The organism is Hungatella sp. (assembly GCF_046966825.1).
Genome location: NZ_JBKVCZ010000039.1, coordinates 1 through 49,857 on the forward strand (window position 1 = coordinate 1; position 49,857 = coordinate 49,857).

General features: G+C 46.1%; 49 protein-coding genes and 2 pseudogenes. 10 read left to right on the forward strand and 41 right to left on the reverse strand.

The features are described from left to right. Positions 1-88 precede the first annotated feature (88 nt). The 21 genes from ACLTD4_RS14005 to ACLTD4_RS14105 form a co-directional block, all read right to left on the reverse strand. Entirely contained in the window at positions 89-697 is a 609-nt protein-coding gene (locus ACLTD4_RS14005) for a DUF6550 family protein (protein ID WP_055650603.1), read from the reverse strand. 81 nt (positions 698-778) lie between these two features. Next, on the reverse strand, positions 779-1,324 hold the full coding sequence (locus tag ACLTD4_RS14010; RefSeq protein WP_002593814.1) for a hypothetical protein: 546 nt from the start codon (positions 1,322-1,324) through the stop codon (positions 779-781). Positions 1,325-1,346: 22 nt separating this feature from the next. After that, on the reverse strand, positions 1,347-1,757 hold the full coding sequence (locus tag ACLTD4_RS14015; RefSeq protein ID WP_002593815.1) for a DUF4320 family protein: 411 nt from the start codon (positions 1,755-1,757) through the stop codon (positions 1,347-1,349). Between the two features lie 17 nt (positions 1,758-1,774). Then, entirely contained in the window at positions 1,775-2,647 is an 873-nt protein-coding gene (locus ACLTD4_RS14020; protein WP_002593816.1) for a hypothetical protein, read from the reverse strand. Between the two features lie 2 nt (positions 2,648-2,649). Further along, the gene (locus ACLTD4_RS14025) at positions 2,650-3,579 is read right to left on the reverse strand and encodes a type II secretion system F family protein (protein WP_055650602.1); all 930 of its coding nucleotides are present in this window, start codon (positions 3,577-3,579) and stop codon (positions 2,650-2,652) included. Then, complete coding sequence (locus ACLTD4_RS14030; RefSeq protein ID WP_412331365.1) at positions 3,576-5,222, reverse strand: ATPase, T2SS/T4P/T4SS family; 1,647 nt, start codon at positions 5,220-5,222, stop codon at positions 3,576-3,578. Before ACLTD4_RS14030 ends, ACLTD4_RS14025 begins: the two co-directional genes overlap by 4 nt. Then, the gene (locus ACLTD4_RS14035; protein WP_055650600.1) at positions 5,216-6,028 is read right to left on the reverse strand and encodes an AAA family ATPase; all 813 of its coding nucleotides are present in this window, start codon (positions 6,026-6,028) and stop codon (positions 5,216-5,218) included. The genes ACLTD4_RS14030 and ACLTD4_RS14035 overlap by 7 nt, the downstream gene beginning before the upstream one ends. Positions 6,029-6,031: 3 nt before the next feature. Further along, positions 6,032-6,892 carry a Flp pilus assembly protein CpaB gene (gene cpaB, locus ACLTD4_RS14040; protein ID WP_055650599.1) on the reverse strand — a complete coding sequence of 287 codons (861 nt, stop codon included), beginning with the start codon at positions 6,890-6,892 and terminating at the stop codon, positions 6,032-6,034. A 149-nt stretch (positions 6,893-7,041) separates the two neighbouring features. After that, positions 7,042-7,518: an A24 family peptidase gene (locus ACLTD4_RS14045; protein ID WP_242866159.1), complete on the reverse strand. Its 477-nt coding sequence runs from the start codon at positions 7,516-7,518 to the stop codon at positions 7,042-7,044. Beyond that, positions 7,502-7,699, reverse strand: a complete 198-nt coding sequence (locus tag ACLTD4_RS14050; RefSeq protein WP_333491461.1) for a DUF6133 family protein — start codon at positions 7,697-7,699, stop codon at positions 7,502-7,504. The genes ACLTD4_RS14045 and ACLTD4_RS14050 overlap by 17 nt, the downstream gene beginning before the upstream one ends. 90 nt (positions 7,700-7,789) lie before the next feature. Further along, on the reverse strand, positions 7,790-8,116 hold the full coding sequence (locus ACLTD4_RS14055; RefSeq protein ID WP_002593823.1) for a SpoVG family protein: 327 nt from the start codon (positions 8,114-8,116) through the stop codon (positions 7,790-7,792). 87 nt (positions 8,117-8,203) lie between these two features. Next, positions 8,204-8,764: a YodL domain-containing protein gene (locus tag ACLTD4_RS14060; RefSeq protein ID WP_002593824.1), complete on the reverse strand. Its 561-nt coding sequence runs from the start codon at positions 8,762-8,764 to the stop codon at positions 8,204-8,206. Positions 8,765-8,780: 16 nt separating this feature from the next. After that, positions 8,781-9,341 carry a hypothetical protein gene (locus ACLTD4_RS14065; protein ID WP_055650597.1) on the reverse strand — a complete coding sequence of 187 codons (561 nt, stop codon included), beginning with the start codon at positions 9,339-9,341 and terminating at the stop codon, positions 8,781-8,783. Between the two features lie 4 nt (positions 9,342-9,345). Next, positions 9,346-9,624 (reverse strand): AbrB/MazE/SpoVT family DNA-binding domain-containing protein, encoded by a 279-nt coding sequence (locus ACLTD4_RS14070; protein ID WP_002593826.1) that lies wholly within the window; start codon positions 9,622-9,624, stop codon positions 9,346-9,348. Continuing rightward, positions 9,621-9,881 (reverse strand): hypothetical protein, encoded by a 261-nt coding sequence (locus tag ACLTD4_RS14075; RefSeq protein ID WP_008400407.1) that lies wholly within the window; start codon positions 9,879-9,881, stop codon positions 9,621-9,623. Before ACLTD4_RS14075 ends, ACLTD4_RS14070 begins: the two co-directional genes overlap by 4 nt. After that, positions 9,878-10,858, reverse strand: coding sequence for a DNA adenine methylase (locus ACLTD4_RS14080; protein ID WP_081034906.1), 981 nt, complete (start codon positions 10,856-10,858; stop codon positions 9,878-9,880). The genes ACLTD4_RS14075 and ACLTD4_RS14080 overlap by 4 nt, the downstream gene beginning before the upstream one ends. A 50-nt stretch (positions 10,859-10,908) precedes the next feature. Beyond that, positions 10,909-11,901, reverse strand: a complete 993-nt coding sequence (locus ACLTD4_RS14085; protein ID WP_055650595.1) for a DUF5688 family protein — start codon at positions 11,899-11,901, stop codon at positions 10,909-10,911. 137 nt (positions 11,902-12,038) lie between these two features. Then, positions 12,039-12,602: a hypothetical protein gene (locus tag ACLTD4_RS14090; protein WP_242866158.1), complete on the reverse strand. Its 564-nt coding sequence runs from the start codon at positions 12,600-12,602 to the stop codon at positions 12,039-12,041. Then, on the reverse strand, positions 12,577-13,227 hold the full coding sequence (locus ACLTD4_RS14095) for a hypothetical protein (RefSeq protein WP_055650594.1): 651 nt from the start codon (positions 13,225-13,227) through the stop codon (positions 12,577-12,579). The genes ACLTD4_RS14090 and ACLTD4_RS14095 overlap by 26 nt, the downstream gene beginning before the upstream one ends. Before the next feature lie 156 nt (positions 13,228-13,383). Then, a complete protein-coding gene (locus tag ACLTD4_RS14100; RefSeq protein ID WP_412331366.1) occupies positions 13,384-14,295 on the reverse strand; it encodes a hypothetical protein in 912 nt (303 codons plus the stop codon). A gap of 9 nt (positions 14,296-14,304) precedes the next feature. Beyond that, complete coding sequence (locus ACLTD4_RS14105; RefSeq protein WP_412331367.1) at positions 14,305-15,684, reverse strand: transposase; 1,380 nt, start codon at positions 15,682-15,684, stop codon at positions 14,305-14,307. Between the two features lie 335 nt (positions 15,685-16,019). Here ACLTD4_RS14105 and ACLTD4_RS14110 point away from each other — a divergent pair, with 335 nt between their 5' ends. Further along, on the forward strand, positions 16,020-17,954 hold the full coding sequence (locus ACLTD4_RS14110) for a hypothetical protein (protein WP_412331368.1): 1,935 nt from the start codon (positions 16,020-16,022) through the stop codon (positions 17,952-17,954). 158 nt (positions 17,955-18,112) lie between these two features. Here ACLTD4_RS14110 and ACLTD4_RS14115 read toward each other — a convergent pair whose 3' ends face one another. From ACLTD4_RS14115 to deoC (ACLTD4_RS14155), 9 genes are all read right to left on the reverse strand, one after another. Then, a complete protein-coding gene (locus ACLTD4_RS14115) occupies positions 18,113-18,619 on the reverse strand; it encodes a BadF/BadG/BcrA/BcrD ATPase family protein (RefSeq protein ID WP_412331369.1) in 507 nt (168 codons plus the stop codon). Positions 18,620-18,823: 204 nt separating this feature from the next. Beyond that, positions 18,824-19,354 carry a nitroreductase family protein gene (locus ACLTD4_RS14120; RefSeq protein ID WP_412331370.1) on the reverse strand — a complete coding sequence of 177 codons (531 nt, stop codon included), beginning with the start codon at positions 19,352-19,354 and terminating at the stop codon, positions 18,824-18,826. A 2-nt stretch (positions 19,355-19,356) separates the two neighbouring features. After that, positions 19,357-20,865, reverse strand: a complete 1,509-nt coding sequence (locus ACLTD4_RS14125) for a xylulokinase (protein WP_412331371.1) — start codon at positions 20,863-20,865, stop codon at positions 19,357-19,359. Between the two features lie 91 nt (positions 20,866-20,956). Next, complete coding sequence (locus ACLTD4_RS14130) at positions 20,957-22,078, reverse strand: sugar ABC transporter substrate-binding protein (protein WP_412331372.1); 1,122 nt, start codon at positions 22,076-22,078, stop codon at positions 20,957-20,959. Between the two features lie 12 nt (positions 22,079-22,090). Continuing rightward, the gene (locus tag ACLTD4_RS14135; RefSeq protein ID WP_412331373.1) at positions 22,091-23,617 is read right to left on the reverse strand and encodes a sugar ABC transporter ATP-binding protein; all 1,527 of its coding nucleotides are present in this window, start codon (positions 23,615-23,617) and stop codon (positions 22,091-22,093) included. A gap of 12 nt (positions 23,618-23,629) precedes the next feature. Beyond that, positions 23,630-24,571 (reverse strand): ABC transporter permease, encoded by a 942-nt coding sequence (locus ACLTD4_RS14140; protein ID WP_412331374.1) that lies wholly within the window; start codon positions 24,569-24,571, stop codon positions 23,630-23,632. 1 nt (position 24,572) lies between these two features. Next, entirely contained in the window at positions 24,573-25,307 is a 735-nt protein-coding gene (locus ACLTD4_RS14145; protein WP_412331375.1) for a hypothetical protein, read from the reverse strand. After that, entirely contained in the window at positions 25,289-26,005 is a 717-nt protein-coding gene (gene deoC, locus ACLTD4_RS14150) for a deoxyribose-phosphate aldolase (protein WP_412331376.1), read from the reverse strand. Before deoC (ACLTD4_RS14150) ends, ACLTD4_RS14145 begins: the two co-directional genes overlap by 19 nt. Next, complete coding sequence (gene deoC / locus ACLTD4_RS14155) at positions 26,005-26,700, reverse strand: deoxyribose-phosphate aldolase (protein WP_412331377.1); 696 nt, start codon at positions 26,698-26,700, stop codon at positions 26,005-26,007. The genes deoC (ACLTD4_RS14150) and deoC (ACLTD4_RS14155) overlap by 1 nt, the downstream gene beginning before the upstream one ends. Before the next feature lie 224 nt (positions 26,701-26,924). On the opposite strand from deoC (ACLTD4_RS14155), the gene ACLTD4_RS14160 reads away from it, so the two are divergent. The 3 genes from ACLTD4_RS14160 to ACLTD4_RS14170 are packed head-to-tail and all read left to right on the forward strand — an operon-like array spanning position 26,925 to position 31,333. Beyond that, positions 26,925-27,644 carry a GntR family transcriptional regulator gene (locus ACLTD4_RS14160; RefSeq protein ID WP_412331378.1) on the forward strand — a complete coding sequence of 240 codons (720 nt, stop codon included), beginning with the start codon at positions 26,925-26,927 and terminating at the stop codon, positions 27,642-27,644. 37 nt (positions 27,645-27,681) lie between these two features. Then, positions 27,682-29,535, forward strand: coding sequence for an ABC transporter ATP-binding protein/permease (locus ACLTD4_RS14165; RefSeq protein WP_412331379.1), 1,854 nt, complete (start codon positions 27,682-27,684; stop codon positions 29,533-29,535). Then, positions 29,528-31,333, forward strand: a complete 1,806-nt coding sequence (locus tag ACLTD4_RS14170; protein WP_412331380.1) for an amino acid ABC transporter ATP-binding/permease protein — start codon at positions 29,528-29,530, stop codon at positions 31,331-31,333. The genes ACLTD4_RS14165 and ACLTD4_RS14170 overlap by 8 nt, the downstream gene beginning before the upstream one ends. A 44-nt stretch (positions 31,334-31,377) precedes the next feature. Here the strand turns inward: ACLTD4_RS14170 and ACLTD4_RS14175 are convergent, their stop codons facing one another. Next, the gene (locus ACLTD4_RS14175; RefSeq protein ID WP_412331381.1) at positions 31,378-32,217 is read right to left on the reverse strand and encodes a TrmH family RNA methyltransferase; all 840 of its coding nucleotides are present in this window, start codon (positions 32,215-32,217) and stop codon (positions 31,378-31,380) included. Between the two features lie 67 nt (positions 32,218-32,284). Next, positions 32,285-32,695: pseudogene (locus ACLTD4_RS14180) on the reverse strand (restriction endonuclease); the annotation flags it as partial. A gap of 149 nt (positions 32,696-32,844) precedes the next feature. On the opposite strand from ACLTD4_RS14180, the gene ACLTD4_RS14185 reads away from it, so the two are divergent. Beyond that, complete coding sequence (locus ACLTD4_RS14185) at positions 32,845-34,224, forward strand: transposase (RefSeq protein WP_412331367.1); 1,380 nt, start codon at positions 32,845-32,847, stop codon at positions 34,222-34,224. Between the two features lie 32 nt (positions 34,225-34,256). On the opposite strand, the gene ACLTD4_RS14190 is transcribed toward ACLTD4_RS14185, so the two are convergent. From ACLTD4_RS14190 to ACLTD4_RS14220, 7 genes are all read right to left on the reverse strand, one after another. Further along, positions 34,257-34,949, reverse strand: a complete 693-nt coding sequence (locus tag ACLTD4_RS14190; protein ID WP_412331382.1) for a hypothetical protein — start codon at positions 34,947-34,949, stop codon at positions 34,257-34,259. A gap of 18 nt (positions 34,950-34,967) precedes the next feature. Further along, positions 34,968-36,002: a hypothetical protein gene (locus tag ACLTD4_RS14195; protein ID WP_055650592.1), complete on the reverse strand. Its 1,035-nt coding sequence runs from the start codon at positions 36,000-36,002 to the stop codon at positions 34,968-34,970. A 592-nt stretch (positions 36,003-36,594) separates the two neighbouring features. Continuing rightward, a complete protein-coding gene (locus ACLTD4_RS14200) occupies positions 36,595-37,830 on the reverse strand; it encodes an immunoglobulin-like domain-containing protein (RefSeq protein ID WP_117622712.1) in 1,236 nt (411 codons plus the stop codon). 2 nt (positions 37,831-37,832) lie between these two features. Beyond that, positions 37,833-38,570, reverse strand: coding sequence for a type II secretion system F family protein (locus ACLTD4_RS14205; protein ID WP_117622713.1), 738 nt, complete (start codon positions 38,568-38,570; stop codon positions 37,833-37,835). Continuing rightward, positions 38,560-39,744, reverse strand: coding sequence for a CpaF family protein (locus ACLTD4_RS14210; protein WP_117622714.1), 1,185 nt, complete (start codon positions 39,742-39,744; stop codon positions 38,560-38,562). The genes ACLTD4_RS14205 and ACLTD4_RS14210 overlap by 11 nt, the downstream gene beginning before the upstream one ends. A gap of 106 nt (positions 39,745-39,850) precedes the next feature. Beyond that, complete coding sequence (locus ACLTD4_RS14215) at positions 39,851-40,834, reverse strand: hypothetical protein (protein ID WP_055659958.1); 984 nt, start codon at positions 40,832-40,834, stop codon at positions 39,851-39,853. A gap of 25 nt (positions 40,835-40,859) precedes the next feature. Then, entirely contained in the window at positions 40,860-41,384 is a 525-nt protein-coding gene (locus tag ACLTD4_RS14220; protein ID WP_117622715.1) for a prepilin peptidase, read from the reverse strand. Between the two features lie 357 nt (positions 41,385-41,741). On the opposite strand from ACLTD4_RS14220, the gene ACLTD4_RS14225 reads away from it, so the two are divergent. From ACLTD4_RS14225 to ACLTD4_RS14245, 5 genes and pseudogenes are all read left to right on the forward strand, one after another. After that, on the forward strand, positions 41,742-42,158 hold the full coding sequence (locus tag ACLTD4_RS14225; RefSeq protein ID WP_117622716.1) for an ArsR/SmtB family transcription factor: 417 nt from the start codon (positions 41,742-41,744) through the stop codon (positions 42,156-42,158). Between the two features lie 76 nt (positions 42,159-42,234). Continuing rightward, a complete protein-coding gene (locus ACLTD4_RS14230; RefSeq protein WP_002605693.1) occupies positions 42,235-42,453 on the forward strand; it encodes a YaaL family protein in 219 nt (72 codons plus the stop codon). Positions 42,454-42,478: 25 nt separating this feature from the next. Next, a pseudogene (locus ACLTD4_RS14235) lies at positions 42,479-43,812 on the forward strand (alpha-amylase family glycosyl hydrolase). 4 nt (positions 43,813-43,816) lie between these two features. Beyond that, complete coding sequence (gene glgB, locus ACLTD4_RS14240; protein ID WP_117622718.1) at positions 43,817-45,727, forward strand: 1,4-alpha-glucan branching protein GlgB; 1,911 nt, start codon at positions 43,817-43,819, stop codon at positions 45,725-45,727. Between the two features lie 146 nt (positions 45,728-45,873). Next, positions 45,874-46,623, forward strand: coding sequence for a phosphotransferase family protein (locus tag ACLTD4_RS14245; RefSeq protein ID WP_002605696.1), 750 nt, complete (start codon positions 45,874-45,876; stop codon positions 46,621-46,623). Between the two features lie 71 nt (positions 46,624-46,694). Here the strand turns inward: ACLTD4_RS14245 and ACLTD4_RS14250 are convergent, their stop codons facing one another. After that, positions 46,695-48,209: an RNA-binding domain-containing protein gene (locus tag ACLTD4_RS14250; RefSeq protein ID WP_055659837.1), complete on the reverse strand. Its 1,515-nt coding sequence runs from the start codon at positions 48,207-48,209 to the stop codon at positions 46,695-46,697. Positions 48,210-48,374: 165 nt separating this feature from the next. Further along, positions 48,375-49,857 (reverse strand): alpha-galactosidase (locus ACLTD4_RS14255; RefSeq protein WP_412331383.1); only part of this gene is annotated, 1,483 nt, incomplete at its 5' end.

Consider the following 49,857-nt stretch of genomic DNA (forward strand, 5'->3'; position numbering starts at 1 on the left):
ATTCAAAATGGTTCCGGGTGCATCGCACCAGGAACCATTTTGTCTACAGTCTGAACACCACATTGATGTGGTGCTTCTTCTTTCTGTCTTAATCCATAATGCCAATCTTATTCCCGTTTTCATACATATCTTCTGCTGCAGTTCCAGAGCCTCCTCCTCCATGGTTTTCTACCCAGCCGAATCCTGGAACATAGATCTGGTTCCCGGAAGTATCTCCTGCCTGCGGCTGTTCCGGATCTGCTACCGGTTCGGACGGTTTTTCTACCGCTTCATGATCCACGGGAACCGGAGGGGTATCCTGCTTTGTACCATCTGGTTTTTGTGTTGGATCTGTCAGGATCTCCTTGCTTGGCGGTTCTGGTTTAGTTGGTTTTGGTTGAATACTCTGCGTTGTCTGATCAGTCTGTGGCGACCGGCTGTCCACCGCCTGAGTGTCTGTTTCCTGATTTTCTCCGATTCCTGGATGAATCACAAGGCTCTCTTCTTCTCTGGATACTACTTTACTTTCCTCTTCCTTCTTTTCAAAATCTCCAGGATCTACAATCAATTCTGTTTCCGTCTCCCCTGTTCCTGGCAGAACATCTTCACCGGACGGTTTCGGACCAAACTGCATTCCAATGGCAGCGATCAGGCCGATTCCTATGAGCACGCCGCCCAAAATTGCCAGATTCTTTTTCATCTTCTCTGTCAGTTTCATGATTCTGCTCCTCCTTTATCCTGTTTTCTGTTTTGTTATGCACAACATACTATACAATCCTCTCAAAGTCCAGGTCATTCCCTAGAACACCTCTGTATATCCAGCCTGTACCTTCAATGTGATCCACATGGATGGAAGAATCCGACCGCCAAACCGAACTGGAACCTCCAGTCTAACAATGGCATCTGCCTCAAACCGCTGCGCATGGGCTGGATCCGATGGAGCCAGAGGTGCATTCCGAAGCGTCACTTGCAGGCTATCTATGGCAAACTCCATTGCAGTTCCAGTATCCGCATACTTTACATGCCTGCCGCCAGACAATTGGGTCCCTATGGTTTCATCCAGATAATCATAAATGTCCCCTTCATTCAGATCTTCTTCCCAGCTTCCCTCTCCAAAGGGAACATAGCTGCCAGAATATCCCTCCCTGACTCCATGATACACACCTGCATAATTATCATTGACTGTGGAAATGACAGCATCCTCCACGGCTTCCCGCACACCTGCCGCAATGACTTGAAGCCGGAAATACTCACTAATCCCACACATCAGAATAATCAGCGAAAGAACAATCCCGATGGTCATGGGAAATGAGGAGGCTCGCCTGTCTCTCAGTATCTCTTTCATCCGTTTCCGCAATCCCTCCACCTCATTTCCAGTAAACTTCTGATTTTCCAGCTGCCTGTGCGCGAAGCGTAACCGGAAAAGAAGCAAACTCGCCAAACAGACCGATATTTGTATCCATCGTCAGGGTAACGGTAACCTCTTCATTTAACTGGATTCTTCCATGACTGGACCATAAAATGTCCGGATGAAGCCCTGTTTTTTCCGACAGCACAGCGGCACGGCGGCTTGTCTCTGCACCTACGCGCCCGCTTACCTCTGCTTCACGCACCAGTTCTGTAGCGAAGGTATCCAGCTGCTGTTTCTGAATAAAAACCGGAAGCACACGCATGGCAAGGGCAAGCACCATGACCGCACACAAAACCAGCACGATCACATCCACATATCCTTCGCCCCGTCTTTCTGACAACGCTCTCCATAAACGATGACTCCTCATCCTCTCCTCCTTCCTGTCTAAAACATTCCTCCAAGGCTCTCCAATGCCACATAGCAGATAATCGCCAAATAAGTCAGCAGAAAACATACCAGCATGACAAAGGAAAAAACACGGATCTTAGGAGGGATTTTCTGTGCCTGTGCTTTTAATCTCTGCAGTTCGATCTGCTTAAAATCATGAGCCAGCATCTGAAAATACACTGTGCTGTCATCCCCTCGAAGGACACCAATCAATCCACGTACCACATCGGACAGCATGGGCGAGTTCAGTCTTGCCTCAAATCGTGTCAGCGCCGCTTCATAATTGGAGGAACGCATATCCGCCAGAAGGATATCTAACTCTCCAGTCAGCGCTGGTCCCGCATTCCCCTTGAATCGCTCCAACATACCGATCACATTACGGCTTGCTTTCAGTTCCTGTTCCATAGTCGCCACCATTCTCGGAAGCTCCCCCTCTATCTCTTCCCGCTTTGCCTTTAAGGTTTCATCCGCTTTCTGATTTTCCTTAAAGTAAAGAAGTAAGGCCAGCACAACCACGACAGGAACCAGTAGCGGAAAAAGGAACATGCAGGGAATCGCCCCCAAAAGTACTGCGCCTGACTTTACCAGAGCATACGCCTGATACACTTCCGGGGTCATATTCATTCCACTGGCTTTTAACACATTCTGCATCCTGCTTCTCTTATATGCATCCATCCGGATGAAACCAGACAGTCGCACTGCTAGGATCATAAAATAAGTTTCCAATGTCTTTGCCGCTTTCCGCTCCTGTTTTACCGTACCCAGCATGGCCTTCGCCGCACCCATGGTAGGTAACTTTAGAACAGACGCAGTTAAAAAGAAAAGTCCCAGAGCTAAAAACAGCCCGAATAAAAATAACAAGCCTTCCATAGCTACCTCCTGTATTCAATGGGACGGGTCAGTTTCACTACAAAGCCAGCGGATATAAAAATAGCCGCCGCAGTGGCAGCCAGAATACACTGTCCCAGTACCGTATGCATCAGTACATCATACCAGTCCTGATTCAGCAGATACATAAGAGGAATATTGCCTACTACAAACACAACCATGATCATAAACTCTTTTCTTGGTTCTGCAATCATGTATTCCAGTTCTGCGTTCACATTCCGCATATCTGACAGCTTTGATACGATGGGCGGCAGTGTAGTCTTTAAACTCCGGTCATGCTGGCAGTCACTGACCGCATCGCACCACTCCCGAAACACCTCATTATCAATCCTTCCCCGCAAAATCCGAAGGGCGGCCTGAACATCCGGATTTACCATTTTAATCTGGATAAGAAAATCCTGAAATACTCTGGACACTGGAGGATTTAAATATGCTATATTCTCCTCCACCGCCGTCACAATATCTTCTGTCCTCAGATATGCTGTGGTAATGACCGAAAGCGCCGTTTCCAGTTCTGCAGACACATCCCTTTTATAATGATTGGCAGTCAGTTTCACATACCAGAATGGTAGAAATAAAAAACCCACTGCCATCACCGGAGCAAGGAAAAAATTTCCCAACAAAATAGCAATGGATCCCCCAGCGCAAAACAGTGCCAGAGCAACTGCGCAGATGATGGAAAACCGGTTCCCCCTGCCCGTCATTTGAAGGATGTTCTGTGCTTCCTCCAGTTCCCTGCGCAAAATCCCTGATTTTTTTCTTCCTGATGATTCCCTGATGTCTTCCCGCAGACTTCGTTTTGGATTCAATAGAAATCCAAACAGGCTGTCCGTAAACTCCACTGGCTTCATTCCCAGCAGTAAAAATACACCCACGATCATTCCCGCACACGCCAATAGCTGAATCGCCGTCATTCATTCTCCTCCCCTCTATCCTTTTTTACATTCAAAAGTCCTGCCAGCGTTTCCTGCGGCATTCCATTCTCCATCAGCCGTCTTGCCAGACTGTCCGAGATTGGGTTGATTTGTCTATGGTGCCCCACAATTACAAACTTTCCATCCTCCACCCTGTTTTCCGTAATCTGATATTGAAACAGCGGACGGTATCGTCTGGTTCCATCTGCCAGAATCTCACACTCCATGATTTCCATTAAACGGCGTTCCTTGTTTTCCAGCTGTTTGCAGAAAGCGATGATCGGATAGGCTTCCGTTACAAATCCCATCAAAGTCTCATCACTCATATCCACAGCACGTTTACACAGGGAAACCATGCGGCGGTAAGTTGCCTCACAACTCATGGAGTGGATGGTTGTCACAACCGCAACACCGGTTCTGGCAGCCTCCTGTGCCGCATTCGCTTCTGGTCCACGCATTTCTCCTACCACAATAATGTCCGGATTAAAGCGTAGCGCCATATCAAGGAGTGCAATCTGATCTACTCTCTGCCTCTCATTCTCGCTGTCACGGGTCAAGGTATGAATCACGGAATTGACTACCCTCCCATCCTTTCTGCGTACCAGCGCCAGCTCCCTTGAACCATTCTCAATACTGTAAATACGCTTACCGTCCGGAATTGTGGTCAGAAGCCAGCCTAACAGGGTGGTTTTTCCGGAGCTTGTGGCTCCCGCCACACACACAGAGATTCCATACCGGATGCACTCCGATAAAAAATCCAGCATCTGACTGGTTGCCGTTCCTCCCTTTATAAAGTCCTGTTTCTTCATGCTCTGGGGATTCACAATTCGGATCGAGGCTGCCACCCCGACATCCTCATCAACAAGAGGTGTCTTCAGTACAGCAATACGGATATTTTTACTTAAATGTCCCAGAACGCTTGGACTCGCATCATCCAGCACCATTCCAGACACATGCAACATACGCCGAATGACATTGATGGCATGTTCGGGGCTTTCAAAATGCTCTTTCAATTTTTCTGTCACTCCACCAGAATACTGGACCTCCACATCATCCCAGGCATTTACATCGATCTCCTCGATTCCTTCCCCGTAGATGTACTTTGTGAGAAAACCGAACTCTGCCATTTCTGAATAAATCGCATCAATCAGCTCATCCGTGGTTTTTCCCGGTACTTGTATACGGTTATCCTGAATATACTTCCCGGCAAATCGGCGGATCTGTGCTTTTATTTCTTCGTTTCCATCTCCGGTTACCAGATTACTGTATTCTTTGGAAAGATACGCCTGTATCTCCTGCAGCACGGACTGAAAGTCACGCCCTTCATCCTCCGATGCAAAAAACAGGTCATGGGTACGGAGAGAACGACCTCCCGTTTTTTGAGTACACAAAGGAGCCTCTATGTCCTCCTCTTCTGACCAGATATCCTCCTTTCCATGCATCTGTCCTTCACAAGCCTGTTCCGACAGGCTATCATTTTGGAAGTTTTCTTCTGTCCCCTCCCCTCCATCCAAGCCATCCAAAGAAGCCTCCGTTTCCATGATCTCCTCCGTAAGATGTCCAGAATCCTGTCGTGTTTCTTCCCGAACAGCTTCGGGAAAACCCGCAGAAAACGCGGCTTTGCTGCGTCTTTCCCCTAACATCCGAACACCTCCTTTGTGATTGCTTCCATGTTTTTTCTAAACCCCTTACTGTCCTTTAGCACCAGTTCTTTCAGAAGGTTTCCTTCCAGAACCTGTGCCTTTACTTCCTCGGAATGAGGGATCTGGAATGCCACATTGCCGAGCACCCGTTCAATGTGTTCGCTGGCCTCATTGGGATATACATTGCTGGCCACTTTATACTGCTTTTCTGCATCCCACTGACTGTCCTTAAGAAGCGGAAGCTGACTGGAAAGATAACTGATGGATTTCAGATCACAGTTTACCAGCCGCAGCACTGCATCCGCCTCCATCAAGGCAATGGCCGAAAGAATGTCATTGGCAATACAGCTTCCACAATCAACGATGATATAGGGAGCGATCTTTCTCAAACACTGCAGTAATTCCTCTGCCTGTGTCCGCTCGTAAGGTGGATATGTGTATTCATTTTCCCCCTTCCTCATTCCAAGGATCGTTAGATGGCGTATTTTTTTATGAGTAATACAGTTATGGCGTACCAACGATTCCGACACATGGGTTGCTGCCAGAACACTCCCCAGAGAATGCTCCTCTTCCAGGTCTCCAGGAGGACAGATACAGGGAAGCATCGGTGTATTCATATCACACAGAAGGAGAGCCACATCCTTCTTCTGCATGGCAAGACGCGCCGCCAGCTTCACTGCTGTCGTGGTTTTACCAGATCCAGGACTTCCCCAGACTGCCAGCATTTGATTCTCATTTTCCGGTTCCCAGTCAGGAGAGCTGTCCCCGGCTCCCCTGCTGAAAATACTGTTTTTCAGAAAATTCAAGGCTTACTCCACCTCGCTTTCCTCTGTTTCGCCCTGTTCGGACTCCTCCTGCTCCTCTGCTTTGGTTTCCTCTGGCTCCTTATCAGAGTGATCCGGCGCCTCGTTTTCTTCCGCTTCTCCTTCCATATCTTCTGGAGGATACAGTTCCGTTAATATCTGGTTTTGCGCTTCCAAAAACTGCCCTGCACTCTTTTCATCCCCACGATACACCAAAGACAAATGCAGTTTTCCATCTGCCTCCAGCTCTGCCAGAATCATTGACTGCTCTGGCGTTACCAGCAAGGTAACGGTTCCAGGCAGCTCACGATCCGCTCCATCTTCCAGTTCTTCTCCCGTATTTGCGTCATATCCGCTGTTTGCAGTCACAGCAATGACCTCCACATACTGAAGCTCCGCAGGAATTACCGTTTTTCCCTGCTTTCTATAATCTGGAGCTATAACTGACACAATATCGCCGCTCTTTAGCTTTCCGGACAATCCATTGGCAAATGCCTTAACCGTAACAGAGATTGCCTGCTTTTCTCCTGTCAGATGATAGAGATAGGCATTTTCTGCCTCCGGCTCTTCTGCAATCTTGGATGTCAGGATGTAATCTCCTGGCGCCAAATCTGCAGATGCAAATGCCCCAACCACAGTATCCGAATGTTTTACTACATCATCTGGCAGGTTATAACTACCAACCTCTATGGTCTTTACCATGTCAGAAGTAATTTCTTCTCCCACTGAAATTGGTTTTACTACACGTACAATTTCCGTCTTTTCACTCATAGCCTTATTAAACAATGGTGTAACTGCAAAGCAGATGATTAAAGACAGCACGATGCAAAGCACACCAAGTACAGTCCTGTTTTTCAAAAATCGCATTTCATCTCCTCCAACTCTTTTCCTTATTTTGGTTCCTTTTTAACCAGTGTTCCACTGACTGCTGTCTACCTATTTTCTGTTGTGGTATATGATGGCCGCAATCATTGTAAGCGGCACTGCAACACAAACCATGATCCATAATTTCTTCTTCATATCATCCATCCTCCTAATCTCATACAATAAACGGCTGCCGCTCCTCCTGCCAGAAACGGTCCCACAGGAAATGCTTCTTTATCTCGTTTTCCCTTGAACCGATTCCACAGGCAGACCATACAACCATACATCACAAATCCTGTCAGTCCTAAACAGGAAGCAGTCAGGCTTGCAGGAAGTCCCAGTACCAAGCCGGTTGCTCCTGCCAGCTTGATATCACCGCCGCCAATTCCACCTTCCCTCTTGCAAAATAATGCAACTATGAGGTATGGCACTGCCCCTAAAGCTCCAAACAGCTGTCTGGGTGCAAAGTTCAGAAAGGAAAGCAGGGCAATCCCTGCCTGGAATCGGTCCGGAATAATCCGGTACCGAAGATCCCAGGCAGAAACCGCAATAAGCAGCGAGAAAAAAAACACTGCCTGTACTGCCTGAAGCAGCGATATCCTGATCTCCATATCAACCGCTATAATCAAACATTTCCTGCACCCTGCGTACCAGTGTAGGAAGTACGGTATCATTAAACAGTGCATAAAGACCTGCCAGAAGCAGTGCTCCCAGCACAACTGCGATCAGGATCTTAATGGCTGTGTCCACATATCCCTCACCAGATGTATCCTGAAGCTTGTTTTTTACGTTCCACATATGCATAACCATTGCATTTCGATAATTTACCAGCTGTCTTTTAATATTCTTCATTTGATCTCCTCCATTGATTTTCTGTTTTTGTTCTCTGTACCCCTTAAATCAGACCATGTTCTGCCCTGGATTTTGAGGGGGTGCTGTCTGTAAGGTAGATGCCTGTGCCATGGACAGTGCCTCTCCATACGCTCCCAATACCGCTTGTTTCAGCTCGTTGCGGAATTCCTCCGTCACAGGAAAACAGATATCCTTGTATCCATCCTGTGTTTTCCGACTGGGCATAGACATAAAAAGCCCATCCTTACCTCCCTCGACGATTTTGATTCCCCGGACGGCAAAACACCCGGCGATTGTGGCGGATGCATAGGCTCTGATCCCGCCCTGTACTCCTGGTGGATACATAGATGTAATCCGAACGTCTAAATCTGGCATACTGATTCTTCCTCCTTTGTTTTTTTCTGCTCATAAACCGTTCCTTTCTGGATCTATTTCAGTCAAACAGGCAGCCAAAACTGCCTGCTAAAACTGCATGGTGTGTATGAATTCCTCCGCCGGTTGCGACTCTGTAAAATCAATTCTCTTAAAGTCATAGCGATCCACATAAAAAAAGGAACTCCCTGTTTCATCATAGAGTTCCAGCACATCACTAATGGATAGCCCATGACCTGTATAACCGGACGGCGGATGATACCGGAATTTATCATAGAGTTCTTCCAGGTCATTGGTGTCAGATGCCCCTTCATAGACTTTGATATAAAAATCCGGCTTGGGGGAGCCATATTGCTGCTCCATCTGGGAAAGTGCAAGGAACTTCATATGCACATCCACATCTCCTCTCAGTTGCCAGATGCGTACATCTTTTAACCCCTTTGCCGATTCCATATCTTCCTGACTATTTGCCAACCGGTCGTAGATCCCGTCCTGCCACTGAATTTTTTGGATATTCCTCTGCTTACGCAGGAAGCTTTCTAATGCTTCATTCTGAAACATGGGATCCACTACTGCACATCCTTCCGTCACACGACCTACCCGGTTCCCATAATACCGGATCACTCCATTTTCAATCTGAATCTGCTTCATTTCCCTTCCCTCATTTCTAAATCATCTCCATCCCCCCGTCCTTCTGTGCCTGTTGAAACTGTTCCAGACTCTGCACATCAGGAAAGATCATCCTTCCCTCTAACATTTCCAGTACGGCAAAATCATCCCTGTCGCAGATCAAAATCCGATACTGGTAGTCCTTCTGCATCATTACATAGCTCCATACTTCCTCTGGATTTGCCAGCCATACCCCTGACGCATAGCGTCCATCCGGCAGAAAACTGTATCCAGAATATTCTGGGGAATGTCCATGTAAATCCAGCGCCCCAAATGGACGGATCTGGGAGAGCTGGAGCCGTTCCTTTTCCCCCAACAGTTCTGGTAGCAGCACACCAACCACATCCCTGTTCCAGCAGTGCCATGCCTCCCCAGTAGATAAAGAAACCAAATGGGCAATGGAATGTCTGGGATTTTCTGTTTTCTGGATATTCGTACAGAAAAAAAGCTGCCCCGTGTAATGCTCTGGTAATACCTTTGAGGGAAGAACCACCACCCGGTTCTGGATAGATATCTCCTTTTCTGTCTGCATACAATCCTTTTCTGTGAATTCCTGCATGATCTTACCCCTCCTTTTTCTGCAGCAGTCTACTCAGTTCTCCGATCAGATCCAGTCGGAGACTATCTGGCATAAACTGAAATGCAGTACGGACATATGCCTCCACTGCCTCCGGAGACTGATCTCCCACCTCGATAACCTCTACCTTCCGGACTGTAATTTTTCCACCCGCCATTCCCAGACAAACAATATCCCCATACTCCAGCTTTGCCGCTTCCCTCATAGATTTTGGAATCAAGACACGTCCCTTTCCATCCACTAAACGATACATCGGTTTACTCATCTGGTCCTTTTCTCCTTTCCCATCAATGCCTCCACTTCATTGGGTTCAATCCCCAGCTCATCGAACACCTTCAGATAGGGTTTGCAAACCGTCTGTACCGGAGCCTCAATACCAATCAGAATCACTCCGGGGACTGTTTCTATCATCAAATCACAATCAAGCGGAATCCCAGCCGTCAGTAACAGTTCACTAGGCACAGAAAGGACACCGTTTTCCTTTTTTTGCACCATTGTTTTTCTCTTGTTTTCTGTTCTCATAGCACCTCTCTTTCCGGACAGATTTCTTCCCGGATTTCGTAATGATCCGTTTCTCCATCTCCCCACATTCCAAATAGATCCAGCTGTCTTGGTTTTAACCGCTCCCTCTCACCAGGATCATAATTGGTAATAATGACCTCTGGAAACTCACAACCTTCCTCATACCTCTGAGCCAGGTTATTGATGCGCGTAACGGCTGTAATAAAATATCCTGCATACAGTTCCCGGATGAAATCGCAGTCATTGTAGCTGACCATCCACTTCCCCCTGCTCCCTGTCAGAGTGTCTCGGAGCCGTTTGTGATCCTCTTTTCGGAATACCACTGCATAATGACCTTCCGTCTCATAATAGGGCGGATCGCAATAAAAAAAGGCACTATCCCGGTCATACTGCCGAATCAGTGCCTCAAAGTCTTTATTTTCTATTACAGTATCTGCCAGCCTGCGAGATGCCTGCCAAATGGTGTCAAAGCAGTTCCGCACATCAAACGGACGGCAACTATAGGATGTACAACCACTTCCATAGCTGTACCGGATCAATTTAAAAAATGCAGCCGCCCGTTTTACATCAGTTACCTCTGCATTTTCCAGCAGGATTTTTTTCACTTCCTCATAATCCGGCGGCAGCAAATACTTCTCTGCAAGTTCCAACTCCTCAATTAAAAATCGGGTATCCGGTTCCTGCTTTTCAATAAATTTACGGATTACTGTAAATTCATCCCTACTGTTTAACGGAAGAAATCCGAGTTCCTTAAGGAATGCCCCCGTGCGGTTCTTAACACAATAAAACAGGTTTGCCAGATTTGAGTTATAGTCATTATAAACCTCCATACACCGGTCATCTGGTGGTTTTCCAAACAGTACCCAACCACCTCCGCCAAACACTTCAATGTAACGATCAAAGTTTGCCGGAAACATTGTGTAAATCAGGCTGCGGAGTGCTTTCTTTCCGCCAACCCATGAAATAAAACTGTTGATTCTGCATCCCTCCTAACATCCACAATACTCATGAAACATATAACTGAGTCCTACGCAAATACCGGTGACATCCCAGGTTCAAAATCCAGCTCCTCTGCCTGTTCTACTGCTTTTTCCAGTCTTTGGGCCTCCCTATCAAATCGGTAAACAAAATTCCCCAGCCTTTCCTGTGGATTCACGGCTTCCGCATTTACTGCCTCTACCATCGCATTCAATTCTCTTACGCTCATATTCTCTGTTTCTTTTAGAATAATCGTTTCATGAATCGATGACGGAATCACGATTAAATCTGATCCCAGCTTTTCTGCAATAAGAGACATTACTTCTTCATCACACATATAAACCGCCCCATTAACCTGATTTGAATTCGTCAGAACATACATCATTGCATTGGGATCCACATCCTCTAAATGTTCCAAACTACCGGCCTTGACATCTCCCGGTTCGTCAAAATACATTTTTGCCAGCATATCCTGTAAATCCAAAAAACAAGGAGGATTGCTCTGCTTCATGTTTTCCCAGGCATCCTGCTTTAATTGCTCCTCGCTGACTCCCAGCCACTTCAGCCTGTCATAATTGATAATGGCACTTCCGTCCTTTTCTCCGTCCACCAACACATGAAATCCATAAACCAGTGCCAGATCCTCACGTATTTCATGAGGACAATCTGCAAGAAAATCAACATTTTCCTGTGCATTTCGGACATAGACGGTCAACCCCTTCTTTATGGTTTCATAATCCCATTCTTTACTGGAAATGCCATCTATGGTTATTGCCGTTTCCTGACACTTCTGATAATCCCGAGCGATGTTCTGCCACACATCTTCAAGCTTCTTTCCGTTCTCAAGCTCCTGATAATAGGATTCCAGATATAAAAGTGGAACGGATGTGTAGCTTGGGCTACCTGACAGATATACTCCCTGTAATTTGATATTGTTATTTTTTAAAACCTCTCTGATTTCCACTTTTCTCTCCTGAAAAGATTCCGGAAAAAATCGTTTTAAATTCTTTTCTGTTAACTGTAAAAACTCCTCATAGGTCATTTTCTATTCTCCTCTACACCTTATTCATACCGTTTTCCATCTTATAAACAGTCAGACGAGTACCTTCCTTCATACTATTCAAAAAATACAGCTCTCCTTCCATGTTACTAAACTATCGAAAGATATAAAATTCTCTATCATAATGCTTCAAAAAAAATCCCTCCTTTCTGAATGTCGGGTTCCTGCTCTTCTCCTTTCAATCCTTCCTCTGTGGTCAGAAAGAATTCATCTCCACTGTTCCAAAAGCTAACATACAGTTCCCCTTCTGGAATTTTGATTCCCCGCTGTTCAAAGCCCTCTCCCCACCCATCACTTTCCTGGCCTTCCCAGTACTCTTTTACTGCTTCAATCTCTCTTTCAGAAAGCTGATTATGACTTTCTACTTCCAGAACTCCCCATAACTCCCCATGCCAGACTTCCACGGTAGGCTTCATACTATAAATCTTTTCTTCTAATTCTGGAATATCCAAGTAGACCGCCAGTCCTCTGTCTCCTTCTTCCAGAAGGTACTCCTTTGCAATCTGTTCCAGAATTTCCGTCTCATAGCTGCACAACTCAGATGGAAATAACTCCTCACTGCATTCCTCCAACTCTCCCCAGTCATCCTTTGCATACATGATAGCTGTCAAAGGGCTAAAAAGCCGAAGCACAGAACGCTCCGTTGTTTTTTCACTGCTACTGTCCAATTCTGCTCCTGTCAATCCTTCTTTCCTCCTCTCGTAAAACTCTGATTCCATGCCTACGAATCACACAGGCCGTCATAATCCATTCAAATATTCTATCACTGACCAGCTCTGGATCTGTAAGTTCTGATAAACGGACATGCCTACTTCCCTGATATAGATCCCTTGCCATATGAAACAAAACATAGCCATCTAAATCGACGCCATGGATATGGATTTTGGAAAAATGAATTTCCTCCTGGTCAATTGCCGCTAAAGCTCTGCTACACAAAAATCGATCTGCGGAAAGAAGATAGACTGCCGAACAGGTCGCTGCTTCTCCAATGGCTCTGCTACACTTCTCTCCCATAGCCAAAAACCGTTCTCTATGACCATTTTCAAAAAATCGCGGGTTTCCTCTCCCTGTCAGACGGCACACGCGGCTTACAAAGGTGCTGACAGCCACTTCCTCTGCCAACACCTCCAGAAGCTCATAAAACGGGACATAATCGGTAACAAGGCGTTCACATGGGCTTCTCTGATTCTCCAAACAATCAGAAAGGTGACTGATAACCATTCCGCTCCTTCTTGGACAAAATCCTGGTATATGCTGCATTTCCTTTTCCAGCCCAGCATAACGTGTATCACTCATAAATCGAATCATTGTATTCTTCCTCCTTTACATTTTCATCCGTTTTTAAGCACAAAAAAGACAATCACACTTTGATAAATAAAGCATGATTGCCTTTTACTTTTAACTTAATAGTTCTTAAAAAATGGAGGCAAAAAACATTAATTTTGCCTCCATTTTATATAATAATTATTTTTTTATTGAAAATCTTAATGCCAACTCTGATATATACTCCAAAGTTTTTAATATATTAGGATATACTGGACAAACACTTAAACTCTCAACTACAATAATTGATCCGAGCAAAAATATAATCCATAGACTTAAATATATTTTTTCGGATTTACGAATTGAGCTTTTCATTTTTTCTAACATTTCATCATTACCAAATATTTCTGATAAATCTTCATCTGTTAATATGTCTTTGTAATTAAGTTTAAGTTGTTCATAACTGTCCCATACTTTTTTGATTTCATAACGTGATTGACAGTAACATATTATTAAATATACAAAAGAACCCAGTAAAACACATTCTACTATAATAGTAATTTCTTTTGTAAAAAGATTATCTAATGGCTGATTTGACACTATATTAGCCAAAATCACAGTAAACAAAAATCCAAATATAGCAATGATATTTGACTTAAATTTATCTAATAATCCAGTCGCATATTCTCCTGTTCTTGAAACGGTATCGCTTATAAATTCCGCAACTTTATTCTTTAGTTCTAAATACGCCTTTACATTTTCTTTTAAATAAAGGTTATAATTAGACTGTATTGAAGCCATAACTTTTTCATCGATTTCCGTTATGGAAACGTACTTACAATGCAAACTAATTACGTTTCTAACAATGATTGCTTTATCAATTGGATTCCCATCTGTATAAATCCAATTGTAAATACTGTACAAGATCTTGTTATCTGGTAGCTCACTTATATTACAACAATATTCCATTGTACGTTGACCATTTATTATACCTTTAAGTTGACTATTACTTATTGTGGATGATGTTGCAATAAAACTGATAGATAATAAACTAAGACTTCCCATACTTAAAATGGGCTTTGCACCTTGAAAATTCAATATTTCAGCTAACAAAATAGTGATTTATGCTCCTATAGACTCTGGATGGAGTGCGTTACGCAGATATTTCGGTAGTCTTGCTTCAAAATCAGCAGTAAAAGCTCTCAATTGCTCATCGCTGAGCTTTAAGATTTCCTGAAGACTTGCCATTAAGGCATCCATCAGGATGCCTAGTGATCTGCTGAAAGTAATGTCTGCCATTTCATCAACAAGGAAAAAGAACAATTCGCCAAGCGTTCTCTGATCTACATTTTGGCGCTGTTCCATTGCAAGTAACATATATCTGGTAAACACGATAGCCACGTGAGCTGTCAGTGCATCATAGGATAAGCTGCGGCATTCTCCAATCAGGTTCAGCATAGATTTGCAGGTCTTGAAGAAAACCTCAATCTGCCAGCGCTTTCCATAAATACGGATAATCTCTTCTTCGGAAAGGGTCGTATCCGTACAGATAAAAGCAAGCCAGTCCTTGCGATTTGCTTTATTCCTTACGCAAACGATTTTCGCCGGAATGGGATTCTCTTTTCCTACCATGACGTCAACAGAAAGCAGATACTTTGATCTGCCACGGCGTTTTTTGTTCCTGGAATAGACCTCTTTGATGTTCAACTGTTCACCACAGTACGAATACTTGATGCGGCTGCTTTTCTTAATCATAGCGATCACATCCATATCTTTTGAATGGATGGCTGTGATCTGTGCCGGGTTGGAAAACCAGGAATCAAAAAGGACATAATCCGCCTTTAGTCCTGCACAGAGGGCAGTATCCAACAAAGTCATCATTGCTTCTGGTGCTTTTGTCTGCGCAAGCTTACGCCTTTTTCCTGCAATAGTCCTATTATCAAAGTTCTTTACCGGACCGATAATATTTGTTTCTTTTGCAGATGCTAAGAGGCAGCTGTTTACCGGAATCAATGTGTTTCCATCACTCCAGCTTAAAGTAAGCAGCCGAAACCCTTTTTTGAAATGCATATCGGTGTGGTCAAATACTTTTGATCCCAGTTCTGTTTTCTTACAACTGGTTCGGCTAAAAAGGCTATCATCAATGATGAACACATTTTTCCTGTTATCATCCGTTAGATCTTTGAGATCCTTATTAACGATATCCGCAGCAAGAAGAGAAGTAAAACGGAGCCAGTTTGTTTTTACCGAATTAAGGAACCGGTAAAAAGTGTTCTTTGAAAAACCTTCCTTAAAGGAACCTATCCGTTGCTGCATATACATACTTCTTCCGACAAAGACGTTGCAGAGTTTGTAACGAAGGAGAGAAACAGGTGAAACGCCTTTTTCTTTCATCCCATTACATCTGGCAAGAAGCTTGCTGACATGATGCCTGGAAAAAAATCTTTGAACGCAATCAATTAACTCGTTCTCATCGCAATGGTTTTGTGGTATACTGGACATGGCATAAATCTCCTTTGTAAAGATGGTTTCTAGTCAATTCCATTATACCAAACGGAACAGGTTTATGCCTTTTTATTGGCTGAAATATTGAATTTTCAAGGTTCAACACACCGTATTGGTGTGGGAAGTTTTAGTTACTTTAATATAATTCCCGCAGAGAAATCAACCTTTTGGCAAAACAAGCATTTTTTTAGCAGAAAAATGCAAACCATTATTTTTTTTGCCAAAATATCTCTAGTTTTGCCAGTTAATTGAAATGTCTCTGCTGATTTGGTAAACTACTTCCAGAAGCATTTATTTCAAATCCACACCACAAAAAAAGGAGCATTTATTTTATGATTACGGACATGAACCAGCTGGAACAGCGCGAATATCAGGATTATATAAATACTGTTTCTAATTCCGGCACAAACTCCCCTGAGGGACGTGACAAAGCATTCCTGATGTTTTCCAAACTAATGAATATGCCTTCCATATATGAAAACTACAGAAGTCAGCCAAACGCGCCTCTCCCGAACGAGGAAGCGGCTCTCGTCCAGGATTTTCTGAATTCCCTTTACGTCAACGGAAAAAAGCTGTTCTCTCCTCCGGTTGACCAAACCAACTATCGCGAGCGCCTTACCGATGCCATGGCCAGGATTTCTGTGGATATGGTAGATTTCCATTCGACCAAGGTACCGTATATCCAGCATACGGACGGTCACTGCAGCGCCATTTTCCCGGTATCCACCCCCCAATCCACCACAATTCCCCAAAAACCTGCCTGGTACAAACAGCTATTTAAACGCTTTAATTCCTCCTGGAACCAGGAGGTGAATGAATACAACGAAGCGGTCAGGAATACCGCCCAGGCAGAGAAGCTGCATCAGGAAACATCCGAATTTGCGGATAAGCTGATCGAGCGGGCCCGCAAGAGGGAACTACAGACTGCGGCCCTGGAGGCACGGCACGGCAAAGATATTTTTGACCAGCACATAAAGGATGTATTTAACAAGACACCAAATGAGGTACATACTTTGTACATAAAACCAGCTGACCATATCCTCAAAAATATTGGCCGTGAAAATGTTCCGGCCGGATTCGCGATTGGGATGATGATGGCAGAAGAGAATATGACTTTTGATCAGGCCATAAGCCCGGAGATGGCCGGAAAAAGGAGAGAATATGGGCAGCGGTTTGACCGTTTTTTCAAGAGAATGGGGGAAATCCACCGTTTGCCTGACGACACGCCGGAGCTGACAGCAGAAAAAGTCCGTCAGTTTAAAACAGATATCGCACCGGTTTTTGCTGATGTAATCGCTTCCTATGCTTCTGAGTCGATTTATCCCGTAGACGGAAATAATCCTGATTCCATCCTAAAGGCCGGGCAGCGGAATACTCTGCTCACTTCTTATTGTCAGGGGCTCGTTCAGATGTTCCGCAATACAATGAGCATGAAGGATCCTCTGCGGGTACAATACGCAGCAGCGACCGGGGAGGTTATCCGTGAACGGGCTGCCGGACTGGATGGAAATCAGCATCTGACCTCACACGAAAAAGCATTGAGTGAACTCGCCAAAGCGTCTTTGCCTGACAGTGCCGGAGCCGACAGTTGCCTGGAAACCATCAGAGCTTATTGTCCGTCTGTTCTTGAGATATATTCTGAGCCTCAGAAAATGGAAAACCTGAAAAAAACGATGAACGTATACGCTTACGCAGCCACAGCCCTTGATGTATGCACACGGAGCAATACATTAACGAATACAAATTTCCAGCACACTCTTTTCAACTCTGCTATTGAAGGAAATCTCATGAAAAATGAGGATGAAATTATGTTTGGAAATGCAACATTAATGTTATCTCTAACGGAGTATCAGGGACTAAAGAACATGCCGGAACCAATCAAGACTCAGTTCAGCCAACCCTTCTGTGTGAATGCATATGTCAAAACGCAAGCCTATAATTTATACCAAGCCCGTTTTAGCAGTGTGAGCATGGATAATATGACTTCCGAAACCCTGAGCCGGCATATTGACTGCGTGGAAAAAGGAATCCCCTCTCCCGGGCAGGAAGATGCTTTTAAAAATTCCGATAAGCAGGAAGAACTGCGGAAGCTAAACGAATTTAACCTCCGGCAGTCCCGACAGCCCGTTTCTTTCAACGAGCTGAACGCACGGCAGGCTTCTCAGCAGGGGCGCAGTACGTCCCCGTCCCATGTCCATACACGGCAGCAGCAGAAAGGCCATTCCTCCGTTCCTGACCAGCTTCACCGCAACGTACCTTCCAGGTAAAAAATATGCCCGCCTTCTCCAGGCGGGCAAAATTTTTACAGATAATACTCCATCGGATACGTCAGATAACTATGAGGCTCCAGCTGGTTGCAGGTCACATAGCCGGTCCGCACACCTTGCCGATGGTCTCCTGTTCAATGGTAATTCCCTGAAGGGTTTCAATGGTTACCACAGCCGAATATACCGGTGCGCTGCACAAGAATATCCAATGCCGCCTCATCAATAAAGGCACCTGTGCCCCCTGCACATGTGCCGTTCATACGCATGTCTGAAACGCTTAATGAATTGCTCTCCTTTTCCCAGCGGAAAAAGATTATCTTGGCGTCCTGGCCGCCCAGCTCGATGGCGGTCCTAACCTGGGGGTACTGTTCCCGCAGTACCAGTGAATTGGCAACTACTTCCTGAACAAACGGCAGATGCAGGGCTTCCGCTATGGTTTTTGCGCCGGATCCGGTCATGGAGAAGCGCATGGGCTGGCCCGGGAATTCCTCCGCCAGGCCGCGCAGCCCGCAGATCACGCTCTGAACCTGGTCGGCATTGTGGCGCTTATAGTTAGAATATAGGATCCATCTGGTATCTTCGTCCACGACGGCAAACTTTGTGGTGGTGGAGCCTACGTCAATGCCCACCAGAAGCCGCCGGGACTTCCGTTTGTCTTCTGTCATTTTCTTTGTCCTCTGTCTCTTATAAATACGTGATGGGCAGATGGCCTTCGCATCTGCCAAAGGCCATCTACCCATTAGTACACTCTAACACAAAGTACGCGGAATGTAAATTCCAAATTCATTATATATAATAAAATTTTCTTATTAGTCGCGGCAATTCTGCATGCCGCTTCTCACCATGCACCGCTGGAAAACACAACAAGTTTATTGGCTTCTTCCATAGCATTCCCAATATATTATCGGTTCTTTTCTGTGCGCCTTTCTCTCATTTTCTGTCTCGTATCCCAAAGCAATTAGATTAAATACTGTTTTTTCTGCTGGTACCTTTAAAATATTCTTTACTGCCATTTCCAGAGTTACATTGGGGTACACCCCCATCCATAAACTTCCAATCCCCATTGCAGCCGCAGTTAATAATATATTTTCTGTAGCAGCCGCACAGTCTTGAGCAAAGAATTCCTTATGCGTCGATGGATACTCCTGCAAATCCACAAACATGCAGAGGCCCACTGCTGATTGGCTTAATGGATGCCAGCTGCCTTTTAAAGCCGAGAGAGCACGTTTGTTTTCCTGGTTTTTAATTACAATATATTGCCATGGCTGCCCATTTCTTACAGACGGCGCCTGCTGCCCTGCTTCTAACAGTGTTTTAATTTGTACATCAGAAATTGTCCTGTCACTAAATTTCCGAACACTCTTTCGTTTTCTAATTATCTCTAAAATTTCTCTTTCCATTGCTATACCTGATCTAACTTTTTATATAACTCTATCATGGACTGATACGCCATTTTCATTCGCTGCATATTTCTCTGATAAATCTCTGCATTCTCTCTTTGAGGCATAAATGTTTTTTCCGCCGCCACTTTGCCCTTTATCGATTCAAAATCAGGATAGATGCCTACACCTACGCAAGCAATCATTGCCGCTCCCCACGCGCCGATATGCTGCATATTTGCAGGCCGTGTCAAGGATATCCCAAACATATCTGTCAAAATCTGAAGCCATAAATCATTCTTTGCCCCGCCCCCAATTATGGTACTTTCTTTGGGTGAAATTCCCTTTTTCTTTAGCCCATCTACTCCTATTAATAAATCATATCCGACTCCTTCCATAGCTGCTCGTATAAGGTGTCCCGTATGAATATCCGGCCGCAGGCCAATATAGCAGCTCTTTAAGCTGGCATCCTGAAAAAATGTGTTTCCCCGCAGCATAGACGGCAAAAAAAGGACTCCGTCGCAGCCTGCAGGTATTCTTTCCGCCATTTCAGTGGCCTGATGATATTTCTCTTGTCCTAAGCCTCCGCACATATTGTCAAGAACCCAGTCCAAAGACATGCACGCCGCATGCGAGTGAGCGCTGTTGTGATACTCCCCCCGTCCTACATATACAACATTCAATTTCATATCTGAGTCACGCAGAGGTTCCAAAGAATCTACGCCCAGCCATCCCGCTGTTCCCAGATAACAGACATATTTTCCTTTCTCCCGAACGCCCGCTCCTGTGGCACAAGCAAAGTTATCCCATGTTCCCAGCACAACGGGTGTCCCCTGACAAAGCCCTGTCAATTCTGATGCTTCCGCAGAAATAGTCCCTACAATTTCCGTGCAGTCGAGCGGCTCCGGGAGAATGCAGCTCTTAATCCCAACAGCATCCAGTATTTCATCGCTGTATTTTCTTTTTGTAATATCAAACATACAAGATCCGCTGGCATCTCCAAAGTCAGTAAATCCAAATTTGCCTGTTAAACGTAAAATTAAATACTCTTTTACACCTATGATTTTGTAGGTATATTTTAAAATATCCCCCTCGTTCTTTTTCATATAAAGCAGCTTAGCGGAGGGGCACATACTTCTTTCAAAGGCATTTCCGGTAATTTCATAATATCGTTCTTCCGGTATGTGCTCCATCAAGAATTTCGCTTCATTTCTGCTTCTGCTATCCATCCAAATTACCGCACTGTCTTTTAGTGCATTTCCCTTTTTATCCACAGGAAGCAAGGCATTTCCCTGAGCTCCAAAAGAAATGGCTACTATATCCTTCGGACAAATCTGTGCCTTTTCTATCACTGTTTTTGTCGCAATACATACGGCCTTCCACCAGTCCTCGGGTTTTTGAACCGCGCCGCCATCAGCAGAAAAAAATGTCTCATACGTACAATAGGCCTCTGCTAATACTTTTCCGTGCTTATCAAAAATGCACGCTTTATCACCGCTGCTTCCCAAATCATGCCCTAAAATTAACTCCATTTATTTTTCTCCTATCTTCACAAATACTTTAAAGGGATGTCGGGATCTATTCGTATCCCTCCATCCCTTTCGCATAGCTATATTAAGATCATTACTTTAAATACTCGTCTACGTTTTCCTGTGTAACCGTAAAGGTCTTGGCATCTATTAATTTTGATTCCGGTTCCTCTCCTGCTACAACATAATTATATAAGACGGTAAAAGCATCTACTACTTGTCCCTGCGGACCCTGAGACATAACTTCGTACATTTCACCGCTCTTTACATATTGGAGGTTTTCTGGAATCTCATCATTAGCAAATACAAAAACTTCTCCTGTTTTTCCTAATTCCTGCACCGCTCTGGCCGCTCCATTGGGTCCTCCTCCCGAAACAATAATGGCCATCAAATCGGGATTCGCATTCATCATGTCCTTCGCTGCCGTATATACTTTCTCAGCCTGATCAAGCGCCTCAAAAGGTCCTATCATCTCGCATCCCGGCAATTTCTCATTCAAATACTCTTCAAAGTGTTTTCTCTGCAGATCCTCTTTTGAACCAAGGTATGACTGAATATATCCATACTTAATCGGTTCACCGCCATTGTTCTTTTCAATACACTCAATCAGCGCATCCGCGTGTGTCTCAGCGCATTTCTGGCTGTTTATCATAATGCATGTGAGTTTATTCATGGGAATATCCGTTCCCTCTGCCTCGCCCACAATATTAACTACCGGAATTCCGGCCTCTGCCGCGCGGTTAATCCCCACCTCAGTTCCAGCTACCAGGGGAACGCCTACGATTCCATCATACCCCTTTAAAATACAGGCGTCAATTGTATCATTGTAGGCTTTCGCAGTAATTTCATTTCCGATATTCACATCTTCTATCTCGACATTTAAACCAGCGAAAAGCTCTGTGGCGTCCTCCAGTCCCTCATGAACCAGATTCCAAAACGGATTGTTATTATAGCCGAGAAAAGCAAATTTTAAAGGTTCCTCAGGCAGCTGCTCTACCGGGGTAAACTGCGCGTAGTCCGGCCATTGCGCAGTTTTAGCCGCAACATCATTTTCTGCTTCAGCGGCAGTTTCTTCCCCTGACTGCTCTACCGCCTGTTCCGTCTGTTCTGTGCTGGCTACGGTTGTCTCTGCCGCCTGCCCTCCTCCACATGCTGTCGTCAAAAAAGCCGCAGCAATCACTGACGCAACGATGGTCATCAACTTCTTTTGCTTCATAATGTTTCCCTCCTACTTAGTTTTTAAATTAGATGCATATTGCATAATAAGCTCCTGATCAAATTCTGAACGATTTATTTCCCCTGTAATTTTCCCCTCATGCATGACAATAATTCGATCACACAATAACATCAACTCTGACATCTCTGAAGAAATTAAAACAATGGAAATATTGTCCTCTGCCAGTTTTTTAATGATTCGGTATATTTCTGCCTTTGCACCCACATCAATACCGTGGGTAGGCTCGTCCAGCACAAGAATCTGCGGCATTTTTTTCATCGATAAGAATCTGGCCAGTAAAACCTTCTGTTGATTTCCGCCACTGAGATTTTTTATTCTTGTTTTTAAATCTGCCGCTTTAATATTAAGCTTTTGTTTCATTTCCCCGGCGACGGCATTTTCTTTCTTTTTATTTAGCAGCATCCCCCGTTTTAAATTTTTCAAATTGACAATGTTCATATTATCCCGGATGGTATGTTCTGCAAAAATTCCCTTTTCTCTTCGATCCTCACTGAGCATACCTATTCCCTGCGCAATCCCCTGGGCCGGATTTCGAATTTGTATATTCTTTCCCTGATATACAATCCTTTGCACCTTCGATTTCCTATATCCAATGAGGGCCTCAAAGAGCTCGCTTCTGCCAGCCCCCACCAGGCCGGCGAATCCTAAAATTTCCCCCTTTTTCAGGCGAAAGGATACATTTGTTTTCCACTCCGGAATTTCAATTCCCTCTACATTCAAAATATCTTCCCAATTATTATTTGCACTCCTTGATGCATTTCTTTGCAGCTCCTCCATCTCACTTCCCAATTGGCGTCCAACCATCAAGGAGACGAGTCGATCCGTATTCAAATCCTTATTCGCATATGTTCCCACCAGCGTTCCATCCCGAAGAACGGAAATAACATCGGCTATCTCAAAGATCTCTTCCAATTTATGAGAAATATAGATAATTCCAATTTCTTGTTCCTTGAGCTTTCTGATGATATTCATTAAGATTTTTACTTCTTTTATGGAGATAGAAGCTGTAGGCTCATCCATTATCACAAGGGCAGGATTTAATGCAATTGCTTTTGCTATTTCTACCAGCTGTCTTTCAGATGTACTCAAAAACTCGACCCTTCTTCGCGGATCAATATGCCCGATTTCGAGAAGCTCCAATACTTCCTTTGTCTTTTGGTATATTTTCTTATTATCTAAAAAGCCGAATCGATTCTTACAGAGCCCGCTGAGGAGCACATTTTCCATCACACTCAGGCTATCAAGAAGAGAACCTTCCTGATGTATCATAAAAATCCCCTGTGCCTGGGCCACCTTAGGATCATTGACTGTCACCGGACTTCCTTTCAAGTAAATAACCCCTTGACTCGGAAGAATATTACCAAATATCACATTCATCATCGTACTTTTCCCAGCCCCGTTTTCACCAACCAGAGCATGTACCTCTCCCCTTTTGAACGAGATATTAATATCCGTCAAAGCCTGCACCCCAGAAAAAGACTTTGATATGTGATCTAATCTTAAAATCTCTTCCCCCATATACTACTCCTGTTATTTGGCACGCAGGCGGTCTAAGCCGACAGCCAGAATGATAATCAAACCAATAGCAACTCTCTGCCAATATGCGGAAATATTCAGCAATACGAATGCGTTTTTCATCGTTCCTATAATGATGGCGCCTAATAAAACACCAATTATACTTCCCGAACCTCCCGACATAGATACCCCGCCAATGGTACTGGCAGCGATTGTGTCAAGTCCCAATGTCTGTCCGGACACCGCATCAGCCGTCCATAGATTTCCTGCATTAATAATTCCTGCAAAAGAGGCTAATGCTCCCATGGCGATATAGGCACCTATCTGAATTCTATCTACCCGAATTCCAGACATCCTTGCAGAGTTCGCATTGCACCCCACTGCAAAAAAATATCTACCCGTAACAGTTTTTTTAGTAAATATCTGAAAAACGATAATTAGAACCAGCATAATAAAAATGGAGATAGGCACTATCCCAATTTTCCCGCTTCCCAGTACTGCGGCCGCGTTCATGTAGCTTATAGGCATTCCGTCCGTTATCAGGTAGCAACATCCTCTTAAAATGTAATCCATGCCCAAAGTAACAATAAAAGCCACTATTTGTAGTTTTACTGTCATAAATCCGATGATATATCCAATGCCGCAGCCAATTATTACAGCAATCAGGGCCGCCGCCCACGGATTTAATCCCAGCTGTGTCAAAAAAGCTGCTGTGACACCTCCCAATGCCATAGTCGATCCAGCTGAAAGATCAATATTTCCCGTAATTATAATTAACGCCTGTCCTATTGCCACAATCGCTGTAACAGAAACTTGTTGAAGTATATTTACAAAATTTCCCACAGTGAAAAACACATCGGAGAGGAGCGATAGTATAATGCCCATAATTACCAACGCGGCTACTACACTGGTTTCTGGCGTTTCCTTAACAGTCTTTAAAATCTGCTTTTTATCCATACTACTTCCTCCAAATGCCGCCTCTATATTCTAAGTAATCTGCCCGTTTTTCATCAAAATCAAACTGAATATCGTCTCCTATGCCTGACATACGTCTCCATGAGCTCAGATGGAAATAGGAAGCCCCTGCGTTAACCATTTTTTCCGCTATGTCGCGTGATCTGCACCTGCCTGCCACCTCTATTTCTAACTCTGGATAATGGGTATGAATGTACTGAACATGTTCCACCTTCATCTCTCCAAACCGGCCGCCAGGGTTTGTCTTAATAACCTTTACTCCAGCTTTCAGAAATGTTTCCATGATCCGGTCTATATTCTCCAAGGAGTTTCGGATCAGCCATGCGATAGCAGCAATCCGCAGTCTGCCTTCCGAATAATCTATCACTGCTTTTAGATCATTGTACATTGTGTCAATATCGTTTGCCCAAAACGCATGAATATTGATTCCCAGATCCACCTCATCAATTCCATGAGCAATTGCATATTCTGCCAGTTTCAATTTTACAGGCGTGGTGTAGCCTCCGTAAGGATAACCAAGCACCATTCCTGTCCGGGTATAGCCATTTCCATATGCCTGTTCGATCTCTTTCAATAAGGGAACCTGATCCGCCTCCACAACAATGGACCGCACGCCATACTTATATCCGTCAATCAGCTCCTTGCGGACCTGTTCTTCTTTATAAAAAGATCCAAAAGGTGACAATACACATCTGGAAATCATCTCTCTGTCATACATAACATTTCCTCCTCAAAGCCATCCAGAATATTTTCAGCTTTTGCGCTTCCTATCATATCCGCACCTGCATCAAAGACTTCCTTTGCGAATTTATAATCATCAATAAACCCCTGAGCCAAAATTTTCATACTGTTTCCTACGGTCTTTTTAATTAATCGGATGTCATCTAAAGATGCTTTTACAGGCACTTCTGTCTTTGTATTTTTATCCAGTTTGTAATACAGCCCTGTAGAGGTGATAAGTGTATCAATGTTCTTTTGCTTTGCATGGAGGCAAAGCTGCTCTATCTCCTCATCTGTTAAATATTCCGTCTCCAAAAAAATTCTGAGTTCTTTCTCCCCTGCCGCATTTCTTAAAATATCCAGCTCTTTGTCTACCTTTTCCCACTTCTGATCTTTTACATTCCTGATAGTAATGCATACATTGAAAATATCTGCTCCATGAATTTTCGCATCCTCTATCTCAAATGCCTTTAATTCCGGCGGGAATCCCCCATGGCAATAGTCGATTAACACTGCAATCTTAACTTCAGTATCTTTCAATATTTTTCTGCACTCGTCAACCATAACCGGAAAAACCTGTACAGATGAAAAACCATGATAAAGCGCTTCATAGCAGGCGCTCTTTACATCTGTGTCTCGTACATCCATATCAAATACTCTATTTTCGATCTTACCGGCAAACTCCCTTCTATTCATTATTTTTCTACCTCCTCCGACCTCCGTTTTGCTTCATCAATAATTATACGGGCAGAGCGGACGCCAATTCCAAATCTATCACATCCTGCCTTTGCCATCTCCAGCATTGTGTCTAAATCGCGGATTCCTCCAGCCGCTTTTATACACGCAGCATCGCCAATGGTCTCTTTGATCAAGCGGATTGTCTCTACGGTTGTGGGCTTTGGGCCCCATCCGGTTCCCGTCTTTACAAACGCTGCCCCCGCTCTTACAGCAATCTCACTTGCACGTCGGATTTCATCATCGGTCAAATAACAAATCTCAATGATAGCTTTTACAGGAATCTCGCCAGCCGCTTCTACAATTGCCCGGATATCATCCTCTACCACTCTGTATTCTCCCGATTTGAGCGCGCTTACGTTGATAACCATGTCCAATTCTCTGCAGCCGATGGAAAGCATTTCCTTCGCCGTAGCAAGTTTCATAAACTGTGTATCGGCTCCCGACGGAAATCCTACCACACCTGTTACCACTACATCTTCCATATCTTCCAGCTTTTGAATCGTGTATTTCGTGGCCCATGGCATGGGGCTGGCACAAATACAATGATTTTTTCTGACAATATCAATCATCTGATTGATTTCATCAAAATTCACATCGGTTCTCACAGCGCTGACATCCATTACCCGTCCGATTTTCTTTAGATCGATTTGCATCTCTTTCCCTCCGTTTGATAATTATGTTTATTGATTTATTTGAAATAGGTAATTATCTTTTATGTTTTTAAACTAGCATATAACACAAAAAAAGTCAATATATTTTTGAATTTATTAGGATTTTTATTAATATTCTTGATTTTTTTCATTTATTATGTCATTATGTATTATGAAAAAAAGAATGTTTTTCATCATTTGAGTAAGGAGACCATTTAAGAATCAATATGAAAAAGAAACCAGCCTATCAAATTGTATACCAGGAATTAAAGTCGCGGATAAAAGAAGATATTTACCCTATCGGAACCCTTCTTCCCACAGAAACAGAATTATGTCAAATATTTAATGTAAGCCGGACAACGATTCGAAAAGCAGTAAATATGCTTGTAAACGAACATTACTTAGAGGTAAAGCAAGGGCATGGAACAACAATTTTAAACCCATCCACTTCACAAAAGCTTAATTGCATTACCTCCATCAGTGAAACTTTGGCCACAAAAGGATACCACGTTACAACGAAGGGAGTTTCATTGGAGCAAATAGCCGCTCCTGCTAAAATTGCAAAAATATTCCATATAAAAAATGATTCTCCCGTGTACCTTCTTCAACGTGTACAGTATATTGATGACTCACCAATTGCCCTGATTTCCAATTATCTGAAATTCAGTGAGTTTCCTGACTTGGAATCTCATGTGCCTTTTCCCAAAGGCCTTTACCATCTGCTGGAGACGGTTTACCATATTTCTTTTAAGGAGGCCGATGAACGAATAACCGCTGTGAGCGCTAATTTTACAGAATCTCAAATTTTGCGCGTCCCTTTAAACTCACCGCTGCTCTACAGTGAGCGAATCACTTATTCGGAAAATGGAGCATTTGAATTTGCTATAAGTAAGCTAATTGCGGAAAAGTACGAGTATTCCATCCACTTGGAGGGCCGGGCAGACTGACCACCCGCTGAAAAGATCCTGAGCATGTTTCCTTGACATGTTAAAGCCTCCTAACTATAATAGGAGTTACCCGTCTGGACGGTTGCGAAGGGGCGCGCTGGCGCGCCCCAAGAAGTATGGGAGGTCAATCAAATGCTTCGTTGAATCGAACCCTTTCTCCACATGGCAAGGGCTGTGGGGATGGATCTTTGTCATCACCGGGCTAAAGCTGGCGGTTCTGGCCGGGACGGCCGCCTTCGCCCGGATTATTTCCGTTTTTTTGGGGAATGCCGCTTCGCCGGATCTCACCTTTGCCCAGGGACGGCAGGCGGTTTTGTCCGCTCTGGTTACGGCTGCAGCCATGCTCTGCGCGGAGCTTCTTACCGGGGAGGCGGAATACCGGTGCACGGCCAAGGCGCGCCAGGTACTGCGCACCGGCATTTTTTCAAAGGTGCTGGAGCTGGATGTGGGAAACATTGAGAAAATCGGCCCGGTGTCCGCTATCACTTCCTCAGTGGACGGCGTGGAATCCATGCAAATCTATTACAGCAAATATCTTCCCGGTCTGCTCTATTCCCTGATCGCGCCGGTCTACCTCTTTTTCCAGCTGCGGGAGGTTTCCCTGATCCCCGCGCTCCTGCTGTTTGTCATTTCCTTTATCCTCCTGCCCGTAAACAATGTCTTTCGGAAGCATATCGAGGTTTTGAAGACGGAATACTGGAACTCCCTGGAGGACCTGACGGGCTATTACCTGGAAAGCGTCCAGGGGCTCACCACATTAAAACTGTTTGGCCGCGATGAGGATCGCACCCGTGTGCTGGCGGCAAAGTCAACGCAGTTCAACAATAAGATCATGGATGTGATGAAGGTGAATTTTTCCTCCTTCCTGCTTACGGACGGCCTGATCTACGGCGGGGTAGCTGCCGCAGCCTGCGTGGCTGCAAAGCAGGTTCTCTCCGGAAAGATTTCTTTTTCTGACGGGCTCATGGTGCTCCTGCTATCCTTCAGTTTCTTCAGCTCCGTCCGCCAGCTGATGAATGCCACCCATTCCGCCCTGGCCGGTGTGTCCGCTGCCGATAAGGTGGAGAAGCTTTTGGACATTGACACCGCCAGGCCCTATAATCCGGATCTGCCCATGGCCTCGCCGGCATTTGACGGCATCCGTCTGGAGCATGTATCCTACGCCTACGAGGGGCGCCAGGCAGCTCTTAAGGATGTCTCCCTGGACATCCCGCGGGGAAAGGTTACTGCTCTGGCCGGGCTCTCCGGCAGCGGAAAATCCACGATTGCCGGACTTTTGATGCGGTTTTATGATCTGGAAAAAGGCCGCATTCTTTTGGAGGGGAGAGACTATGTAAGTCTTACTCCGGACGAGCTGCGGCGCCGCGTCATTATGGTTCCCCAGACCGTAAGCCTGTTCAGCGGCAGCGTGGCGGAAAATCTGCGCATCGCCGCTCCGGATGCTTCGGACGAGGAACTGTATGAGGCATTGCGGGATGTGCGGTTAAAGGATTGGGTGCTCTCTCAGCCCCTGGGGCTGGATACGGACGTGGGCGACGCCGGCGGGCGGCTCTCCGGAGGCCAGCGCCAAAAAATAGGGATTGCCCGGGCGCTGCTGTGCCGTGCGGAATACATTATTTTTGACGAATCTACATCCAGCGTGGATCGGGAGAGCGAGGAGGAGATCTGGAACTGCATTGACGAGCTGTCCCAGACCCGGACGCTGATCATCATTTCCCACCGGCTCTCCACCATCCAGAATGCGGATTGCATCTATGTTCTGGAAAATGGAGCCATCGCCCAGCAGGGGACCCATGAAGAGCTGATGCGGGAAACGGGTCTGTACCGGCGGCTGGTGGAAGAACAGGCCCAGCTGGAAGCGCTGGGGATGGAGGAGGTGCGGCATGCGTAGACGTTTTTCCTATTCAATCGGGGAGCTGACCCGGCGGCTCCTTAAAATTGCTGCTCCGGTCAAGGGAACTTTGGCTATTTCCACACTGGCCAGCATTCTGGGAAATCTGGCGCAGATGGGCCTGATGGGCTTTGGCGCCCTGTTTCTTATGGCCTGCGCTGAAATGAATGACGGCTCCCCCTGGATCTTTGGAGGACTTATGGTTTTCTCCGCATTTCTCATCGTGGCCTGCCGCTATGTGGAAGGCGTAATCTCCCATGCCGGAGCCTATGAACTCCTAGCCGGGATGCGGATCCGCCTGTATCAGATTCTCCGCCAGCTGGCGCCCGCCTGCCTGATGGATCAGAATAAGGGGGATATCCTCAATATCGCTGTCTCGGATATTGAAACCATTGAATATTTCTTCGCCCATGCCATCGGCCCTATGTTCACCGTGATCATTCTCCCCTGTGTGACTTTGATGCTGGCATTTTGGTTTAACCCCTTATTTGCCGCCGTGCTCCTTCCCATATACGCGGTGGTCAGCCTGGCATTTCCCCTTATCGCCATACGGGCCGGGCGCAGAGTGGGACTGCGCTTTCGCTCCCGGCTGGGAGAGCTGAAAGCTTTGGTGCTGGAGAGCGTCTACGGGCTTAAGGACATTCAGATTTTCGGGTTCGGCCCGCGCCGGCTTGCCATGGTTCAGGAAAAGAACCGGACGATTAACCGCTCTGCCCATGGCCTCGTCCTGCACCAGCAGACCGTGTCCTCCGCCCCCGCGTTTTTCGTGTATCTGGCCCGGATCCTGATTATCGGAGCCGCCTCCTATCTGGCAGCTTCCGGCGCGCCGAACCCCCAGGGAACGATTATTCTCTCCTTTGTGGCAGCAGCCTCCTTCTCGTCCACCCAGTCTCTGACTTCTGTGGTTTCCAATCTGCTTGAGACCTATGCGGCGGCGGAGCGGCTGTTTCGCATTGAGGATACCCGGCCGGAAGTGACGGATCCCGCAGCACCCAAGAGCTGTGGACCCATCCGGAGCATCGTGTTTGACCATGTGCAGTTTTCTTATCCCGGGACAGGGGAAGCGGGAGGCTCTGATGCTGGCACTATCGCGGCCTCTGGCGGGGCCGCCGGTGACGGTACAATCGCGGCCTCTAGCGGGACCTCCCCAGCTGACGGCTCTGGCGGCAGCGCCCAGCAGTCCGGCCTTATCCTCCGGGATTTCTGCCTGACAATTTCGGGAAATGAAAAGCTGGGAATCGCGGGGGAAAGCGGCATCGGCAAATCCACAGTCCTGCGGCTTCTCCTCCGGTTCTGGAATCCCACAGCCGGTCAGATCCGCATAAACGGGATTCCAATTGAGGAAATTTCCCTCTCAGAGCTCCGCAGCCGGATCGCCGTGCTGGAGCAGGACACTTTTCTTTTTAATGGGAGTATCGGCGAAAATATTGCCATTGGAAAGCCGGAAGCATCGAAGGAGGAAATTGAGACTGCTGCCAGGCGGGCAGGCCTTCACGATTTTATCGCTACTCTGCCGGATGGGTATGATACCCAGATGGAACAGATGGGCGCCCGGCTGTCCGGAGGCGAGCGCCAGAGAGTGGGCATTGCCCGAACCATGCTCACGGATCCGGACGTCATTGTTATGGACGAGCCGACCAGCAGCCTGGATGTTCTGCATGAGAAGGAACTCCTAAAAACCCTTTCGGAGGAATGCTCCCACAAGATGCTTATTATCATTTCCCACCGTCCCTCCACGCTTACGGGCTGCAGCCGGGTGGTGCGGCTTAAGGGCGGGAAAATGGAGGAGTGCTACTGAGGGAGCTGATTCTGGGGCGGGCGGGTTATGCCTCGACAGGCGGCTCACTCGTTTGGCGGGCGGCTTATCTCCCAGAAGGCCACCGCGCTGGCAGACGCCACATTCAGGGAGTCCACCCCGGGCGCCATGGGAATACGAACAACGTAGTCGCAGTCCGCTATGGTCCCGTCAGCCAGCCCGTCCCCCTCTGTTCCCAAAATCAGGGCCAGGCGTTCCTCCCGCTTAAGACGTGAGTCCTCAATGCTCACCGAGTCCTCCCGCAGCGCCATGGCTGCCGTGCGAAACCCCATCCGGCGCAGTGTTTCCATTCCTGGATCCGGCCATCCGCCGTCTTTTCCCTCATCAAAATAGGTCCAGGGGATCTGAAAAACCGTCCCCATGCTCACCCGCGCGGCCCTGCGGTAAAGGGGATCGCTGCAGCCGCGAGTCAATAGGATCCCATCTATGCCGATGGCCGCTGCCGAACGGAAAATCGCTCCCACATTTGTGGGGTTCATCACGCGCTCCAGCACTGCAATCCGGCGGGCATTTTGGCAAATTTCTTCCACCGCAGGCAAGGGCGGGCGTTCCATGGCGCAGAGAATTCCCCGGGTCAATTTGTAGCCGGTGATTTTTGTAAGAATTTCCATCCGGGCGGTGTAGATCGGGACATCGCCGCAGCTTTTTAAAAGTTCTTCCGCCTCCCCTTTTAGCTGCTCCCGCTCCGCCAGAAAGGAGATGGGACGGCACCCACGGCCCAGCGCCCGCGCAATCACCTTCGGGCTCTCCGCGATGAAAATTCCCGGCTTCGGCTCATTGATATGCAAAAGCTGGGGCTCCGAAAGCCGGGCGTAGACATCCAGCTGGGGGGCGCTAATGTTGGTGATTTCTTGTGGGGTGGACATTATTCGGAGCTCCTCTCTTTACTATCATATGCGCCTATATCCATATAGCGCAGCCGCTTCATTCCTTCTAAATCGATAAAAACCATGCTTCATCAATACTGTAGTCATTCACGGGAATGACGCCTAATTGTAATTCTCTTAATTTTTCTACCAATTCATCTCCATCAACCAGGTCAATGGGCGTGGTGCCCGGACGGTTGGCCTCTTCTATGGCTGGCCCTGAAAATTTTCCCGTTGTTATAAACAACCCTTTGTCCGCCCTTCCCTGCATAGCGCCTCTAAAATCCCGAATTTCTCCGGCAGCCACTGTTCCTGTATAGCGCTTGCATTGAAAAAGCATGTGAAAGCTGATTATGCCGTTCAGCTTTATAATTCCCATCCCATCTATTCCGCCGTCTCCTGTTTTTCCGGTAACTTTGACCTGGGTGAATCCCGATTCTCTTAACAGCCTTTGGGTTAATCGCTCAAAAGCATCTGGTTTTAAATTTAATAACTAAAACTTCCCACACCAATACGGTGTGTTGAACCTTGAAAATTCAATATTTCAGCCAATAAAAAGGCATAAACCTGTTCCGTTTGGTATAATGGAATTGACTAGAAACCATCTTTACAAAGGAGATTTATGCCATGTCCAGTATACCACAAAACCATTGCGATGAGAACGAGTTAATTGATTGCGTTCAAAGATTTTTTTCCAGGCATCATGTCAGCAAGCTTCTTGCCAGATGTAATGGGATGAAAGAAAAAGGCGTTTCACCTGTTTCTCTCCTTCGTTACAAACTCTGCAACGTCTTTGTCGGAAGAAGTATGTATATGCAGCAACGGATAGGTTCCTTTAAGGAAGGTTTTTCAAAGAACACTTTTTACCGGTTCCTTAATTCGGTAAAAACAAACTGGCTCCGTTTTACTTCTCTTCTTGCTGCGGATATCGTTAATAAGGATCTCAAAGATCTAACGGATGATAACAGGAAAAATGTGTTCATCATTGATGATAGCCTTTTTAGCCGAACCAGTTGTAAGAAAACAGAACTGGGATCAAAAGTATTTGACCACACCGATATGCATTTCAAAAAAGGGTTTCGGCTGCTTACTTTAAGCTGGAGTGATGGAAACACATTGATTCCGGTAAACAGCTGCCTCTTAGCATCTGCAAAAGAAACAAATATTATCGGTCCGGTAAAGAACTTTGATAATAGGACTATTGCAGGAAAAAGGCGTAAGCTTGCGCAGACAAAAGCACCAGAAGCAATGATGACTTTGTTGGATACTGCCCTCTGTGCAGGACTAAAGGCGGATTATGTCCTTTTTGATTCCTGGTTTTCCAACCCGGCACAGATCACAGCCATCCATTCAAAAGATATGGATGTGATCGCTATGATTAAGAAAAGCAGCCGCATCAAGTATTCGTACTGTGGTGAACAGTTGAACATCAAAGAGGTCTATTCCAGGAACAAAAAACGCCGTGGCAGATCAAAGTATCTGCTTTCTGTTGACGTCATGGTAGGAAAAGAGAATCCCATTCCGGCGAAAATCGTTTGCGTAAGGAATAAAGCAAATCGCAAGGACTGGCTTGCTTTTATCTGTACGGATACGACCCTTTCCGAAGAAGAGATTATCCGTATTTATGGAAAGCGCTGGCAGATTGAGGTTTTCTTCAAGACCTGCAAATCTATGCTGAACCTGATTGGAGAATGCCGCAGCTTATCCTATGATGCACTGACAGCTCACGTGGCTATCGTGTTTACCAGATATATGTTACTTGCAATGGAACAGCGCCAAAATGTAGATCAGAGAACGCTTGGCGAATTGTTCTTTTTCCTTGTTGATGAAATGGCAGACATTACTTTCAGCAGATCACTAGGCATCCTGATGGATGCCTTAATGGCAAGTCTTCAGGAAATCTTAAAGCTCAGCGATGAGCAATTGAGAGCTTTTACTGCTGATTTTGAAGCAAGACTACCGAAATATCTGCGTAACGCACTCCATCCAGAGTCTATAGGAGCATAAATCACTATTTTGTTAGCTGAAATATTGAATTTTCAAGGTGCAAAGCCCATTTTAAGTATGGGAAGTCTTAGTAATAAAACCATAATTTTTTGAAATACTTCTCTTAATGGGTTGTTTTCGTAATCAATCGTAATTTTAAAATCATCCGGCAGCACCTCAAAAATGTCAAAATTATAAAAGTATGAAACCTCCCTGCACTCCTCCATTCTTCTTTTTCTGTTAAATTCAGTATTTACCATACCATTTCCATTGGGTACAAAAAACATAGTTTTAGTTGCAAACATTGCAACGGGACTATATACGTCAAACACTAAATAATTTGATGACTGTTTTAATAAATTAGAGAATGCAATCATAACCTCTTCTAAAGACAAAGAAAGTATATCTTTAACAAATTCATCAAATGCATAAATAGAAAAATGATTATTAACCACTTCCTTATCAATCTTTACTTTAACATTTATGATTTCATCTTCTAATGTGTCGTTAATAAACCCCTTATAATCCTCTTCATTACCTAATGAAAAATCATAAACCTGTTCTGTTTCATCTTGCAAAACTATTTTTATTTTATCTCTTTGTGAAACGGAATTTATGATATCCAAAAAATACCCATACTCTGGAGCATTTTTAACCTCAAATTTAAAGGAGGCTTCATATACTTTCATTCTTTCTGAAACGACACTATCTATTATTGTTGCTGCCTGAATCAACTCTGTAAGCATAATCCCCCTCCTCTTGTTTTATTTATTTGAAAATCTTCTAAATGTCAAATCATTATCTGTTTTTATTTGTATATATCTATTTCCATCATTATCTCTATATGCTTTTATAGTTTCATCAAAATCGTCTATAGCATCCGTTATTCTTAACTGTACACCGTGGCAAACATCATAAACCTTTCTAATACGGGCATTTATAACTGATGGTACCGTGTTAAACTGCTTATCAAATTTGTATTTCTCTGGTAATTCCCGTATCTTTTCTAATACTTTTTCCATTTTATCTTGTTCCAATTCCGTTGGTTTATAGTTTTCCAATGTACTTTGAATCATAGTGTCATAATCAATATAATCATTAGACTTAAAATATGTAATCATTGTATTTCTAAGCAGTGTGTGATCTCTTGGTGCAATACCTTTTACATTTCTATTTAATGTACTATCTATTGCACGAAATGCTTTATCTGTATTTACTTCGTCACTTACAACTTGATCTAATTCTAAAAAATTATCATACCAATACTTTGCAATATTATTAGAATATACTTTTGCTGAAAAATTAGTTGCATTGGGATCGTCAATTCTAAAAGTACAGGACTTCCAAAGTTTAGTTTTATCTTTTGAAAATCCGGATTTAAAGCTAAAATCTTCATCGTCTACAAAATCGGTATGTTCCACCTTAGCCAGCAAATATATATGCTCATCCATCTCTTCATCGTACATAAGAGCTTGTATTAAACTACCTTTTTGTACATTTGTATTCATATGTGCCACGGAAGTTTGTGCTTCTTGCTCTTTTAATAACAGTCTTTTAGCTATAAAATCCATTTTATCTGTTACAAAATTGGCATCTATCTGATTTTTTACTATATCTAAAATACAGCTTATTACTTCTGTATTAGCTGACCGTGTATGATATTCTCTAATAGAGGAATTATCATTTATATAAGTAATCAATGTTCTCACATAGTCAGAAAATGTTTCTGGCGTATCCCGTACATAAACAACATTATTCTCATAATCAATGATTCTTATTGTTTGAAAAACAATTTCCATCTTTAGCCCTCCTGCCAATACTTTTTTCAATTATACCACATATTGGAAGCAACTTGGACAAAAAATTGCCTTTTTTATACCATCTGCACTTTCATGTTTTATTTTGGGCCCATTCTTCCACTATTGGGATAAGACATTGCCAACTTAAATCTACAGTATGAATAAAAATTCCATATATTAGCTCGAATTGGATACTCTTTTCTGTATTCAAATTCCATCTGGTACTTTATGCTATGTCTGGTACACCACCAATGAATATCTTTCATTTTCATAGAATTACCAGCACTTATATGTTCTCCTAGCATTTTAATCTTATAATTATCTGTCTCTGTTTTAGCAAATAAATAAAACCATACATTAAAATATCTAATTATGTATACCTCACAATCTCCATTGTACATCATACACACTCCTGTCTATACAGTAATATATTTTCCACTTTTCTACAATATCCACATAATGTATACTGTAGTCTATGGGGTAAATATTTCGACCAAGATCAATACAATCTCAATTACTCCCACGCCATCCTCTTCCTTCAAAAATGCAGCCAGCTCTTTCTTTATCCTTTCCATACCATTCACCTCCCTTCTCAGTAAAAAGCCAGGAATGCAGGCACTACCATCATGACCATAACAACGCCAAGCATTAGAAACAGCGGCAGCAGCAGCTTTGTCCCGGCCTCTTCTCCCAGTTTTTTCGCCAGGTTTTTCCGCTGTTCGAACGCAGCCACCATCTCCAGCTCCAACGCGGCTTTAAGATTCTTACTGCCGGTTTTCCGGTTCTGTTCCAGCAGTGCCGCCAGCTTGACGTAGGGCTGCAGGCCACACCTTCTCCCAAATTCACCGTATGCCCTGCCCTCGGCCATTCCGCTCTTTAACTGGGAAATCGTATGACACATCTCTTCATAGGCAGGCCTCGGCTTCCGTGTTCCTCCCTGGACCGTGTTTTCATATCCCACGACAATCCGTTCCCAGGCAGTCCTTATCGTCATCCCCGCGCTGATAAATACCATGAATTTTGATACAATTTCAGAATAGTCCAGAAGCAAAAACTGCTCCCGCTGTTTTTTTGCATTCTGCTCCTTCATTTTCTCCCGCGCCGCCCACAAAAAGGCAAGAAGAACTCCCAAAAAAGGGATCACCGTATAGTCCGTATCACGCTCCCGGTAATAGCTCAGCTTTTTTCCGTCCACTTCCTCCGGAAGAAGAAGCTCTTTCTCTGTCTTCTGCCTGGTATCCAGGCGGCGGCACGCTTCCATGATCTTTTCCTTAAGCTGCTCATCCCTGTTTAAGACCGGCGGCATCACAGTCACCCGTATGTCGTATTCCTGCGTATGGGCTCCATCCGTTAAGACTGCTTTTAACCAAACCGTCTCCCCTTCCTCCGAAACACCGCTGTTTACCACGGTACCAAAGGAGTCCACCAGCTCTGTGTTCTCGGATTCCCAGCGGACCGTTAAGCCGTAGGACTCCAACACCCGTACTAAATTCAAATCACCGCGAACCGCCTCCAGTGATTCGTTTCCGCCCAGAATCCGGTCTGTCAGTTCCGGAAGTACCGTATCATACAGTGCTTTGGCCTCCTCGTCTGAATACTGCCGGTCTCTCACCGGTATCGTAACCGGTATTTCCCGCCCTTCCTCTCCCAACTCCCGAACCATTACCTCATACAGGAGTTCCCCTTCTCCGTGGGACGCCCGCTGCAAAGAAGATACGGGCACCCATTTGCCTCCCTGAAAAATCAGTAATACTACATACAGTATGATTCCGACCGCGGCACAGGCCATAGAAAACTTTGGAACCGGAAATTTTACGGATTTCCCCATTGCTACACCTCGATTCTTAGAATTCTTCCCGCCAAAGCATACGCTGCCGCGTAGAGCACCAGGCACCCTGTCATGATACCTCTCCCTGCACTGGTCTGATACATCATGTCGAAGAATCCAGGTGAGCTGACATCGACGTACAGCACCAGGAAAAAAGGAATCAGGTTCATAATCTTCTGTTCAAACTGTTTGGCAGCCGTCATTGTTGTGATCTCCTCCTGAATCTGTATCTTGTCACGAATCACGCCCGAAGTGTGGTTAATAATCGAGACCAGTTCTCCCCCGCTTCGTTTTGCTGCGGCAAACACCTCGGCGAAATTCCTTACATCGTCCAGTCCGCTTCTGTCGCCAAATTCCCTCAACACCTGCTCAACCGGGCGGTTCATACGGATCTGTCCCTCCATATGGCTGAATTCCAGGGTCATCATGCCGGAAGGTCCATACATGACCACCAGTTCCTTCACACTGGCTGAAAATGCATTCTCCACCGAGTATCCGGCACTCAGAAAGGAAGATAGAATCAGAATCCCTTCTTTAAATTCCAGATTCAGCTTTTTTAAACGCTGTTCTTTTAGATCTCGCTTCTTGATCAGGGGATAACACAGTCCGAAAGGACTCAATAGAATAAATACCGGCAGACTCCGGTAAAATACATAGGACACGGCCGCCGCAAAACCGGCTCCTGCCGCCGCATATTGGAACCATTCCCCGGCGGACAGCCGGTACCTGTCATAACACAATGCCTGCTGCCCGCAGTTTTTCCGTGTGCTTAAGCGCTCCGGTTTTCTTAAGGCATCCGGAGACGACCGCGTCCGGACCTTTTCGTTCCTCCGTCTTTTCCTCAAACTCATACAGGGAATGAAGCCTGATTTCCCCTTCTTCATAACAATCCACCTCCACAATTGAAAGCACCCGTCTGCTCCTGTCTCTCAGTCTCCCCAAATGCACGAGAATATCAAGAGCCGAGGCCAGCTGACTGCGGATCGCCGGCAGAGGCAGTTCGGCCCCCATTAACATCATCGTCTCCAGCCTGGAGAGCATGTCCTTCGGGCTGTTGCCGTGTCCCGTACTCAAGCTGCCGTCATGCCCCGTATTCATGGCCATAACCATGTCCAGCGCCTCCTTCCCCCGGACCTCCCCCACAATGATTCTGTCCGGATTCATACGGAGCGCCGCGCGAATCAGATCTGCGATCGTGACGGCGCCCTCACCCTCTGCGTTTGGTCCTCTGGCCTCCAGTCTTACCAGATTGGGAACGGCACGGATTTGCAGTTCCGCGGAATCTTCAACCGTAACCAATCGTTCTTCAGCCGGAATGCAGGCGGTAAGCGCATTTAAAAACGTGCTTTTCCCGGAATTCGTTCCTCCGCTGATGAAAATGTTATACCCCGCCGTCACCAGTTTCTTTAAAAATACAGCCGCCTCCTCGCTGACCGAGCCAAACCTGATTAATTTCTCCATTGTAATCGGCTCCGGAAACTTTCTGATCGTCACCGCAGGACCATCTAATGCAATGGGCGGCAGGACGATGTGTACACGGGATCCATCCGGCAGTCTTGCATCTGCTACTGGCCGTGAGACATTCACGGTACGGTTGACGCGGCTGACAATCTGCTGAATCATGTCCTCCAGCTGCTCCGTGCTCTCAAAGCCTTTACTCCACGCCTCCACACGCCCCTTCCGTTCGACGAAGATATGATCCGGTCCGTTCACCATAATCTCAGTCACCTCACGGTCATCCACCAGCTCCTGCAGCACCCCCAGCCTGCGGAAGGAATCAAACAGGCTGCTGCGCAGGTCCACCCGCTCTTTTAACGGCAGGTATCTGGCCTGCCCGTATTCCATAATCCGTTCGTCGATCAGCTCATACAGTTCTTCGTCGCTGGTATGGTTCTGTCCCTCCAGAAGCGTCATCAGTTCCTGCCTCAGTTCCTTTCATAATTCCTGATCCATCGCTTATGCCCCCTGTCACCTGACTGCCGTTTTCTCTCGTTCTTTTCCTGTTGTTCTGTTACTACGATTACCTCCCCTTCAACAGCTGCCTCGTATAATCCCCTAACTCTCCCCACAGCAGCTGCTCCAGATAGTTTTCCTTTCTTCCAAAACTGCTGTGATACGGAAGCTTAATCTTCTGAATCCGCTCTTTAAGCGCCTCATGCCCCGAACGGACTAAGTACTCTTCGAATTCCTCCACCTTTGCCACAGACATACAGTCATCCTTCACCGGCATAAAGACCGTACTGCATACTTCCAGCACAGAAGCGGCCTTTTTCCCAAACTGTCCTAAATCCACCACCACGATATCGTAGGCGCTCTCCTTTGCAATCCGCGTCAGCAGATCTGCCATATCCTCGGCCGTAATCTGACACAAATCCTCCGGATACCGCACCGGCGGTATGTAATCCAGATCTCCCCAGGAGTAGATAACCGAGCTCAGCCGTACCCAGCTGTAATTTCCCTGTCCGTAAAAATACAGCAGGTCGGACAAATCCGCCTTGTGCTCTTCCCCAAACAGCTTTTCCAGTCCGGAGCAGTCTTCTAAGTTTACATAAAGCACCCGTGATTTTCTGGACAGAAGCTGGCCCGCAGTCAGCGCAAAGGAGGTCTTTAAGCAGCGGTTGACGGGGGAGTACACACCGATGATATCACCGACATTCCCAATCGCGGTAAGCGCAGGCTGAGTCGTCCCCACGCAGTAACATGCCATTACCTCCCGCATGATATTATCGGTAGCCTGATACTTATAGACGCTCGGGTACTGTCCATCGACCGGCACCGTCTCCCCGTCAGCCAGCGTCACCACCCTGGCCGCTCCCAGGCGGTCAATCTCCTCCTTAGGCACAGTACTGTTAATCAGGAGCAATTCAATCTCATGCTCCATGGCATAATTTTTAAGCCTTTCCAGCGTCGTAAACGCCATGACGGTAAAAGGCACCTTTTCCTTCTGGTTTACAAAATCTGCAAACCGGTCGGCATAAAACGGGTCCACGTCGTAGACCGCCATAATCCTGTTTGTCACACCTTCGCTCCTATCCCGGTATCATGATGAAAGCCATGGTTCCAAAGAGCAGACAGACTCCCAGAGGGATTACCGCCTCCACCCCATCCCTGGCAAAATCATAATAGGCCGTTATTTTTTTTGTATGGTAAATGCGCCTGATATAGGCTGTGAGATGGTCAAAGCGCTCGTGAAAGCTGCCTTTCACCATCATCTTCAGAAAAGACCAGAAGGCCCCGATAAGAAATCCCAGGCCGATCGCCGCGGCTCCTGCGGTAAGGCCTGAGTAGCCGCAGATCAGCGCGGCCAGCTTGACATCTCCCGCTCCGATCATGCGGAAGAAAAACAGTGGAAAAAACAGTGCGGTCACCGCCAGCATACGCGCCAGAAACAGCCCGCCCTCTTTTAAATATACCGCCGTCTCCGGAGGCACTCCAGACTCCACCATGGCAAGAAGTATCCCACAGACCATGGAAATGGCTACCCACCAGTTGGGAATCCGGTGCTCCCGCACATCGTAATAGGCGCCGGCGGCCAGCACCAACAGCAAAATCAAATTTTGAGCGATAAAATCCCCCTCTTTCTCTCTTTATATTTTATCAAAACTGGGAATTGTGCCGGAATATCGGCGCTACAGTCATAAAAAGAATTCTATGACCCTGTGAATCATATCTGCCCTCTGAATGGGGGTAAGAATGTTTCTTAATTATGCACAATCCTAAGCTAAAAGTCAACCTGTTTTCCACAAAAATACTGTATACATTTATTTGCTTTACATAACTGGGAAGCCTTGATGAAATGGACTTTTTTTCCATCTCACCCCCGGCTTTTTCCACTTCATTTTGTTGACGTTCTCTCCCTAAAATGGTAAAATACAGTTAGTTTATTTTTTTAAACCAAAGGAGGAATTTACATGTTGGAAGCCGGCGATTTTAACAAGCTTTTTCGCGACTGCATGCCGCTGTTTATTGCTCTTGGAGACGAGGTCCGACTTTCCATCATCGGGGTGCTTGCCAGCACTGGTCTCTATGACGATCATGAGACGAACATCGCCGCTTCGCTGGAGGGATACCGCCTCGACGGAGCCCACGGCATGAATGTAAAGGAGATTACGGAGCAGACCAATTTATCACGCCCCGCCATTTCCCATCATTTAAAGATTTTAAAAGACGCCGGTTTGGTGAATGTTCGCCGGGAAGGCACTTCCAACTACTATTATCTGACGATCGCAGACAGCACAAAGGAACTCCGCAGACTGGGGACTTATCTCCAGGAACTGCTTTCTTCTGCCAAAGAGCGGCCTTCGCCAATGAATACAGGCAATTTATGAATATTTTGGTATTTTCCAGATATACTATTTTCTATAATAGAACTGTTGACTTATTTAAATCTGGAGATGAAATACGATGAAAAACATGATATTCAGAAAACGGCTGGTCCGTTCCGAGGAAGAAAAAAACTTACGCCGGGAGATTGAGCGTTCCAAAACAGCCATCGATTCGGCAAGAAACCATTTTGAACAGGTAGTCGATCCCACGCTGATTGACTGCTATATCTATGAACTAAACGCGGCACAGCTGCGTTATCAGTTCCTTCTGCGCCGCTTCAAGAGCCGGGAGGTATAAACTTTTATCACTGGAGGATAAGTATATGAGCAAGTGGTATGAAAAAGGGGTATTTTATCATATGTATCCCTTAGGGTTAACGGGGGCGCCGAAAGAGAATTCCGGAGCCGACGTTACAGACCGTTTTGAGGAAATGAATCAATGGATTCCTCATATCCGGTCACTTGGCTGTAACGCCATTTACATCGGGCCACTGTTTGAGTCCTCCTCACACGGGTATGACACGCGGGACTACCGCACAGTAGACCGCCGTCTGGGAACGAATGAAAGCTTCAAAGACTTTGTTTCCCTGTGTCATGAATCGGACATCAAAGTGGTGGTTGACGGAGTTTTCAACCACACAGGCCGGGAGTTCTTCGCATTTCTGGACATTGCTGCAAACCGGGAGAGTTCTCCTTACCGTGACTGGTATAAGGGCGTGAACTTCGGCTGGAACAGTCCGCTGGGAGATTCCTTTGGCTATGAGGCCTGGCAGGGCCATTACGAGCTGCCCTGTCTGAATCTGTGGAATCCCGATGTAAAACAGTATTTATTTGATACGATCCGGTTCTGGGTCGATACCTTCGATATCGACGGAATTCGCCTTGACTGTGCCAACGTACTTGACTTTGGCTTCATGAAGGAGCTAAGGAGCCAGACCTCCGCCATGAAGGAGGATTTCTGGCTGATGGGCGAGGTGATTCACGGCGATTACAGCAGATGGGTGAATGATGAGATGCTTCATTCCGTCACCAATTATGAGCTGCACAAAAGCATTTATTCCGGACACAACGACCACAATTACTTCGAAATAGCCCATAATGTCAGGCGTCTCGAGGCCATCGGCGGCAGGCTCTACACCTTTGTAGACAACCACGACGAGGACCGGATCGCCAGCAAATTAAACGATCCGGAGCATTTATATCCCGTCTACACACTCCTGTTCACGCTTCCCGGAATTCCTTCCATCTATTATGGAGGAGAATGGGGGATTGAAGGCAGGCGGACAAAGACGAGCGATGACGCGCTCCGGCCTCGCATCACCATCGCAGACGAGGAAAAACTTCACTGCGGCCTGACAGATCTCATTGCCAGACTGGGAACCATTCATGATGAGAATCCTGAATTCCACGGGGGACGGTATCAGGAGCTCCTTCTCACCAACAGGCAGTACGCATTTGCGCGGTTCCATCAGGGACATGCCGTCATTACCGCGGTAAACAACGACGGAGCCGATGTATCCGTCGCCATACCAAGCCCGGTAAGCGGCACCACAGCGGTAAATCTTCTCGATGGAGAGGAGTACCCGTTACAGATCAGAAAATCATGGTAACTCTGCCGGCAAACCGGGGGGTTATTCTAAAGATTACGGAGGGCTAAACTTATGGCAGGAAGCAAAAAGGAAATTGGGACAGGATTTATCACGGAAGTAGACCGTTATCTCTTCAACAACGGCAGACATTATGAGATCTTCGAGAAAATGGGCGCGCATCCGAAAAAATATAAGGGCAAAAACGGCATGTATTTTGCCGTCTGGGCACCTCATGCGGAGCAGATCGGTGTCGTCGGCGACTTTAACAGTTGGGACCCGGAGGCAAATGCGATGATGCCTCTGGCGGATTCGGGCATCTGGGAGGCATTTGTCCCTGGCATCGCTGCAGGAGAGCTATACAAATACGCCATCACAACGAAAAGCGGCAAGATCTTATTCAAGGCAGATCCCTATGCGTTCAGCGCGGAATACCGCCCCGGCACCGCTTCCCTTACCACCGATCTTTCGGACTTCCAGTGGGGAGACGACGCCTGGATGGATAAACGCGAAAGCGCCGATCCTATGAACGCTCCGATGAGCATTTACGAGGTTCACCTCGGATCCTGGCGCAGGAAAAACAGACCGGAAAAAGACGGCTGCTATACATATGTGGAAGCTGCGAAGGAGCTGGCCGATTACGTGACCGACATGGGATACACCCACGTGGAGTTAATGGGAATCGCCGAGCATCCCTACGACGGCTCCTGGGGTTATCAGGTCACCGGTTACTTCGCCCCGACCTCCCGCTACGGAACGCCTCAGGAATTCATGTACTTTATCAATTACATGCATAAAAAAGGAATCGGCGTCATCCTGGACTGGGTTCCGGCCCATTTCCCAAGGGATGCGCACGGTCTCTCTGAATTTGATGGAGAAGCGCTCTATGAATACGCCGATCCCAGAAAAGGGGAACACCCGGACTGGGGAACCAAGGTATTTGATTACAGCAAGTATGAGGTAGACAATTTCCTCATTGCCAACGCCATTTACTGGGTGGAAAAATACCACGTGGACGGACTCCGGGTGGATGCCGTCGCCTCCATGCTCTATCTGGATTACGGCCGGGAGAACGGCAACTGGATTCCCAACCGTTACGGCAGCAATGAAAATCTGGAAGCCATTGAATTTTTCAAGCATTTAAACAGTGTAATGGCAGACCGCGGGAACGGCGCCATTGTCATCGCGGAAGAGTCCACCGCATGGCCGAAAGTCACCGGGAAGCCGGAGGACGAGGGTCTTGGCTTTACCTTTAAGTGGAATATGGGATGGATGCACGATTTCCTGGAGTACATGAAGCTGGACCCGTATTTCCGCAAATACAACCACCACAAGATGACGTTCGGACTCACCTATTTTACCAGTGAAAAATATATCCTGGTGCTGTCCCATGACGAGGTCGTCCATCTGAAGTGTTCCATGATCAACAAGATGCCGGGACTTTTAGAGGATAAGTTTGCCAACTTAAAAGCGGGCTACACCTTTATGCTTGGTCACCCGGGCAAGAAGCTGCTCTTTATGGGGCAGGATTTCGGCCAGTTCCACGAGTGGGATGAAAAGGCGGCGCTGGACTGGTACCTGACCGACGAGCCGCAGAATGCCGGCTTACAGAGCTACGTGAAGGATTTACTGCAGCTCTACCGCAAATATCCGGCGCTCTACGAACTGGATTACGACTGGGACGGTTTCCAGTGGATCAATGCCAACGACGGAGACCGCAGCATCTTCAGTTTCGTCCGTTACAGCCGCGATCACAAACGGAGCCTCTTATTTGTCATCAATTTTACTCCGGTGGAACGGCCTGACTACCGTGTAGGCGTGCCGAAGCGCGGAACCTATACCCTGGTGCTGGATAACAGCCACGGCCTCTACAAACGGGGCGACAAGGCCCCTGCGTTCCGTTCCGTGAAAAAGGAGTGCGACGGCCAGGATTATTCCATCGCTTATTCGCTTCCTGCATACGGAACCGCAGTTTTCCGTTTTTGATAATATTTTTAGTTTTATGTAAATTGTGTGCAAAATATTCAGAACTTTTTACCGGAATATCTGTACTTTTTATGGAATTTGTAGTAAAATAAAAGAACCAAAACTACTACATAGTTTAGACTCAAGGATGGAAGGAGAGGTTATATATGGCAGCAGAATTGATTGCAACAACAGCAACAAAAAAAGTATATCGTGACGGAGACAAGGCGATTAAGGTTTTCAACGCAGATTTCCCGAAGGCGGAAGTATTAAATGAAGCGCTGATTACCGCGCGTGTAGAAGAAACCGGCGGAATTGACGTACCAAAGGTATTGGAAGTCGGTGTATTTGAAGGTAAGTGGTCCATTACGTTTGACTTCATTGAAGGCAAAACCCTCCAGCAGCTTATGGACGAGAACCCTGACAAGCTTGCAGAGTACATGGAACAGATGGTTGATCTTCATCTGAATATTCTTTCCAAACACTGCCCTCTGTTAAACAAGCTGAAGGATAAGATGTCCAGACAGATTCTTGAGATCGATGAATTAAGTGATATTACACGCTATGACATGCGCACCAAGCTGGACAGCATGCCGAAGCATACCAAGTTATGCCACGGTGATTTTAACCCGACCAATATCGTCGTAAGAGAAGACGGCTCCATGTGTGTTCTCGACTGGGTACATGCGACTCAGGGTAACGCCAGTGCAGATGTTGCCAGAACCTACCTTCTGTTCTGCTTACAGGATCAGAAAAAAGCGGATATGTACATGGATATTTTCTGTAAAAAGACCGGTACTGCAAAGAAATACGTACAGACATGGCTGCCGATCGTAGCTGCGGCTCAGCTGTCAAAGAAACGTCCGGAAGAGGTTGAATTACTTCAGAAATGGGCGAATGTCTGCGATTATCAGTAGAAAGGAACTCCTCCGGGAATACTACCGGAGGAGTTTTTTATTTCACAGATACGTATGCCCTGTTATGTTACTCAATTCTTTGTCAATCGAAGTTTCTGATAGCGGCTTCTTAAATTTTCTGAATCAATATATTCAATTTTATGTTCTCCTATCAATTCACGTATAGCCTTACCGACTGTGTCGGTAACTTTTGTATACCCCATAGCTTCTGCAAGTTCCGAAGACGAAAGCGGACTTCTCTGGCTTAATGTTGAGAGAATCAGATCTTTAATTTCGCTAATGCTTCTGCGTTTTCTCACGCGCCGTTCCGGCTTTTGAGAGGACGCAGGCAGAAATTTGTCCTGTACAGCAAGAATTACAGTAAAATACGTCCTTTCTATATCCGTTTCAAATACCGGCGGCTTTGAACCATTTTGCTGCATTGCACGCAAAATCGTTGGTATCCCCGTATTTCTCCCCTCAATAAGCTTTAATTCTTTCAAAAAATCACCAATTCTGCGGTTTCGGTAGCGACGGGAAATCATATGCCTGTTTCGGATATCTTCATCACTGATCGTCCTGTCCGGGCCCGGCAAACTGGTAATCTCCATTTTTTCAGGAGTAATCGTTACCGTAATGGGTTCGCCAATCTGATAGGATTTGTGATAGACCGCATTCGATAAAGCCTCCTCCACCGCCGCATAAGGGTAATTATAAATACGTTCTGCTTCGGCGCGGCCAGGAACCTTTGTAACTTTTTCTTTTATAATATAATTTTGGACATAGCTAAGGGCATCACGCAATTGGCGGTCAAGCGGCCCGGAAAATACTTTTTCAGTCATACCGATCCCTGTCGGATCAGGCTTATCAACAACTTCAATACGTGCATAAGGAAAAAACTCATCCGGCCGCTCATAAAAAAACATAAGCCCAACGTTTAATGGCTTGCGCAATTCACTCGGACCACCAACCAAACGCATATCTAAGGCAAGTTCCGTAACAGGACGCTTAAGCGAAGTTTCGTACAAATCGCTTCCTACTGCATAAAGATATTCTGCAATTAGACTGGACTTTAAATCAGCTACATTCGCTTTAAAATTAGCGCGATCATCAAAAGGAACATTATTGGCCAAAAGGAACAGTTCTTTTTCTTCCAGATTATTTGCCTTAATTGTATTGGAAAGTTTACGAATATAATATGCTTTGTCACTCCTGACAGCCTTTTCTGCCGGGAATGAGGTTGGGCACTTATATGGACGTGATTCCCCGCCCGGCACCCAAAGAACCAAAATATCCGCACCTTCATAAATAGTCTGCTCAACAATCGGAACATATCGCGGCTCAATCAGATTGCACTTTTGCAGTAATTCTTTGTTAATGCGGTCTATGGAATCCGGAGTAAGCCCGCTGACCGGAAGCTTCGGCATGCCATCCTCTTCCTCCACTCCAATAATAATATATCCGCCGCCCCAGTTATCAATGTCGTTAGCAAATGCACAGATGGAATGTAGAATTGGTTCCGGATTCCAATTCCTTTTATACTCAACCCGTGCATTCTCAACAACTCTGCGGTTGATCAATTCCGTTATATTAATTGGCAAGGCCATGCTGATTCCCCCTTTAATATCCCTTTATGATATCCCTTTATGATACCCCTTTATGATACCCCTTTATGATACCCCTTTATGATACCCCTTTATGATACCCCTTTATCATACCCTTTTATTATAAGGAGTATGTATGGAAAATTCAAGGTACTATCTGTTCAATTTTTATCTGCCATCGTCGTCTCTCACCGTCAGCACAAACAGCCTCGCAAGATAATCCCCCTGCCGCACTCCCGCCGTCCTGACACCGCTGGCCTGATCCGACAGAATCAGTCCGTAATTCATGAGTTCATCGCCGTAGCATGTGTATGGAAACTCCGCCATTCCCTGTTCCCGGATCTCATACTCCCCCTCTTCCAGAAGCCCCAAAAGCCTCATCCTGCAAAAACCTGCATTTACCGGCTGCAGCACTCTGAAGTAAGCAGCCAGTGCCTCCCGTTTGTCCGGAGAAACCACGATCCAGCCAGCCTCGCTGCGTTCATTCTCAAAGGGACTGATCAACCGGTAAAAGGTCCCTTCCGCAATCAGTCTGCGGTTTGCCTTCATAAATGCAGTCTGTTTCTTCATCTGTTCAAGCTCCGCCTCACAGATTGCCGTTACATCCATCTCATATCCAAAGGTACCGAAATACGCACAGACTGCCCGTGTCTCCATCGGGACATGACGGTGCGTCTGATGGTTCGGAGCCGCGGAGACGTGACTGCCCATGGAACTTAAAGGGTAAACGTAAGAAGTTCCGTACTGGATTCTTATACGCTCTACTCCATCCGTGTCGTCCGAGGTCCATGCCTGCGGCGCATAATAGAGCATTCCGGGGTCGAACCGCGCTCCGCCGCTGGCACACGATTCAAACAGAACGTGAGGGAATTTGCGAATCAGCCGCTCATACAGACGGTAGACTCCCAGAATCTGACGGTGCATGACGGTTCCCTGACAGGCGGCATCCCTCCCTGAAGACCACGCCTCCGTAACGCTGCGGTTCATATCCCATTTGATATAGCTCAAATGCCCCCGCTCGATGATGTCCTCCATCAATCCGCCGATATAATCAATCACCTCGTCCTTCGAAAAGTCCAGAACCAGCTGGTGGCGGCCGACACAGCGCGGCCTGTCCTCACTGCCCAGCACCCAGTCCGGATGCGCCTCATACAGGCGGCTGTCCCGATTGACCATCTCCGGCTCAAACCAGAGACCAAAGGAAAGCCCCATGGCCCGTATTTTCTCCGACAGCCCTTCGATGCCGTCCGGCAGCTTCTTCCGGTCCGCATACCAGTCCCCAAGCGAAGAAGTGTCATCGTCACGGCGGCCAAACCACCCGTCATCCAGGACGAACAGCTCCACACCGGCCTTCCTGGCCTTTTCCGCCAGGTTCAGAAGCTTTTCTTCCTGAAACTTCATATAGGTGGCTTCCCAGTTATTGATTAAAACAGGGCGCTCCCGGTCTCTCCACCAGCCCCTCGCCAGTCTGGTCCGGAACAATTGGTGGAACACCTGGCTCATTCCATTTAAGCCCCTGTCAGAATAGACCAGCACTGCCTCCGGGGTCTGGAAGCTCTCCCCTGCTGCCAGCGGCCAGGAAAATCCCTCCGGATGGATACCAACCATGATTCTCGTTGTCCCCATGGTGACAACCTCGGCACTGGCAAGA

Bases quoted from the DNA above. Each gene is read 5' to 3' on its own strand.
- ACLTD4_RS14005 (WP_055650603.1), bottom strand. From the start codon at position 697: ATGAAACTGACAGAGAAGATGAAAAAGAATCTGGCAATTTTGGGCGGC.
- ACLTD4_RS14010 (WP_002593814.1), bottom strand. From the start codon at position 1,324: ATGAAAGAGATACTGAGAGACAGGCGAGCCTCCTCATTTCCCATGACC.
- ACLTD4_RS14015 (WP_002593815.1), bottom strand. From the start codon at position 1,757: ATGAGGAGTCATCGTTTATGGAGAGCGTTGTCAGAAAGACGGGGCGAA.
- ACLTD4_RS14020 (WP_002593816.1), bottom strand. From the start codon at position 2,647: ATGGAAGGCTTGTTATTTTTATTCGGGCTGTTTTTAGCTCTGGGACTT.
- ACLTD4_RS14025 (WP_055650602.1), bottom strand. From the start codon at position 3,579: ATGACGGCGATTCAGCTATTGGCGTGTGCGGGAATGATCGTGGGTGTA.
- ACLTD4_RS14030 (WP_412331365.1), bottom strand. From the start codon at position 5,222: ATGTTAGGGGAAAGACGCAGCAAAGCCGCGTTTTCTGCGGGTTTTCCC.
- cpaB (WP_055650599.1), bottom strand. From the start codon at position 6,892: ATGCGATTTTTGAAAAACAGGACTGTACTTGGTGTGCTTTGCATCGTG.
- ACLTD4_RS14050 (WP_333491461.1), bottom strand. From the start codon at position 7,699: ATGGTTATGCATATGTGGAACGTAAAAAACAAGCTTCAGGATACATCT.
- ACLTD4_RS14055 (WP_002593823.1), bottom strand. From the start codon at position 8,116: ATGCCAGATTTAGACGTTCGGATTACATCTATGTATCCACCAGGAGTA.
- ACLTD4_RS14060 (WP_002593824.1), bottom strand. From the start codon at position 8,764: ATGAAGCAGATTCAGATTGAAAATGGAGTGATCCGGTATTATGGGAAC.
- ACLTD4_RS14065 (WP_055650597.1), bottom strand. From the start codon at position 9,341: ATGCAGGAATTCACAGAAAAGGATTGTATGCAGACAGAAAAGGAGATA.
- ACLTD4_RS14070 (WP_002593826.1), bottom strand. From the start codon at position 9,624: ATGAGTAAACCGATGTATCGTTTAGTGGATGGAAAGGGACGTGTCTTG.
- ACLTD4_RS14075 (WP_008400407.1), bottom strand. From the start codon at position 9,881: ATGAGAACAGAAAACAAGAGAAAAACAATGGTGCAAAAAAAGGAAAAC.
- ACLTD4_RS14085 (WP_055650595.1), bottom strand. From the start codon at position 11,901: ATGACCTATGAGGAGTTTTTACAGTTAACAGAAAAGAATTTAAAACGA.
- ACLTD4_RS14095 (WP_055650594.1), bottom strand. From the start codon at position 13,227: ATGATTCGATTTATGAGTGATACACGTTATGCTGGGCTGGAAAAGGAA.
- ACLTD4_RS14105 (WP_412331367.1), bottom strand. From the start codon at position 15,684: ATGTCCAGTATACCACAAAACCATTGCGATGAGAACGAGTTAATTGAT.
- ACLTD4_RS14110 (WP_412331368.1), top strand. From the start codon at position 16,020: ATGATTACGGACATGAACCAGCTGGAACAGCGCGAATATCAGGATTAT.
- ACLTD4_RS14115 (WP_412331369.1), bottom strand. From the start codon at position 18,619: ATGACAGAAGACAAACGGAAGTCCCGGCGGCTTCTGGTGGGCATTGAC.
- ACLTD4_RS14120 (WP_412331370.1), bottom strand. From the start codon at position 19,354: ATGGAAAGAGAAATTTTAGAGATAATTAGAAAACGAAAGAGTGTTCGG.
- ACLTD4_RS14125 (WP_412331371.1), bottom strand. From the start codon at position 20,865: ATGGAGTTAATTTTAGGGCATGATTTGGGAAGCAGCGGTGATAAAGCG.
- ACLTD4_RS14130 (WP_412331372.1), bottom strand. From the start codon at position 22,078: ATGAAGCAAAAGAAGTTGATGACCATCGTTGCGTCAGTGATTGCTGCG.
- ACLTD4_RS14135 (WP_412331373.1), bottom strand. From the start codon at position 23,617: ATGGGGGAAGAGATTTTAAGATTAGATCACATATCAAAGTCTTTTTCT.
- ACLTD4_RS14140 (WP_412331374.1), bottom strand. From the start codon at position 24,571: ATGGATAAAAAGCAGATTTTAAAGACTGTTAAGGAAACGCCAGAAACC.
- ACLTD4_RS14145 (WP_412331375.1), bottom strand. From the start codon at position 25,307: ATGTATGACAGAGAGATGATTTCCAGATGTGTATTGTCACCTTTTGGA.
- deoC (WP_412331376.1), bottom strand. From the start codon at position 26,005: ATGAATAGAAGGGAGTTTGCCGGTAAGATCGAAAATAGAGTATTTGAT.
- deoC (WP_412331377.1), bottom strand. From the start codon at position 26,700: ATGCAAATCGATCTAAAGAAAATCGGACGGGTAATGGATGTCAGCGCT.
- ACLTD4_RS14160 (WP_412331378.1), top strand. From the start codon at position 26,925: ATGAAAAAGAAACCAGCCTATCAAATTGTATACCAGGAATTAAAGTCG.
- ACLTD4_RS14165 (WP_412331379.1), top strand. From the start codon at position 27,682: ATGTTAAAGCCTCCTAACTATAATAGGAGTTACCCGTCTGGACGGTTG.
- ACLTD4_RS14170 (WP_412331380.1), top strand. From the start codon at position 29,528: ATGCGTAGACGTTTTTCCTATTCAATCGGGGAGCTGACCCGGCGGCTC.
- ACLTD4_RS14175 (WP_412331381.1), bottom strand. From the start codon at position 32,217: ATGTCCACCCCACAAGAAATCACCAACATTAGCGCCCCCCAGCTGGAT.
- ACLTD4_RS14185 (WP_412331367.1), top strand. From the start codon at position 32,845: ATGTCCAGTATACCACAAAACCATTGCGATGAGAACGAGTTAATTGAT.
- ACLTD4_RS14190 (WP_412331382.1), bottom strand. From the start codon at position 34,949: ATGCTTACAGAGTTGATTCAGGCAGCAACAATAATAGATAGTGTCGTT.
- ACLTD4_RS14195 (WP_055650592.1), bottom strand. From the start codon at position 36,002: ATGGAAATTGTTTTTCAAACAATAAGAATCATTGATTATGAGAATAAT.
- ACLTD4_RS14200 (WP_117622712.1), bottom strand. From the start codon at position 37,830: ATGGGGAAATCCGTAAAATTTCCGGTTCCAAAGTTTTCTATGGCCTGT.
- ACLTD4_RS14210 (WP_117622714.1), bottom strand. From the start codon at position 39,744: ATGACGCTTCTGGAGGGACAGAACCATACCAGCGACGAAGAACTGTAT.
- ACLTD4_RS14215 (WP_055659958.1), bottom strand. From the start codon at position 40,834: ATGGCGGTCTACGACGTGGACCCGTTTTATGCCGACCGGTTTGCAGAT.
- ACLTD4_RS14225 (WP_117622716.1), top strand. From the start codon at position 41,742: ATGTTGGAAGCCGGCGATTTTAACAAGCTTTTTCGCGACTGCATGCCG.
- ACLTD4_RS14230 (WP_002605693.1), top strand. From the start codon at position 42,235: ATGAAAAACATGATATTCAGAAAACGGCTGGTCCGTTCCGAGGAAGAA.
- glgB (WP_117622718.1), top strand. From the start codon at position 43,817: ATGGCAGGAAGCAAAAAGGAAATTGGGACAGGATTTATCACGGAAGTA.
- ACLTD4_RS14245 (WP_002605696.1), top strand. From the start codon at position 45,874: ATGGCAGCAGAATTGATTGCAACAACAGCAACAAAAAAAGTATATCGT.
- ACLTD4_RS14250 (WP_055659837.1), bottom strand. From the start codon at position 48,209: ATGGCCTTGCCAATTAATATAACGGAATTGATCAACCGCAGAGTTGTT.